The following is a 56,198-nucleotide window of genomic DNA, read 5'->3' as shown; positions in this document are numbered from 1 at the left end:
GCGGCAATCTCGCCGCCGCCCTCTGCCTCAAGCTGCGGGACCTCGAGCTTGATCAGCCCGTGAGCCAGGTGCTCGCCTACCCCGCGGTCGACGATGCGTTCGCCACCCCGTCCTGGACCGAGTTCGCCGACGCACCCCTCTTGACGAGCGCGGACGCACGCTGGCTCTGGGAGCAGTACCTCGGACCCGACCACACCGGGGCGGTCGACCACCTGGCGGCCCCGATGCGCGCCGAATCACTGCGCGGCCTCCCACCGGCGCTCGTCCTCACCGCCGCGGTCGACCCGCTGCGCGACGACGCCGAGGCATACGCCGAGAGGCTTCGACAGGACGGCGTCGAGGTCACCGCGACCCGCTGCGCCGGCGTGTTCCACGGCTTCTTCACCGAAGTGGGCGTGTTCGCCAGGACGGACGAGGCCATCGCGCAGGTGGCGGACCACCTGCGCGATGTCGCCGGTGCGTGAACAGGGACGGCAACGAAACCCGATTCAGATTCGACTATTGACGGCCACGCGCGCCGCCGACTAGCCTGTGTTGATCATATGACTAAGTCAAATGATCAGTAACGTGCCGCGTCCAGGGTGAGCGGTTCCCCGCAGCAGCTGACGGCTCGATGCCACCCGCGTTTCGACTACTCGAAGGCAGATGCATGACTGACAAGACTCCAGCCGCCGCCCCCGTCGTCGACGTCCTCTGTGTCGGTGCGGGGTTCTCCGGCCTCTACGCCGCCTACAAGGTCGCCGAGAAGGGATGGACGTTCGCCGGGTTCGAGGTCGCGCCCACCGTCGGCGGCACGTGGTACTGGAACACCTATCCCGGTGCGCGGTGCGACGTCGAGAGCATCTACTACTCGTACTCGTTCAGCGAGGAGCTTCAGCAGGAATGGACGTGGAGTGAGCGCTTCGCCCCGCAGTCCGAGATCCTCAGCTACGCCGAGCACGTCGCGGACCGCTTCGACCTGCGCCGGCACTTCAGCTTCAACACCCGGGTGACCTCGGCGACCTGGCTCCCGGAAGAGCGGGCCTGGGAGGTGGCCCTCGACTCCGGCGAGACCCGGCGGGGCCGCTATCTGCTCGCCGGCTCGGGAGGCCTTTCGACGCCCAAGGACGTCGACGTGCCGGGCCTGGAGAACTTCACCGGGACCACGGTCTCGACGAGCCGGTGGGACATCCCGCTGAGCGAGCTGGCGGGCAAGCGCGTCGCCGTGATCGGCACCGGATCGTCCGGGGTGCAGTGCATTCCGCTCATCGCCGAGGTCGCCGAACGCCTCACCGTGTTCCAGCGCACGCCCAACTACGTGTTCCCGGCGCGGAACGCGCCGCTGTCGGCGGATGTCGTCGACGAGATCAAGAGCGTCTACGCGGCGATCCGCGAGGAGTGCCGCCACTCGCTCGGCGGCATCCCGGACCGCGTCCCGGACGCCGCGGCGTTCGACGTCTCCGACGAGGAGCGGCGCGAGCGCTATGAGAAGGCCTACGAGCGCAGCGGATTCACCGGCGTCGGCGGCGAGTTCTCCGATCTGCTGACCGACGCGAGGGCGAACGAGACCGCGGCGGAGTTCATGCGCGAGAAGATCCGCCAGATCGTCGAGGACCCCGGGACCGCCGCCCTCCTCGAGCCCCGCTTCCCGCTCGGAGCGAAGCGCAGCTGCTTCGGCACCGACTACTACGAGACCTTCAACCGACCGAACGTCTCCGTGGTCCCCCTGCGCGACGAGCCGATCGAGACCATGACGGGCGACAGCATCGTCACGGCGGGCGGCTCCTACGAGGTCGACGCCATCGTGCTGGCGATCGGATTCGACGCCTTCACCGGCCCACTGTTCGCGCTCAACGTCTCGGCCCCGGAGTCCGGCAGGCTGCAGGACGCGTGGAGCGACGGGGTCAGGACGTACCTGGGCGTCATGACCACCGGGTTCCCGAACTTCTTCATGATCGGCGGACCGCAGAGCCCGGCGCTGGCCAGCAACGTCGTGGTCACGATCGAGCAGGCCGTCGACTGGATCACCGATCTCATCGAACACGCGAGGGCGGGGGGCGCCGCGGTCATCGAGCCGACGGCCGAGGCTCAGGACGACTGGGTGAAGATCACCGAGGACACGGTGAACCAGACGCTGTACGCGACCACCGACTCCTGGTACCGGGGGACGAACGTGGCCGGCAAGCCCGCGACCTTCCTCGGCTACGTGGGCGGCGTCGGCAAGTACCGCCGGATGTGTGCCGAGATCGCCAAGCACGGCTACCCGGGCATCGAGCTCGACGGCACAGCCGTCGCCCGCCGGATCGGCAGGATCGACGAGAAGATCGCATGAAGGTCGTGCACCAGCGCTACGTCGCCCACTCCGAGGCGCACTACGCGGGGAACCTGGTCGACGGGGCCTTCGGCCTGAAGTTGTTCGGAGACGCGGGCACACACCTGGCGATCACCATCGACGGCCACGAGAGCCTGTTCGCCGGGTACGCGTCGGTCGAGTTCCTCGCCCCGGTCCGTGGCGGCGACGTCGTCGAGGCCGAGGCCCGCCTGGCGTCGAAGGGCACCCGCAGCCGGACCGTCGACTTCGAACTCCGCGTCGTCTGCCGCGCGCTCGACGACACCGGCCGGGCCGAGGTCCTGGCAGAGCCCATCGTGGCCACCCGGGCACGGGGAACCGCCGTCGTTCCGGCAGACGCCGGAACGACGGCCCGGTGACGCCCACGGCACCGCTCCGGGGCGGCGGCGGAGTGGTTCGCGCCGCCCCGGGATGCTGAACGGCGGCAGTCCTAGGGGGTGTAGGTCTCCAGGTAGGCGGTCACGATACGGCGCGCCTCGTCGATGGTGACGTCGTCGCCCGTCGGGGAGCGCCGGAACGCGACGTCGAAGAGGCGGTCTCCGACCTCGAAGGCGAGCCGCAGGACGTGTTCGGGGGTGTCGGCGGAGATGAGGTCGCGCTCGATCAGGAGCCGCCAGAGCCGCCTGGCCTGCGCCTCGTCGAAACCGCGTACGAGCTCCGCGAGGGGTGCGCTGCGCCCCGCGAACCACAGCTCGGTGCAGCTCCGGTGCTGCCGGAAGTAGGCGAAGACGGGGTCGATGACGGCGTCCGCGGCGTCTCGCAGGGTGTCGAGCCCCGAGCTGTCCAGCGAGGCCACGACGCGTGCCTCGATCTCGTGCACATGGTGCCGCAGGAGCTCGGCGTCGACCTGATGCCGGTCGGAGAAGTAGTGGTAGACGGATGCGACGGGGATGCCCGCCCGCTCACCGACCGCCTTGAGGGAGGCGGCCTCATAGCCCTTCTCTCCGAGCAGCGCTTCGGCGGCGTCGAGAATCGCCCTCCTGCGCTCTCTGCCTCGGCGCTGCACCGCAGGGCGAGCTCGCGTCTGAAATGTCGCATCTTTCTCGAACACGATTCGAGATCGTAGCAGCCATGCCCGCCCTTTTCCCATCGGCGAGGACTGGGGACCCACCCCGAGAAAACGGACTGGGGCGTCGTCGGCAGCCGCGCCGACGCGGCTGCCGGCGTCTGGCGGCGGACACCGCACCGGTGTCCGCCGTCCGGACGGTGTGCGTGGAGGACTGCCGTGTCCTCCACGGCCCCGTCCCCCGGCTGCGCGAGAGTGAGCCCGGCCCGGGCTCGCCCGGCCGGATCCAGCCGTCCGGTTGACCCGACACGGAGGTAAGGACATGCGGCGACGGAGGTACGGAGCGGTGGCGACGGCGGGCGTGATGTCCGCCGCGCTGCTGGTGGGCGGCTGCGGGGACGATGACGGCGACGGCGGGACGCCGAGCCCCGGGGACGCCACCGGGCCCGCGTCCGTGGCGGTGGAGTCCAGCCCCTACGGCGACATCCTGGTGGGCGAGAACGGGTTCACGCTGTACATGTTCGAAGCCGACTCCCCCGGCGAGTCCACCTGCTACGACGCCTGCGCCGAGGCCTGGCCCCCGCTGACCACGGACGGCGACCCGATCGCCGGTAACCGGGTGGACGCGGACCTGCTGGGGACGATGGAACGCGAGGACGGCACCACCGGCGTCACCTACAACGACTTCCCGCTGTACTACTACCAGGCCGACTCCGACGCGGACGACATCAACGGCCAGGGCATCGACGGCTTCGGCGGCCTCTGGTACGTCCTCGGCCCGGACGGCGAGCCGATCGAGGAGCGGGTCAGCGACGACGAGACGGGCGACACGGGCCCGTACTGAGGTCGGTCGTCGGGCCCGGCGCGTGGGCGGCCGCTCATGGCGCGGCCAGTTCACCCCCCAGGGGGCTGCGCCGGTGCAGGGCCTGAGGGCCGCTGCGCGCCCGGGCGACCGGCCCGCCGCGTGGGGCCTCCACCCGGCGCCTCGGCCACGGCTCCAAGGCGTACCGGCGCAGCGCGGCACAGTCCATCCCGGCCGGTCGGTCGGGTGGGCGGACCGGAGGACAACACCCACCCCCTCTCCTTCCTGGTGAGCCCGGGGCCGATTTCGTCTCCGGTCAGGTCGTCCACGCCGCCTGCGGTCCGGCACCTGAGCCCGACCCGGCAGCGGGCCACGCGCCGGCACGGACCATCCGCACGCCGTCGGCACCGGTACGCGGCGTGCTGGCGCTCCGGGGAGGAGCGGGGAACCAGGGAGGCGACAGGAGGGCATCTGACAATGAGCACCATTTTCATATAGCATCCTGGCCCCACTCACCCTGGAGGCAACCATGACGGCACGGCGTGAGGTGTCCTTGGGCACGGTCCAGGAGACCCTGCTGATCCCGCTCTACGGGCGCGCGACGGAGAACCGCAAGCCGGAACCCGCACTGCGCGACCCCCGGGCCGAGGAGATCGTGGCCTCGATCGACTACGACTTCACCCGCTTCGACAGCCTGCCGAGCCTGGTGGGCTCCGTCCTGCGCACCGCCCTGTTCGACCAGTGGGTGACGGACTTCCTCGGCGAGCACCCCGAGGGAACGGTGGTAGAACTCGGCACCGGACTCAACACGCGCTACGAGCGGGTCGACAACGGCCGGGCCCGGTGGTTCGAGCTTGATCTGCCCGACGTCATCGGCCTACGGCGCTCCTTCTTCACCGACTCCGCGCGCCGGACGACGATCGCCGCCTCCCTGACCGCCCGTTCGTGGACCGACACCATCTCGTCCCGGGCATCGGGCCCGTACTTCTTCGCCGCCGAAGCCGTCCTGCCGTTCCTCGCCGAGAACGACGTCCACGACGTCATCGACGTCATCGCCGAACGGTTCCCCTGCTCCCTGCTGGCCCTGGACACCGCCGGGCCGGGAATCGTCGGCACCCAGGAGGAGCACGACGCGCTGAGCAAGGTCGCAGCGCGCATGCGCTGGGCCTGCACCGGCCCGGAGCAGGTCGCCGCCCGGCACCCCGGTACCGAGGCACTCGCCTCCTGCACCCTCACCGAGTTGCCGTCGCCGCTGCGTGACCGCCTGCCCGCCGCCTGCCGGGACCTGCTCTCCGGCCTGGCCCGGCAGCGTCTGCCGCAGGTCGAGGAGTACCGGCTCAGCCTCCTGCGACTCCCGTCACGCCCATCCGCCGCCCCTCCCCCGAAAGCAGCCCTTCCATGACCGTCCGCCCCCATGAACGGCCCACTCACGTCGTCACCGGCAGCGCCTGCCGGCTGGCGCCCCCGCCCCTCGTTCCCGACGACCAGCGCGAGCCACTGCGCCCGGAGGCCTGAACACATGCCGTCGCAACACCTTCCCGTCACCGTGCTGTCGGGCTTCCTCGGCGCCGGGAAGACCACGCTTCTCAACCACGTGCTCAGCAACCGCGAGGGCCTGCGCGTAGCGGTCATCGTCAACGACATGAGCGAAATCAACATCGACGCCGCGCTGGTGCGCGGCGGCGAGGCCGCGCTCTCCCGGACCGAGGAGCGGCTGGTGGAGATGACCAACGGCTGCATCTGCTGCACCCTGCGGGACGACCTGCTGGAGGAGGTCGACCGGCTCGCCCGGGACGGCCGCTTCGACTACCTGCTCATCGAGTCCAGCGGCATCTCCGAACCGATGCCCGTGGCCGCCACCTTCGCCTTCCCCCGCGACGACGGGGCCGCCCTGCTCGACGTGGCACGGCTGGACACCATGGTCACCGTGGTCGACGCGGCCAACTTCCTGGCCGAGCTGGACGCCGGAGCAGACCTCGCCGAGCGCGGACTGGCCGCTTACGAGGACGACGAACGCACCGTGAGCGACCTCCTCATCGATCAAGTGGAGTTCGCCGACGTCCTCGTCCTCAACAAGCTCGACCTCGTCGACAGCGCCACGGCGGACCGCCTGCGCGGAGTCTTGACCCGGCTGAACCCGCAGGCCCGGCTGGTCACCTCGGTACACGGCCGGGTGGCGGCGCGCGACGTCCTGGAGACCGGACGCTTCGACCTGGAACGCGCCCAGCAGGCGCCCGGCTGGGTGCAGGAGCTCAACGGTGACCACGTCCCGGAGACCGAGGAGTACGGCATCTCCTCCATCGTCTTCCGGTCGTCGGCGCTCTTCCACAGCGGACGTCTCTGGGAGCTCGTCACCAGGGGCCTGGACAGCGGCACCTACGGCCGCGTCCTGCGCTCGAAGGGCTTCTTCTCCCTGGCCGGCCGGGCCGGCGTCACGGGCCTGTGGTCCCAGGCCGGTTCCGTCTCCCGTTTCGAGCCCTCGGGGACGCGCGCCGCCGACGTGCCGTACGCCCAGGAGCTGGTGTTCATCGGCGTCGGCCTGCGGGCGGACCGGCTGCGCGCCGCGCTCACGGGCTGCCTCATGGGGGAGACCGAGCCGGTGCCCACGGCCGACCCCTTCCCCGCTTGGGACACCGGAGACGCCTGCGAGCACGAGCACGCGTCCGCCTCCCCGGCGGCCGCCGTGTGACGTGGGCCCGGGGCGGCCGGCGTGCCCAGCCGCCCCGGGCCGCTCAGAGCGGGATCTCGAAGTGCACGGTGGCGACGCCCGGTCCGTGCTCGCCGGTGGCACGGGCGTCGAACACCTCCTTGGCCAGGCTCCGCCAGAAGGACTCCGTCCCCTCGGTGTTCACGTTGGTGTGCAGGTAGATGCGCTCGTATCCGGGCGTGTCCGCGATGAAGTCGCATGCCGCGCGGACCAGCGCGCGGGCCAGCCCTCGGCGCCGGTGCGCGGGACGTACGTAGACGCGGACCAGCTGGGCGGTCGTGCCGGACGGGTAGCGCTCGGCCAGCCAGCGCGGATGGGGCGGGTGCGCGGGGCCCTGCGACAGTACGCCGGTGGTGGCGACCACCTCGTCGTCGTGGACGGCCACGAGCAGGAGGTGGCGGGGATCGTCGAGGTACGTGCTCCGGATGTCCACCGTGTCGCGGTGCCACCGGGGTACGTATCCGTACCCGAAGTCGTTGTAGAAGGTGTCGAGCATGACACTGCGGGCGCCGTCGACATCCGCCTGCGTCGCGGGGCGTACGGCGTAGCCGCCGGGTGTGGTCCAACTCATCGGAAGTCCTTCCGCATCAGGGCTGCCAGGGTAGCCACATGAAAACGATTTTCACGGAATTGACGCACCGCACCACCCCCCGCGGCGCGCCGGCCCGCGCACCCCGCCGTCCACCCGCACACGCGGAGCGCATTCATCCAATCACTGCAAGACACATGACAATGAAAATGATTACAGATAACCTGTCCCCCGCGCAGCCCGGCCCGCTCCCGCAGAGGGCCCCGCCGGGCTGCCGCCTGACGCAGCACCGCCCCCACACGAAGCGACACGAAACACGACAGGAAAAGGGGAGTTGTGGCTCATCTGCTGGTGGTCGAGAGCTGGGTCGGGTCGATGAGCAGGCTGCTCCCACGGGCGATCCGGGAGAGCGGCCACGAGTTCACCTTCCTCACCCGCGACCTGCACCACTACCTGCGCTCGGCACCCGAGGGCGTGGCACACCCGCTGCTCGGGGCGCGCAGCGTGATCACAACGGACACCAACGACACCGAGGCTCTGCTGCCCGAAGTAGAGCGGCTGCACGCCGTGTTCGGCTTCGACGGGGTCCTCACGTCCTGCGACTACTACCTGGCCACGGTGGCGCGCATAGCCGCCCGGCTCGGCCTGCCCGCCTCCAGCCCCGAAGCGGTCGACACCGCCTGCCGCAAGGACGCAACGCGGCGCGTTCTGGCCGACGCCGGGGTGCCCGGCCCGCTGTTCGCGGTGCACGAGGAGTGGGCCGACCTCGCGCGAGCGGCGCGGGAGATCGGCTATCCGCTGGTGGTCAAGCCCGTCGACCTGTGCGCGGGCATGTACGTGCGGCGGGTGGACGACGAGGCACAACTCGCCTCCGCCGTGCGGGCCCTGGCCGACTTCCCGGTCAACGCGCGCGGGCAGCGGCGGGCCCCCGTCGTCCTCCTCGAAGAACTCCTGGACGGACCCGAGGTGAGCGTCGAGACGGTCTCGCACGCGGGCGCGGTCGAGGTGATCGGCGTGACCGACAAGAGCGTCTGCGGGGCGCCCGCGTTCATCGAGACCGGCCACATGTTCCCCGCCGCCCTCCCGGCGGTGGATGCCGAGGCCGTCGAGCAGACCGCCCTCGACGCGCTCAAGGCGCTCGGCCTGACCGACGGCGTCGTGGCCCACACCGAGATCAAGCTCACGCCCGCCGGTCCACGCGTCGTCGAGGTCAACCCGAGGCCCGCCGGAAACCGCATCACCGAACTCATCCGCCACGTCACCGGAATCGACCTCGCCACGGCCTTCGTGGACGTGTCCCTCGGCCGCGCGCCTGACCTGCGGCGCACGGACACCGGCCTGCGCAGTGCCGCCATCGGCTTCCTCGTCCCGCAGGACACGGGCACGCTCCAAGCCCTGGACGGCGGCCACCTGCGGGAGTTGCCGGAGGTCCTGGAGATCCAGCTCGCGGAGCCCGGCAGGCGGGTGAAGGCGGCGGGCAGCAACAACGAGTACCTCGGGCACGTCATGGCGGGCGACCCCGAAGGTCCGGGGGCCCGGGCGCGGGTCGAGGCCCTCGTCGGGGAGCTGCGGTCCGCCCTGGTGATCCGATGACCTCCGCCACCTCGGCTGCCGCCCACGTGACCACGTACGACGAACTCCTGGCCCGCGTCCGCGCGGGCGCACTCGGCCCGGACCCGGCCACCCAGCGGATCTCCGTGGCCTTCACCACCCGGCAGGCCGTACGGCACGACGGGCGCGGCACCGGCTACCGCAACGAGGTGCTCAGCCTGCGGCTGGCCGAGGCCGTCGGCTCGTGCGCGGTCGAGCCCGGCACCCTGCCCGACAGCGCCGTCGAGGACTGCGTCGGCGCGGACGTGGCCCGCCTGCTGAAGCATCCGCTGCCGCCCGTGCGCGTCGCCGCGCTCGACGCCTACCTCATGCACGTCACCCCGCACAGCCCGTGCCACGGCGCCCACGCCGTGCCGCTTCGGGCCGGGACGTCACTGGAGAAGTCGCGAGCCCGGGCGCGCGCCGTCGTCGAGCTGCTCGACCTGCCGCCGGGGGCGACGGTGCTGGTCGTCGGCGTCGTCAACTCCCTGCTGGAAGAGCTGCGTGCGCGCGGCCTGCGCTACGTACCGTGCGACCTCAAGGGCGGGGTCACGGAGTGGGGCGAGACGGTCGTCACCGACGCACTGGCCGCGGCCGACCGCTGTGACGCGCTGCTCGTGTCCGGGATGACGCTGGGCAACGGCACGTTCGAGCCGCTGCGGGACCTCGCCCTGCGGCGGAGCAGACCACTGGTGACGTTCGCCCAGACGGGCAGCGCCGTGCTGCCCCGGCTCCTGGGCCACGGGGTGAGCGCGGTGTGCGCGGAACCGTACCCGTTCTTCTGGCTGGACGGCGGCCCCGGCACCCTCTACCGCTACCGCGCCGACCGCACGGGAGGCGCCCGGTGACGACGACCGCCCTACGCCCTGCCGCCCGCCCGGAACTGCTCACCCTGCTGGGCCGCACCCCCGTCGTCCGCATCACCGCGGGGCTGCCCGGACCGCACCCCGGGTTCTGGGCCAAGCTCGAAGGGCTCGCCGCGGGCGGCATGAAGGCGCGGGCCGCCGTCTCCATGGTGATGGGCGCCCGCGAACGCGGTGAACTGCGGCCCGGGGCACCCGTGGTGGAGTCCACCTCGGGCACGCTCGGCATCGGTCTCGCCTTCGCCGGACAGGCCCTGGGGCACCCCGTCGTGCTCGTCGGCGACAGCGAGCTGGAGCCGTCCATGCGGCAGTTACTGCGCGCTCACGGGGTGCGGCTGGAGATCGTGGACCGGCCCTCTCCCCAGGGCGGCTGGCAGGCCGCCCGGCTGGCCCGGCTGCGCGAACTGCTCGCCGTCCTGCCCGACGCCTACTGGCCCGACCAGTACAACAACCCGGACAACACCACCGGCTACGCCTCGCTGGCCGCCGAACTCGCCGCCCAGCTCGACCATCTGGACGTTCTCGTGTGCAGCGTCGGCACCGGCGGGCACAGTGCCGGCATCATCGGCCCGCTACGCCGCCACTGGCCCCGGCTGCGCCTGATCGGCGTGGACGCCACCGGTTCCACCATCTTCGGCCAGCCCGCCCGGCCCCGGCTGATGCGCGGCCTCGGCAGCAGCATCCACCCGCGCAACGTGGCCTACGACGCCTTCGACGAGGTGCACTGGGTCGGTCCCGCCGAGGCGTTGGACAGCTCCCGACGGCTGGCCTGCCAAAGCTTCGTGAGCGGCGGCTGGAGCACCGGAGCCGCCGCCCGCGTCGCCGCCTGGGCCGCCCGCGTCCACCCCGGCGCCGTCGTCGCCACCGTCTTCCCCGACGGGCCACACCGCTACCTGGACTCCGTCTACGACGACGAGTTCGCCGCGGCCCACGGCCTCGACCCGACCGCGGCGGCCACCCGTCCCGTGGAGATCCCGCACCCGTACGCGGCCGAGGCCACCGGCTGGGTGCGGTGCACCCGCGTCACCGACCCCCTCCACGTTGCCCCCCGTTCGGAAAGGACCACGTGAAGGCCGGCCAGCGCACTGTTCGCCTCGACCTCACCGAGCCGCTGCGCATCTCCCGCTCGACCATGTCCGCCCGCGACGCCGTGTGGCTGAGCATCGAGCACGAGGGCGTGACCGGCCACGGCGAGGCCGTCACCAGTGTCTACTACGGCCTCGACACCTCGACGCTGGGCCGCCTCCTGGCCGACGCCGGCACGGAGCTGGCCCGCTTCCCCGAACCGGAGAGCGCCCTCGACGCGCTGCGGGCGGGCGCACTGCCCGGTGGGGACACGCCCCCGGCCGTGACCGCCGCCGTCGAGGCGGCCCTGCTCGACCTCGTCGGCAAGCGCGCGGGCAGCTCCGTCCACCGGCTCCTCGGGGCCGTGCGTCCGCCGGCCGCGGCCACCGCCCGCACGATCGGCATCACGTCTCCCGACCACGCGGCGGCGCAGGCCCGCTCCCTCGCGGCGAGCGGCTTCGAGGTCATCAAGGCCAAGGCCGGGGCGCCCCACCCCGAGGACGACGTCCAGCGCGTCCGCGCCATCCGGGACGCCGCGCCCCGGGCCCGGCTGCTCCTGGACCCCAACGGCGCGTGGACCACGGCGCAGGCGCGGACCCTGCTGCCCCGTTTCGCCGAACTCGGCGTCGAGGCCGTCGAACAGCCCCTCGCCCCGGGCGACCCTGCGGCCCTCGGGGCGCTGGCGGAACGCTCCCCCCTTCCGGTCATCGCCGACGAGGACGCCGTGGACCTCGCGGACGTGCGCCGCCTGGCCGGACGCGTCCACGGCGTCAACGTCAAGCTCGCCAAGTGCGGCGGGGTGCACGCGGCACTGCGCATCGCCGAACTGCTCGACGGCAGCGGCACGGAGCTGATGCTCGGCTGCCTGACCGCCAGCAGCCTCGGCCTCGCGCCCGCCGTGCAGCTCGCCGACCGGGCACGCTGGGCCGACCTCGACGGTCACCTGCTGCTCGCCCACGACCCGTGGACCGGCATCGGCGGGCACAACGGCCGGGTACAGGCGAGCGAGCGGCCCGGTCTGGGCGTCGAGCCGCGGGAGGTGCTCCGTGAAGACGTGGCGTGAGACGCGCCGCTTCCCGCTCGCGGTCCAGCTGCTGCTGGTCAACCAGCTCGGCGTGAACATCGGCTTCTACCTGCTCATTCCCTACCTGGCCCTCCACCTCACCGACAGCCTGGGCATGTCGGCCGCCGTCGTCGGTGTCGTCCTCGGCGTGCGCAACCTCAGCCAGCAGGGCCTGTTCATCGTCGGCGGCTCCGCCTCCGACCGCCTCGGCGCCCGCGGCGTGATCATCGCCGGCTGCGCCCTGCGCACCCTCGGCTTCGCCCTCTTCGCGGTCGGTGACAACCTGGCCGTCCTCTTCTCCGCGTCCATCCTCAGCGGCTTCGCGGGAGCGCTGTTCAACCCGGCCGTACGCGCCTACATCGCCCAGGAGGCCGAGGAGCGCAAGGCCGAGGCGTTCGCCCTGTTCAACGTGTTCGCCACCACGGGAGCACTGATCGGGCCACTGCTGGGCAGCGCGCTGCTGCTGGTGGACTTCCGGACCTCGGCCCTGACCGCCGCCGGGATCTTCGCGGCCCTCACCGTCGCCCAGGCCCTGGTGTTGCCCGCCCGCCAGGTCGAGCCGAGCGGGGGCGGCGTCCTCGCCGACTGGCGAGAGGTGGTCGGCAACCGTGCCTTCACGGCCTTCGCGCTCGCCATGGTCGGCATGTTCACCCTGCAGAACCAGCTCTACCTGCTGCTGCCCGACGGAGCACGGAAGGCCACCGGCTGGGACGGCGCCGCCGGCCTCGTCTTCCTCGTCGGCACCCTCGTCAACCTCACGTTCCAGCTGCGCGTCACGCGGGCCCTGAAACCACGCGGCCACCGGGCCCGGTGGATCGCGGCCGGGCTGGGCCTCATGACCCTGGCCTTCCTGCCCCCCGCCCTGATGACCGGTGCGTCCGGCGGCCCGGACGGCGCGGCCGACGCGGTGCTGCGCGCTCTGCCCGTGCTGGCCGGAGCCCTGCTGCTCTACCTCGGAGTGATGGTCGCCCAGCCGTTCGTGCTGGAGCTCATCCCCGGCTTCGGCCGTCCCGAACTGACCGGCACGTACTTCGGCGTCTTCTACGTCGTGTCGGGCATCGCCGCGGCGGTGGGCAGCTTCGTCGTCGGCTGGGCCATGGATGCCGGGGAGCGCGGGGACGCCGAGTGGCTGCCGTGGGTGTGCTGCGCGTTCTTCGGGCTCGCCTCCGCGCTCGGCGTGGCCTGGCTGCACCGGCTGGGGTCGCTGCCCACTCCGTCGAAGCCGGCCGTACCCGCGACGGCCTGAGGAAGGACCGCCATGACCTCCACGACGAGCGCGAGTGAGCGCAATCTGCTCACGGACAACCCCGAGCTGTACGAGGCCCGCTTCCCCGACCCCGACCGGCTGGCCGGACGCTGGGCCGAGGACTGCCTGCGGCGGCTGGGCACGGGACAGCGCGTGCTGGACATGGGCTGCGGCACCGGCCGCGACGCCGCCCACCTGCACGGCGCCGGCCGCCGGGTCACCGGTGCCGACCTCTCCGAGAGGATGCTCGCCCACGCCCGCGTCCACCATCCGGGCCCGGCGTACGTGCGGGCGGACCTGCACGGATTCGACCTCGGCCAGGGCGCTTTCGACGCCGTCGTGTGCCTGGACAGCACTCTTCTGTACTGCCATACGAACGACCAGCTCGACGGCTTCCTGTCCTCCTGCCGCCACGCCCTGGCTCCGGGCGGGCTGCTGGTCGCGGAGATGCGCAACGGCGCGTTCTTCCTCGGCCGTACCGAGCTGCTCGACGCGCCGACGGTCAACGCGTTCACCTGGCGGGGCGCCGTTCACCGCTCCACCACCACCCTCACGGTGGACCGAACGGCCCAGCTCCTGCGCCGCACCCGGGTGTGGACCGCGGATGACGGGTCGGCCCCCGTCGAGCAGCGCTCGGCGTGGCGGCTGCTGTTCCCGCAGGAGCTGCGTCATCTGCTGGCCGCGCACGGCTTCGAGACCCTCGAACTCCACGACGGGCCGGGCCCGCGCACCGAGCCGCCCTGGCGGGAGGGCATGCTCCCCGGCCGGACGGTGGACGCCGACCGCCTGCACGTGGTGGCGCGACGGACCGCGCCCGACTGATCGCCGTCCGCCCGGTCCCGCTGGCCGCCGTCCAGAGGCCCCGTCCGCCCCGCGTCCTGACGACGCCCCAGAACCGCCACCCCCCGCACCGCCACAGCACGTCCCCAGACACCGAGGAATCCTCATGCACGACGCGTCCAACCGTCATCTCCCGTCCGCGGTCCGCTTTCCGGACCTGCGCCGACGCGGCTTCCTCGCCGCGACCGGCGCCGCCTCGCTCGGTGCCCTCAGTCTGGCCGGATGCGGCGGCTCCGGTTCCGACTCCGGTTCCGACTCCGGCAAGGGCGACGGCACGCCGAAGCGCGGCGGGCGGCTGCGCGCCGCGTTCGCCGGCGGCGGCGCCAGCGAGACCCTGGACCCGCACAAGGCCAGCCTGTTCGCCGACGCCGCCCGGGCCAAGGCCCTCTTCGACAAGCTCGCCGACCACGGCCCCGACCTGTCCGCCCGGCCCCGCCTGGCGGAGACGTGGGAACCCAACGAGACCCTGGACCGCTGGCGGGTCACCCTCCGGGAGGCGGCCTTCCACGACGGCAAGCCGGTCACCGCGAAGGACGTGCTCTACAGCTACCGCCGGATCGCCGACCCGGAGCAGGCGTTCCGCGCCAGAGCGTCCCTGGAGCCCATCGACCTGGAGGCCAGCCGCGCCACCGGCGAGCGCGCGATCGAGTTCGTCCTCAAGCGGCCCACGGCCGAGTTCGGCAACATCCTGGCAGCCTTCGGCGCCTACATCGTGCCCGAGAACGCCACCGCGTTCGACAAGAACCCGATCGGCTCCGGCCCGTTCAGCTTCGTGTCCTTCGCGCCGGGCCGCTCGGCCGTCTTCCGCCGCCACGACGCCTACTGGGAGGGCGCCCCGCACCTCGACGAGATCGAGTTCATCGTGGCCAACGAGGAGTCCGGCCGCGTCAACGCGCTGCTCGGCGGACAGGTCGAGTACGCCCACGAGCTCAACCCCACCACCGCACGCGCTCACGAGGGCAAGGGCCAGATCGAGATCGTGCGCCTGCGCAACAGCTCGATGCAGGCGTTCTGCATGAAGACCGACCGGCCGCCCTTCGACGACAAGCGGGTACGCCAGGCGTTCTTCCTCATCGCCGACCGCCAGGAGCTCGTCGACGGCGCCCTGTCCGGCGCGGGCGTGATCGGCAACGATCTGTTCGGCAAGGGCTACGAGTACTACGCCGACGGTCTGCCGCAGCGTGAGCAGGACCTCGACAAGGCCCGCGCCCTGCTCAAGGAGGCCGGCGCCGAGAACCTGAAGGTCACCCTGGACACCTCCGCCGTCGCCGCAGGGTTCACCGAGGCCGCCAGCATCTTCCGCGACCAGGCGAAGAAGGCGGGCGTCACCGTCGACGTGAAGATGGGCAGCAAGGACTCCTACTGGAGCGACGTTCTCGACGGCGGCACCCTGTGCTGCTACCGCTCCGGCGCCATGCCCATCGAGGCACACATCTCGCAGCGCCTCCTCACCGACTCCACCACCAACGCCACCAAGTGGCAGCACAAGGACTTCGACGCGCTCTACCAGCAGGCCCAGTCCACTCGCGACAAGACCGAACGCGCCGGCGTCTACGAGCGCATGCAGCGCCGCCTGTACAGCGAGGGCGGCTTTCTCATCTGGGGATTCGCCGACTGGATCATCGGCACCGCGCGCAACGTCAAGGGCGTCGAGGAGAAGGCGCCCGCCAACACGCTCGACTGGGCCCGCTTCGACAAGGTCTGGCTCGGGTGAGCGGACTGCGCTCCTTCGTCGTCCGGCGGCTGCTTCTCGGCGCCCTGCAGACCGTGGCCGTCGTGCTGTTGGTCTTCGGGCTCACCGAGGCGCTGCCGGGCGACGCCGCCGTCGCCCTCGCCGGAGACCAGCCCGACCCGGCCCGCATCGCGGCGATCCGGGAGGCCATGGAGCTGGACCGGCCCGCGTGGGAGCGGCTGGCCGACTGGGCGACGGGCCTGCCGCACGGCGACTTCGGCACGTCGCTGGTCTCCGGCCGCCCGGTCAGCCAGTACATCGCCGACGGCTTCGGCCCCACCCTGCTGCTGGCCGCTCTCACCGTGGCACTGCTCGTACCGACCGGATTCGGGCTCGGAGTGCTGGCCGCCCGGCACGAGGGACGGCTCGTCGACCGGCTGATCAGCTCGGCGACGCTCGCCGTCTACGCCGTCCCGGAGTTCGCCCTCGGCGTGCTGCTGGTGACCGTCCTCGCCCTGCGACTGGGCTGGCTGCCGCCGACCGCCGTCGGCTACGGCACCGACCTGCTCGGTCACCCGTCCGTGCTCGTCCTGCCCGTGCTGATCCTGCTGTCCAGGCCCGTCTGTTCGCTGGCCCGGCTCGTGCGCGCCGGCATGATCGACGCGCTCGCCTCCCCCTACGTGGCGCAGGCCCGCCGCTATGGCCTCTCCGGCGCCCGGGTCCGCTACCGCCACGCTCTGCCCAACGCCCTGGCCCCCGCCGTCCAACAGCTCGCCCGCACCGTCGACTGGCTGCTGTCCGGCGTCATCGTCGTGGAGGCCCTGTACGTGATACCCGGACTCGGCACCGTCCTGCTGGGTGCCGTCGCCGAACGCGACGTCCCCGTCGTCCAGGGCCTCGCGGTCGTCTTCGGCGTCCTGACCGTGGTCCTCAACCTCGGCGCCGACCTCGTGGCCCACCGGCTCGCGCCCCGGGCGGGGGTGGCGGCATGAGCACCGTGAAGACCTCCCCTGTCGGCCGCTTCGCGCTCGGCCTCACGATCACCGCCGTACCCCTCGTCCTCGCCCTGCTCGGTCCCCTGTTCGCAGGCGACCCTGGCCCGCGTTCCGCGTCGTTCGTGCTGGGCGACGGCCACTGGCTCGGTACCGACTTCGTCGGCCGCGACGTCTGGCGACAGGTGCTGCACGGCGGCCGGTCGGTCGTGCTGACCGCGCTGGCCGCGACCGCCCTGGCCTACCTGGTGGCCCTGCCCGTCGGCCTGGTCAGCGCGCTCACCGGGCGCCGCTGGCTGGAGGAACTGCTGATGCGGCCCCTGGACGTGCTGCTCGCCGTCCCGTCGCTGCTGCTGATCCTGCTGGCCGCCACGGTGTTCACCCCGGGCACTGTGGGCCTCGCCCTGCTGGTCGCCCTGGTCAACGTGCCCGACGCGGCCCGGATCGTCCGCGCCGCCGCCGCGGAGGCCGCCGCCCGGCCGGCGGTCGAGGCGCTGCGCATGCAGGGCGAGAGCTGGTGGCGCATGGCCGTCGGCTACGTCGGCCGCTCCATGATCCGCACCCTGGCCGCCGACGCGGGCACCCGGCTGACCGGCGTGCTCTACCTCGTCGCCACGGCCGCGTTCCTCGGCGTCGGGGTGGCGCCGGACGCCGCGGACTGGGCGGTCATGGTCGACCGCAACCGCATCGGCCTGTTCGTCCAGCCGTGGGCCGTGGTCGTTCCCGCCCTGCTGATCGTCGCCCTGACGATGGGCACGAACCTGCTCTTCGACGCCGCGCTGGACAAGGGCGCGAGACGAGGCCGCCCCGTCCGCGTCCCCGGGCGCGGGGCAGGGGACGGCCCCTCCAAGAGCCGGACAGAGAGGGAAACACGTCCGTGAACGACGACAAGGGCACCAACGTGGACCCCGTGGCCGAGATTCACGACCTGCGCGTCGAGGTCGGCGGCAGGGCGATCGTCGACGGAGTGAGCCTGCGGGCCCTGCCCGGCACGGTGACGGCACTGGTCGGAGCCTCCGGCAGCGGCAAGACCACCACGGGGCTCGCCCTGCTCGACACCTACCCGCCCGGCTCCCGCGTCACCGGAGACGTACGCGTGGCGGCGGGCGGCCTCGTCGGCTACATCCCCCAGCACCCGGCGGCCGTCCTCAACCCCGCGCGCCGCGTCTCCGCGCTGTTGACCGACATCGCCCGCGCCCAGGTGACCCACCTGCCGCTGCGGCAGCGCCGGTCGGAGGCCCGCGCACGCGTCCTGCACGCACTCGCCGAGGCCCAACTCCCGGACCCGGAAACCCTGCTGCGACGCTACCCACACCAGCTCTCCGGCGGGCAGCAGCAGCGCGTCGTCCTCGCCCAGGCCCTGTTGCTCGGCGCCCGCGTCATCGTCGCCGACGAGCCCACCACCGGGCAGGACGCCCTGACCAAGCGGCGCGTGGTCGACCAGCTCGCGGCCGTCACCTCCCGCGGCATCGCCGTCGTGCTGCTCAGCCACGACCTGGACGTCGTCCGCGCGCTCGCCGACGAGGTCGTGGTCATGCGGGCGGGCCGGGTCGTCGAGTCGGGTCCCGCCCAGCGCCTCTGGCTCGCGCCCCAGCACGCGTGGACGCGCGCGCTCCTGGGTGAGGAGCGGCCGGACGGCCCGCCACAGGAGAGCCCGGCCGGCACCGAGCCGCCGGTCCTGCGCGTCCGCGGCCTCACCGCACGCCACCGCGACGGCGCACGGGGCGCGGCCGTGGTGCTGCGCACCCCCGAACTCGACCTGCGCCCGGGAGAGTGCCTGGCCGTCGTCGGCCGCTCCGGCAGCGGGAAGACCACCCTCGCCCGCTGCGTCGCCGGCCTCCACCGCGACCACGACGGGGAGATCCTCCTCGACGGCTCGCCGCTGTCCCGCAGCCTGCGCGACCGCGACCGCACCCAGCTCGCCGCTGTCCAGTACGTCTTCCAGGACGCGCGCGCCGCCTTCGACGAACACCGCACCGTCCTCCACCAGGTCGCCCGCACCGCGATCCGGCTGCGCGGCACTGACGCGGACTCCGCGGCCCGGGAGGCCCTGAGCACCCTCGCCCGCCTCGGACTGCCCGACAGCCTGGCCCGCCGGCACCCCGGTCAGCTCTCCGGCGGCGAACTCCAGCGTGCCGCCCTCGCCCGCGCCCTCCTCGCCCGCCCCCGCGTCCTCGTCTGCGACGAGATCACCTCCGGGCTGGACACGGTCACCCGTCGCGGCATCCTCGACGTCCTCACCACGCTGATCCGCGACCGCGACGACCTGAGCCTGGTGCTGATCACCCACGACCTGGACACCGCCGCCCTGGCCCACCGCATCGCCGTCCTGGACGCCGGCGCCCTCGTCGAGCAGGGCCCGGCCCAGCGCGTCCTGACCAACCCGGCTCACCCGTTCACCGTCTCCCTCATGGAGACCACGGCACGTCTGGCCGCCGGAACGGGCACGTGACCGGGGCGCGACGCGGCCAGGAGCCCTGTTGTGACCGCCGATCGCGGTGGACCGATCCTGGAGTCCGCCTCCGGGAAACAGCCGGACCGTGGCCGGAGGAGGCGGGCTCGTCATCGGCCGGTGAGTTGTCACACACCTGTCACACCGTGTGTTGACATGCCATCACGCGGTCCGTGATGCTCCTCGTCAGCAGCCTTACGGCAACAGCGGCGCCCGAACCCGCCTGCTGTTGCGAGGCCCTGTGCGGGCTCGGCGGTATGTGCCCAGCCCCTCTTCCGCACGCACTCGCCTGACGGCCAACGCAGCACACCATGCGTTCGGCCGCGGCTTTGGTGCGTGGCTCGCCGCCCCACCCTGCGGCGAACGCCGCGCATGCGGTCCACTTCGGCGTCTTCGCGGGGGACAAGCCGTCCCCCTGCCTGCCATGCCTCAACACAGCGGGATCGCGCACCCGCTGGTCCCGACGCGTCTCCCCTGACGTCCCCGGCAAGCTCGGCCTTCCCCGACACCCAGGCGTCGACGCTTCCCTTCACTTCCTCAGGCCGGAGGTCTCCGTGCACCCCCAGTTTCCCCCGACTCCGCCCCGCCGCCCCCCGACTCCGTACCCGTCACACGATGCCCCGCATCCCCAGCACGCCGACAGCCTCCGCGCATCCGTGCGCCGTACCCAGTGCGCCTTCCTTCTCGCCAACGCCATTCCACTCGCCGTCGTCGTCCTGCTGTTCCCCTTCACCAACATGGCCGATGCGCGGGTATACGGACAACTCCACCTGGGGATGGTGTGGGCCATCGCGCAGTTCGGCCTCCTCATCGGGTCCGTCTGGTGGCACGAACGCCGGTCCACACAGGTGTGTGACCGCATCGAGCGGACCATGGCCTCCCACGCCTCCGGGCCGAGGCTCCGCCTGCCGCTTCCGCCAACGGGCCGTGGGCGGTGAAGCGGTGAGCCTGTCCGTCCTGGCATCGGACGCGGTCAACCCGATCGGTTCCGAAGCGCAAGCCCCCGTCATCCTCGCTTTCCTGATCTTCCTCGGTCTGTCGCTCCTGTGGGTCTTCACGCTCGCCACCCAGGAGGACCGCCCGGAGAGCCTCGCTGTCGCCGACCGGTCTCTTTCGCCGGTCTTCAACGGGTTCGCACTGGCCGGCGAGCAGATCTCCGTCGTGACCCTGCTGGCGATCCCCGGGGCCATCGCCCTGTTCGGCTACCAGGGGGTCGCCGCCATGGTCGACGGTCTCCTCGCCCTCGCCGTACTGCTCCTCCTCGCTCAACGGATCCGCAACAGCGGTCGTTACACGCTCGGCGGCCTCTTCTCCCTGCGTGCGTCCGGACCGTGGCCACGCGTCGCCGCGGCCGTGGTGACGCTGGCCATCACGATTCCCATCCTGATGGTCCAGCTCCGGGCCGGTGGGATCAGCGCGGCGCTGTTGATCGGCATGTCGAGCCACGAGGCGCAGGTGGCCTGCACGGTGCTGATGGGGATCCTCATCGCCTGCTTCGCCGTGGTGGCGGACCTGCGGGGCACGAGTTTCATCCACGTCGTCAAGGTTCCCCTCACCCTGCTGACCCTCGCGGCGGTCACGCTGCTCGCCCTGAGGAAGTTCGCCTGGGATCCCGGCGACCTGCTCTCGGCGGCGGTGAACAAGAGCATGGCACCGGACGGCTACCTCGTTCCTGGGCTCTGGGCGCATACGGCCGGCCTCGGCCCCCTGAACACGATCAGTGATCACGTCGTGGTGATCCTCGGTGCGGCCATGATGCCGCACATGCTCCTTCGCATCGGCGCCTCCCGCTCCGGCCGTTCGGCGCGACGGTCCATGAGCATCGCCACGGGTCTGTTCGGCGTCTTCTCCCTCCTCCTGGTCACGACGGGATTCGCGGCGGCGGCCGTGGTGGGCGGCAGCGACATCGGCGCGGTCGACGCCAACGGGCAGGCATCACCGATCCTGCTGGCTTCCGCCGTGCTCGGGGACGGCTCGACCGCGCGGGTGGTGCTGATCACCGTCGTGGCATGCGTCGCGTTCCTCGCCGTGCTCACGACCGTGACGAGCGTGGCGTTCGCCGCGGCCGTCTCCCTCGCGCGCGACGGGTTCTCACCACACAAGCGCTCCCGAACCGACTCCAAAGAGGTGCGGGTGATGCGCCTGGCCGTCTTCGCCCTGTGCGCTGTGGGCCTCCCGCTGGCCGCTGCCACCCACCAGTACCCGGTCGAGTTCCTGGTCATGTTCTCCATGTGCCTCGCGGCATCGTGCGTCTTCCCCGCGCTGATCTACTCGTTCTTCTGGAGCCGGTTCAACACCCGGGGACTCCTGTGGACGGTCTACGGGGGGCTGCTGCTCTGCACGATCCTCACCGTCTTCTCGCCCACCGTGTCCGGAACCGACTACGCGCTGTGGCCGGACGCCGGTTTCGACTGGTACCCGTACCACACCCCCGGCCTCATCTCCGTACCGGGAGCGTTCCTTCTCGGGTGGCTCGGCAGCATCAGGGAATCGCCGGAAGATCCCGAACCCGGGTTCCGGAACGTCTCCTACAAGATCCTCACCGGCACGGAATCCGATCCGAAGGCCACTGCCGCCGAGCGGTAACCGCTCCTTGGCCCTCGGCCGCGGGACAAGTGCTTTCCGCACGCCCGTGGCCGAGGCCCGACCTTCTGCCGCCATGGACGCGGAGGCCGGGAGAGCGGCGATGCGGGGCATGCGCCGAACGTTGAGGATCGAGCCAGCCACCGGGCAGCACGACGACGTCGGACGCTCCGGCAGAGGGAGCGGCCGCCGCGAGACTCCGAGGACGACAGCACCTGCTCGTGCCTCGGCGGCCCTGTCGTCGCCACCGGGTCATCGGGATATCGCCCGCAACGCCCACACCCGACGCAACGCGCACGCAGAATCCGCGGATCAGGAGTCCTGCTTCACCGGCTCCAGGATCGCCACGCACTCGAAGTGCTGGGTCATGGGGAAGAGGTCGAAGGCGCGGAGGAAGCGGACGCGGTAGCCGGACTCGGCGAAGTACTTGAGGTCGCGGGCGAGGGCGGCGGGGTCGCAGGCGACGTAGGCCATGCGGCGGGGGCCGAGCGCGGTGAGGAGCTTGACCGTCTCGCGGCCGGCGCCGGAGCGGGGCGGGTCGAGGACGACGAGGTCGGCCTCGGTGATGCCGGTGCGGGGCAGGACGCGGTCGACGCGGCCGTGTTCGACGCGGACGCGCTCGAAGTCGGCGAGGTTGTGACGGGCGTCCTCGACGGCGCGCTTGCCGGACTCGATGCCGAGCACGGCGCCCTCGGGGCCGATCCGGTCGGCGAGGGCGCCCGCGAAGAGGCCGGCGCCGCAGTAGAGGTCGAGGGCGGTCTCGCCCTTGCGCGGGGTGAGGCCGCGCATGACGGCGTCGACGAGGAGGTCGGCGGCGGCGTGGTGCACCTGCCAGAAGCCGCCGGCGCCGACCCGCCAGGTACGGCCGTCGGCCCGCTCCCGGACGAACGGGCGGCCGTGGACGCGGTGGATGGCGCGGCTGCCGCCGCGGCCGTGCGGCTCCTCGGCGCGCAGGACGGAGACGGGGCGGTCGAGCTCGACGAGGGGCAGCCGGCCGCCGGGCTCGGGGGTGAGGATGACCTGACGGTCAGTGGAGCCGGCTGCGGCGACGGCGTCGATCGAAGCGATCTGCGGCCAGGTGCGGCGCTCGATGCCGAGCTCGCTGACGCCCTCGGCGGCGATGAGGCAGTGGTCGACGGGCTCGACCTCGTGGGAGCGGTGACGGCGGAACCCGGCGTGCCCCTCGGCGTCGACGGCGTACTGGACGCGGGTGCGCCAGGCCGGGACCTCGCCCGCGGGGAGCTTGTCGCCGGGGACGGGCTCGACGGTGCCGTCCCACGAGACGTCCTCGGGCGTGAGCCCGGCGAGCCGGGAGAGCTGCTCGGCCAGGACGTCGGCCTTGAGGCGGCGCTGGGCGCCGGGCTTGACGTGCTGCCAGTCGCAGCCGCCGCAGCGCCCGGGGCCGGAGAACGGGCAGGGGGCCTCGACGCGGTCCTTGGACGCCTCGATGACGCGGACGGCGTCGGCGCGCAGGAAGCGGGACTCCTCGTGGCCCTCGGTGACGCGGGCGATCACGCGCTCGCCGGGGAGCGTGTGGCGCACGAACAGCACGCGGCCCTCCTCGGTGCGGGCCACGCAGTGGCCGCCGTGGGCGACCGGGCCGACCTCGACCTCGTACTCCTGGCCGGTCAGCGGTGCGGGGCTGGTCCCCTGGGAGGCTTCGGTGGGCATGGTGGTGGGAGCTCCAGGGGAACGAGAGGGCGAAAGAGGGCCAGCCGACCAGTCTAGTGCCAGTCGGGGCGCGCTGTTGCGACGCGTTCGGTGGCCGCCCAGCATGAGGGGATGGACGATGATCGCCTGAGCGTGCTGGTGACCGGTGCGAGCGGGTACGTGGGCGGCCGGCTCGTGCCGGAGCTGCTGGCCGCGGGGTACCGCGTGCGCTGCCTCGCCCGCAGCCCGGAGAAGCTGCGCGACCACCCGTGGGCCGGGGACGTCGAGGTGGTCCGCGGGGACGTGACCGACGAGGCGTCGGTGCGGGCGGCCGTGGACGGCGTGGACGTGGCGTACTACCTGGTCCACGCCCTGGGCGGGGGCAGGGACTTCGAGCGGACCGACGCGCGGGCGGCCCGGATCTTCGGGCGGGCGTGCCGGGAGGCCGGGGTACGGCGGCTGGTGTACCTGGGCGGGCTGACGCCCTCCGGCGTGCCGGTGGAGCGGCTGTCCCCGCATCTGCGCTCGCGGGCCGAGGTGGGCCGCATCCTGCTGGAGTCCGGGGTGCCGGCGGCGGTGCTGCGGGCCGCGGTGATCCTGGGGTCGGGCTCGGCGTCGTTCGAGATGCTGCGGTACCTGACCGAGCGGCTGCCGGCGATGGTGACGCCGCGCTGGGTGGACACCAGGCTGCAGCCGATCGCCGTGCGGGACGTGCTGCGGTACCTGGTCGGCTGCGCGGAACTGCCGTCCACGGTGAGCCGGACGTTCGACATCGGCGGTCCGGACGTCCTGACGTACCGGGAGATGATGCGGCGGTACGCGGCCGTGGCCGGGCTGCCGCGCCGGGTGATCGTCCCGGTGCCCGTGCTCACCCCGCGGCTGTCCAGCCAGTGGGTCGGGCTGGTGACGCCGGTCCCGGCCTCGATCGCGAAACCGCTGACGGAGTCGCTGCGGCACGAGGTGGTGTGCCGGGAGGCGGACATCGAGCGGTTCGTGCCCCCGCCCGCCGAGGGGCTGCTCGGCGTGGAGCAGGCGCTGGAGCTGGCGCTGCGGCGCATCCGGGAGGCCGAGGTGGCCACCCGCTGGTCCTCGGCCTCGGTGCCGGGCGCGCCGAGCGACCCGCTGCCCACCGACCCGGACTGGGCGGGTGGCAGCCTCTACAGCGACCGGCGGGAACGGACGGTGCACGCCTCCCCGGAGGCGCTGTGGCGGGTGATCGAGGGCATCGGCGGGGAGCACGGCTGGTACTCCCTTCCGCTGGCCTGGGGGGCGAGGGGCCTGCTGGACCGGATGGTCGGCGGCGTGGGCCTGCGCCGCGGCCGGCGTGACGCGGGACGGCTGCGGGCGGGCGACGCCCTGGACTTCTGGCGGGTGGAGGAGGTCGAGCGGGGCAAGCTGCTGCGGCTGCGCGCCGAGATGAAGCTGCCGGGGCTGGCGTGGCTGGAGCTGGAGGTCGGGCGGGACGCGGACGGCCGCACGCGGTACGGCCAGCGGGCGCTGTTCCATCCGCACGGCCTGGCCGGGCAGCTCTACTGGTGGTCGGTGAGCCCGTTCCACGCGCTGGTGTTCGGCGGGATGGCGCGCAACATCGCGCGGGCCGCGGAGGGCGGGAAGGGGGCGCCGGGCGCCGAAGCCGACCTGGGTGGCGGAGCCCGGGTGCCCGGCGGGTAGCGTTACGGTGTTCACCCAGGTGATCGCAGCAGGGGAAGGTGCGGGGTAGCGGCCTCATGCACATCGTCATCATGGGGTGCGGCCGAGTGGGTGCCGCACTCTCCAGGACCCTGGAGGACCAGGGTCACACGGTCGCCGTCATCGACCGCGATCCCACGGCGTTCCGCAGGCTCGGCTCCAGCTTCGGCGGCCGGCGGGTCACGGGTGTCGGTTTCGACCAGGACACCCTGCGCGAGGCGGGCGTCGAGGACGCGGGCGCGTTCGCCGCCGTCAGCAGCGGGGACAACTCCAACATCATCGCCGCCCGGGTGGCCCGCGAGATGTTCGGCGTGCAGAACGTGGCGGCCCGCATCTACGACCCGCGGCGGGCCGAGGTCTACCAGCGGCTCGGCATTCCGACGGTGGCCACGGTGCGGTGGACGGCCGACCAGATGCTGCGGCGGCTGTTGCCCTCCGGTGCCGAACCGCTGTGGATCGACCCGACGGGCGGGGTGCAGCTCGCCGAGGTACACGTCTCCCCGAGGTGGTTCGGCCATCCGGCAGCGCGGCTGGAGGCCGAGTCGGGGGTGCGGATCGCCTTCATCACCCGGCTGGGCGAGGCCATGCTCCCCGATCCGCAGGCCGTGCTCCAGGAGGGTGACCTCGTGCACGTGATGATGAGCAGCGACCAGGTCGGTGAGGTGGAGGCGGTCTTCGACCGCGGCCCGGGTGAGTCAGGGGAGCAGCGGTGAGAGTCGCCATTGCGGGAGCGGGCGCGGTGGGGCGGTCCATCGCCGGCGAGCTGCTGGAGAACGGCCACGAGGTGCTCCTCATCGACAAGGCGCCCAGCGCGATCGCCGTGGAGCGGGTACCGCTCGCGGAGTGGCTGCTGGCGGACGCCTGCGAGATCTCCGCGCTGGACGAGGCGGCGCTCCAGCGCTGCAACGTCGTGATCGCCGCGACGGGTGACGACAAGGTCAACCTCGTGGTGTCGCTTCTCAGCAAGACGGAGTACGGCGTGCCGCGCGTGGTGGCGCGGGTGAACAACCCGAAGAACGAGTGGCTCTTCAACGAGGCGTGGGGCGTGGACGTCGCCGTCTCCACCCCACGGCTGATGTCGGCGCTGGTCGAGGAGGCCGTCAGCGTCGGCGACCTGGTGCGGCTGCTGCGCTTCAGCCAGGGTGACGCCAACCTCGTCGAGTTGACGCTCGCCCCCGAGGCGGCGCTGGCCGGTACTCGGGTCGGGGACGTGGCCTGGCCGCAGGACACGACTCTGGTGACGATCATCCGGGGGACGCGGGTGCTCACGCCCCGGCCCGAGGACGCCCTGGAGGCCGGGGACGAGCTGCTGTTCGTGGCCGCGCCCGCGCGGGAACGGGAGCTGGAGGAGCTGCTGTCCGTCCACCGGGACCCGGCGGGCGAAGAGGCCTGAGCGCAGCGCCCCGGGCCCGGCACCGGGGGCTATGGCGCCCGGTACCGGTGGCGGGTGGTTCAGCGGGGCGTTTCGCCGTCCGCTGCCGCGGCGGCCGCGCGCTCGCGCTTCTCCTCCGCCTCCATCTCGGCGAAGACGTCGATCGGCGCGGGTGCCTTGGCGAGGAAGATCCAGGTCAGGTACACGCAGAGCAGGAACGGCGGGATGCCGAGGGCGACCCGCAGCCAGCCGAGCTGGGTGGCGTCCCCCCAGAGGTAGATGGGGAAGGTGATCGCCGACTTGCCCAGAAGCACCAGGCCCCAGGCGTAACTGGCCTTGGTGTAGGCCTTCTTCCGGCCCGGGTTCCGGGTGCGCCAGGACATGTTCTCGCGGAACAGGGGGCCGAGGACCATGCCCAGGAGCGGCACCCCGGCCGCGGCGGTGACGAGGTAGGCGACCGCGAGGCCCAGCGTGTAGAGCATGCCGGGCAGGTAGAAGTTCTTCGCGTCTCCCGACATCATCGCGAAGACGGCGCCGAACGCGACGCCGAAGACGCCGCCGAAGGCGTGCTTGAGCGTGCTCTTACCGAACAGCCGCAGAACGGCCATGAGGGCGGAAAGGCTCAGTGCGGCGATGGCGGAGACGTGGATGTCCCGGTTGATCGTGTAGCTCAGCACGAAGACCAGACCGGGCACGGTCGTCTCGACCATGCCCCGGACGCCGCCGAACGCATCGAGCATGGCGGCCTTGGTGATGTCCGGATCAGGGTCCGCCGCCCCTGCCGTGAGCTGTTCCGCCGCCTCGTGCGCCGTCGGCTTGTCCAGTGGGGTCACCCGCTACTCCTGTCCCAGGGTCGGAGCTCGTACTTCGGGTTGAACAGCACCCGGCGTCCGCGGTTCATCGCGATGCGTCCAGAGGCGATCAACGTACGGCCCGGTTCGATGCCCGCGATGGCCTGGCGACCCAGCCAGACGACGTCCAGCGAGTCGGAGCCGTCGAACAGCTCGGCCTCCAGCGCGGGCACCCCGGCCCGGGGCCGGAGTGTAACGGTACGCAGCGTTCCGGTCACCTTGACGATCTGCCGGTCGCCGCAGTCGCAGATCCTCGTGCAGTCGCGCAGCGCCGCCTCCTCCGCCGCGGAGGCGACTCGCTCCTCGGACCGCCGGGCCTCCTCGGTGACGGAGCCGAAGCGGTCGAGAAACCGCCGTATCCGCCCGTTTCCGCGTTTCTCGGAGTCGTTGACGCCGCTCATGCGGCCAGCCTACCCGCGGCCCCCGGCGGTCCCGAAGGCCCGGTGAGGAGCGTCACCGAGGGACGTGGGCGTCTGTCTGGCCCCGCCGTGGCGGCGGGGCCAGACAGACGCACCCGCCACATCAGCGGATCTCGGTGATCTCCGGGCCGCGGGACAGCTTGTCGATGCCGCCGGCGAAGCGGGAGCCCTGCTCGGTGCTCTCCTGCTGGATGCCGTCGGGCACCATCTCGGCGTCCTGGGGCAGCTTGAGGACGATCGGGTCGCGGGGAGCCATGGGGGCCTCGCCCCGGACGACGACGGTGTCCCGGAAGATCTGCTCCAGCAGCCCGGCCGCCTGCGGCTGCACGGCGCCCTGGCCGGAGATCACGCCGCGCAGGAACCAGCGGGGGCCATCGACGCCGATGAAGCGCACGACCTGCACCCCACCCTTGCCGTCCGGCAGCTTGACCGGCACCTGGGCGCGCAGCTCCCAGCCGAGCGGGCCCTCGATCTCGTCGATGACACCGCCCTGCTTGGTGATGCCGCCGGCGATCTCCTCGCGGATCTCGTCCCAGATGCCCTCCCGCTTGGGCGCGGCGAACGCCTGGAGCTGGACGGCGCTGTCCCGCAGCACGACCGTCGCGGCGACGATGGCGTCACCGGCGACCTCGACGCGCAGTTCCATCCCCTCGACGCCCGGGACGAACAGCCCTCCGAGGTCCACCCGGCCCTCGCCGGGCTTGCCGACCTCGGAGACGTCCCAGGGACCGTCGGGCCGGGGGGCCGGGGGCAGCTTCACGCGGGCGGCACCGCCCGCGTCGTCGTTCCCCGCGCCCTCGGCGTCATCGGTTGCCGCCTCGTCGGCGGCGGCTTCGACGTCGGCCGGGAGCTTCTCCTGCTTCTCGGCGCGCTTGCGACGACCGAACACGTCACTGTCCCTTCAGGTCGGCGGTCTCGGTACCGTCGACCGCAACGTTGGTGTTGAATCCGCCCGTGGAGCCGAAGCCCGCGGCGGACCGCACCGACCCCGGCAGCTCCTCCACCTCGTGGAAGCGCACCTTCTCGACCTGCTGGACGACGAGTTGGGCGATGCGGTCGAACCGCTCGAAGCGCACGGTCTCGCGCGGATCCAGGTTGACCACGATCACCTTGATCTCTCCACGGTACCCGGCGTCGACGGTTCCGGGAGCGTTCACCAGGGAGACGCCGAGCCGGGCGGCGAGTCCGGAACGCGGGTGGACGAAGGCGGCGTAGCCGTCGGGCAGGGCCACGGCGATGCCCGTGGGCAGTACCGCGCGCTCCCCCGGGGCCAGCGCGCACGCCTCGGTGGTGGTCAGGTCGGTGCCCGCGTCGCCGGGGTGGGCGTGGGCCGGCAGCGGGACCTCGGGGTCGAGGCGGCGGATGAGGACGTCCACCGGCGGCCGGGGCGCGCTCACGGGTTGACCTCGAAGGCGCGGGCCCGGCGGACCTGGTCCGGGTCGTTCATCGCGGCCTGGATCTCCTCGTCGCGGCCGTTGTCGATGAAGTGCTCGACCTTGACCTCGATGAACAGCCCGTCGGCGCGGACGGCCACGGGCCCCTCGGGACCGCCGATCCGACCGGTGGCCGTGCAGAAGATCTTGCGTCCGTGTACGGCCGTGACCGCCGCGTCCAGGTGCAGGACGGAACCGACGGGCACGGGAAGCCGGAAGTCGGTCTCCAGCCGCCCGGTGACGGAGATGGTGTGCATGAGCCAGTTGAGCGAGCCCAGCGTCTCGTCGAGCGCGGTGGCCAGCACGCCGCCGTGGGCGAGACCGGGGGCGCCCTGGTGCTCGGGCTTGACGGTGAACTCAGCGGTGACGTTCACACCCTCGCCGGCGCGGGCGTCCAGGTGCAGTCCGTGCGGCTGACCGCCGCCGCAGCCGAAGCACTGGTCGTAGTGCGAGCCGAGCGGTTCGCCGGGCGCGGGCGCATCCGGGTGCCGGACGGGGGCACGGGCGTCCTCAGGCGGCGTCAGCGAGGTTCTCTGAGCAGTCACGTCAGCAGACCCTACCGCCGCCAGGCACGGGCCGGTGCAGCCGCTCTCCGGTGTCCTGGACGGCCATGCCAAGCTGAGGGCATGCAGGCGTACGACGAACGACTGACCGCGCCCCGCTCCTGGTGGCTGACCGTTCCGGCGCTCACCGGGGTCACGCTCGGGCTGGTGCTGCTGCCCCTGGGCACGGTGCCCATGCTGGCGGCGCTGGTGACCGGAGCCGCGCTGGCGGCGGTCGGGCTGAGCGTCTACGGCTCGGTGCGGGTGCGAGTCGTGGCCGACTCGCTGGTGGCGGGCAGCGCGCGGATCCCGCTGAGCGCCCTCGGCCGCGCAAGCGCGCTGAGCCCGGAGGAGGCCCGGGCCTGGCGGACCCACCGGGCCGACCCACGCGCGTTCATGGTGCTGCGCGCCTACATCCCGACGGCGGTGCGGGTCGAGGTCGTCGACCCGCGGGACCCGACACCGTACGTGTACGTGTCGACGCGCCGCCCTCAGCGGCTGGTGTCGGCGCTGGGCGGCTCCGAGGCGCCCTCAGGGGCGGCTTCCGGGGCGGCCTGAGCCTCGGGCGGGATCCGGCTCCACGGCACCTGCCCGCTGCGCAGATCCTCCCGGATCCGCTCGGCGAGCTTCCGCGTCTCCCGGTGGTTCATCGCGGCCCCCACGGCCGCTCCGATCATGAACGGGGTGAGGGTGGGGAGGTTGCGCAGGGTGCGTTTGAGCAGCCGCTGGCGCAGCTCGCGGCGGAGCTGGAGACCGAGCGCCGCGTTGAGGGTGGCGGGCTTGAGGGGGTCGATACCGCGCTCGTGCGTCCACGCCGTGAGGTAGGCCGCGGCGCGGCGGGCGGCACCGCCGGGAGGCCGCTGCCCGTAGACCTCGTGGAGCTCGGCGATCAGCTTGATCTCCACCGAGGCGACGCCGACGACCTCGGTGGCCAGCTCGGTGGGCATGGCCGGGGGCACCGGCAGCATGGCCGCCGCACCGACTCCGGCGCCGACCGTGGCCGAGCTCTTGGTGGCCCCGGAGATCAGCGCGTCGGCCAGCTCCTCGGGGCCCTTGCCGGGGAACTGGGCACGGAGTGTCGCCAGGCTGCGGACCGGGATACGGGGTGCGGTCTCGATCAGCTTGTCGGCGACGGCTCCGGCGAAGGCACGCATCCTGCCGCGCTCGTACGGCAGGGCCGGCTCGGCGCCGGGGCTGTGCTCGGCTCCGGGGACAGCCTCACCGTCTGGAGTGGACACGGCGCGCCGGGTGCCCGCGGAGCGCTCCGGCTTCAGGCGTGCCAGACGGCGGCGCACCGGCTGGAGCCGGGCACCGCGGGGTGCGAGCGAGGCTTCGCCTTCTGGGCCGCCTCGCTCGGCATCACGTGCGTCGTCACCGGGCACGGAGGGGTGCTCCGGCTCAGGCCGCGCAGTCGCGGCAGATCGGCTGTCCGTTCTTCTCGGCCGCGAGCTGGGAACGGTGGTGCACCAGGAAGCAGCTCATGCAGGTGAACTCGTCCTGCTGCTTGGGCATGACCCGGACCGCCAGCTCCTCGTTGGAGAGGTCGGCGCCAGGCAGTTCCAGGCCCTCGGCCTGCTCGAACTCGTCGACGTCGACATTGGACGCCGACTTGTCGTTCCGCCGGGCCTTCAGTTCTTCGATGCTGTCCTCGTTGAGGTCGTCATCGGTCTTGCGTGGAGTGTCGTAGTCCGTTGCCATGTCGTTCTCTCCCCCTCTGGGTTCTGTGACGTCTCAGCGCACGTAACGCGTGAGGGGCCGGTCTTGTGCCCGACCCGAGGCGGAGATTTTGCCTCACATCAAGGTCTGTTACTCGATCGACACCCAACCGGCCCCCTAAGAGGTGACCAGGGCGTGCGCCGGAGAAGGGTACAGCGGCGGCCGCGGGCCCGGTCACGCGGGCCGTTTCGGGTACTTCCCGCAGTCAAGCCCTGCGGAAACCTTCATTTTGCGGTGTTTTCCACCCACTCGTCGAACACGCAGCGCGTTGGGCAGAAATCCGCCGTGTGTAATCGGTCACAAAGCGCTCCGCGACCGCCCGGAACATCATGAAGCGGGCGATATTGCGCTCACAGCGAACACCCTTCCTGCCGACTTCGCAACCCGGCCTTCGCCCCGGGGACGGCTCGCGGCGGCACGACGTCAGACAGGCAGCACGACGCGCATCAGCAGACCGCCGTCCTCGCGGGGCGTGGCGGTGATCGTGCCGCCGTGCGCCCGGGTGACCGAGCGGACGATCGACAGCCCGAGCCCCACGCCCCGGTCACTGCCGGTGCGCTCCGTGCGCAGTCTGCGGAAGGGCTCAAAGAGGTTGTCGACCTCGTAGGCCGGAACCTGCGGCCCGGTGTTCTCCACGGTCAGCACGGCCTGCCCGGTGTGCGCCTCGGTGCTCACGGCGACCCATCCGTCCTCGGGAAGGTTGTAGCGGACCGCGTTCTGCACCAGGTTCAGCGCGATGCGTTCCAGGAGCACCCCGTTGCCCTGCAGGTAGGCGGGCTGCCGCACGCCACGCAGCTCGACGCCCTGGGCCGCCGCCTCCGCGCGCACCTGCTCCACGGCCCGCGAGGCGACCTCCGCCAGGTCCACCGGCTTGCGGTCGACGATCTCGTTCTCGCTGCGCGCGAGCAGGAGCAGCCCCTCCACCAACTGCTCGCTGCGCTCGTTGGTGGCGAGCAGCGTGCGGCCGAGCTGCTGCACCTCGACCGAGGCCCCGGGGTCGGAGAGCTGGACCTCCAGCAGCGTCCGGTTGATGGCCAGCGGCGTGCGCAGCTCGTGGGAGGCGTTGGCGACGAAGCGCTGCTGCGCGGTGAAGGCGCGGTCGAGCCGGTCGAGCATGTCGTCGAAGGTGTCGGCCAGCTCCTTCAGCTCGTCGTCCGGCCCGTCCAGCTCGATCCGCCGGTGCAGGTCGGAGCCCGCGACCCGGCGTGCCGTGCGGGTGATGCGGCCGAGCGGCGACAGCACGCGCCCGGCCATGACGTAGCCGAGGGCGAAGGCCGCGACGGCGAGCCCCAGCAGCGCGAGCAGCGAGTTCTTGAGCAGGGAGTCCAGGGCCAGTCTGCGCTGCTCCTCCAGGCAGGCCTCCACGGCGTCGTTGAGTTCGCTGCCGAGGCTCTGGCTGGGCAGATCACAGCCGGCCGTGGTGGCCTCGAACTCGCCGCGGATGATGCGGATGGGCATGGCCGCGCCGTCCTGCAGGGCCTGGGCGGCCAGGAGGTAGATGATCAGCAGCAGGGTCACGCCCGCGATCAGGAACATCCCGCCGTACAGCAGGGTGAGCCGGATGCGGATGGTGGGGCGCAGCCACGGGTAGGAGGCGGGCGCGGCCGGCGGGTCCCAGGTGGGCCGGGGCGGGGTGGCCTGCGGCGGGGTCGCGGGCGGCTGTGCGGGGGGCTGGGTCGGTGTGGTCATGGTGACTTCAGATGCGGTAGCCCGCGCCGGGCACGGTGACGATGACGGGCGGCTCGCCGAGCTTGCGGCGCAGCGTCATCACGGTGACCCGGACGACGTTGGTGAACGGATCGGTGTTCTCGTCCCAGGCCTTCTCCAGGAGCTGTTCGGCGGAGACGACGGCCCCCTCGCTGCGCATCAGCACTTCGAGCACGGCGAACTCCTTGGGCGCGAGCTGGACCTGCCGGCCGTCGCGGGAGACCTCGCGGCGGTTCGGGTCGAGCCGGATGCCGGCGCGTTCCAGGACGGGCGGGAGCGCGGCGGTGGTGCGGCGTCCCAGGGCACGGACGCGGGCGGTGAGCTCGCTGAAGGCGAAGGGCTTGGGCAGGTAGTCGTCGGCGCCGAGCTCCAGGCCCTCGACGCGGTCGCTCACGTCCCCGGAGGCGGTGAGCATGAGCACGCGGGTCGACAGGCCCAGCTCGACGACCCTGCGGCACACCTCGTCCCCGTGGACGAGCGGCAGGTCCCGGTCGAGGACGACGACGTCGTAGTCGTTGAGGTCGATCCGCTCCAGCGCGGCGGCTCCGTCGTAGACGACGTCCACCGCCATGGCCTCCCGTCGCAGCCCGGTGGCCACGGCGTCGGCCAGCAGTTGCTCGTCCTCGACGACGAGTACGCGCACGGTGCGTCCTTTCCTCGGTTGGTGGTGGGCGCCGGTCGGGCGGCCCGCTGTCCATCGTGCCCCGAACGCCGGTAAACCGGCTGTAAGGGGGCGCCTCCAGCGGATGGCGGAGGATTTTCCCGGGAATCCCGGGATCTGAGGTTTCCCTGAGGAACGACACGGGGAGGAAGGATGCACATCCCCGATCACGCCCCGTAGGCGGCATGCCACTGCGGAGGTCCGTACCGGCCCGGCCGGACGGTTCCCGGCTACCGCTCGCCCAGGGACCACCCCGTGATCAAGTCCATCCCCGGCACACCCCCGTGCCGCCGACCCACGACGAGGGGGCGCACCATGGACGCGTTCACCGCAGGGCTGCTGCAGCGCATAAGGAGCACGGAACACGACCTGCACCGCGCTCGCGAGGCCGGCGACGACTACCTGGCGGAGGTCGAGCAGTCGGAGCTGGAAGACCTGCACCGGCTGGCCAGCGAGCACGGCGTCGAGGTCTCGGTCTGACCCGCCGCTGACCCCGCCCAGCCTCATCCCGGTGGCCCCGGCCGGCGTCCGAGAACAGCCGGTCGGGGCCATCGGTGTGCGCGCCGGGGTGTCCGGGCCGGAGCTCAGCCCCGTCCGGCCCCGAGTTCGGCCAACAGCGGCTGGAGCACGGGGAAGACCTCCGGGGTCGCCGCCACCAGCAGCTCGCTGCCCGGAGCCCGGCCCGGCAGCCCCCCGGTCAGCGCCCCCGCCTCGCGGGCGATCAGGTCGCCCGCGGCGTAGTCCCAGTGGTTCGTGCCGCGCTCGTAGTAGCCATCCAGCCGACCGCTCGCCACGTCGCACAGGTCGAGTGCGGCCGAACCGGAGCGGCGGATGTCGCGTACCCGCGGCAGCAGCGCGCGCACGACGGCCGCCTGGGCATCGCGGGTCGTCTGGACGTAGTTGAAGCCCGTGGCGATCAGCGCCTGGTCCAGCGTGGTACCCGGACGGCAGCGCACGGGCCGCCCGTCGCACCGGGCCCCCTGCCCCAGCACCGCGTGGTGGGTCTCGCCGCGCTGCGGGGCGTGGACGACGCCGACGAGGGTCTCCCCCTCCCGTTCGGCGGCCACGGACACGGCCCAGTCGGCCCGGCCGTAGAGGTAGTTGACGGTGCCGTCGATGGGGTCGATGATCCACCGCACCCCGCTGCTGCCCGTCGTGCTGGTGCCCTCCTCGCCCAGGAGGCCGTCGTCGGGGCGCCGCTCGGCCAGGAAGTCGGTGATCAGTTTCTCGGCGGCGAGGTCCATCTCGGTGACGACGTCGATGGGGCTGGTCTTGGTCGCGGCCACGCCGAGGTCGGCGGGGCGGCCGTCGCGCAGGAGGTCCCCGGCGCGGCGGGCGGCCTCGCGTGCGACGTCCAGCAGTTCCGCGTACGGGGCGTCGCCGGTCGGCTCGGTCATCGTCTCTCCCTCGTGGGGTCCGTGGTGCTCGTGCGGCTCGTCGGTGCTGCTGGTGCCGGGCTCACGGGTAGGGGCTGTCGGCCCCGGCCGCGGCGGGCCGCGGGGCGCGGGCCGGGCAGCAGCCGACGGGGCACACGTCGTGGGAGGGGCCCAGCGCGCCGAGGGCGCAGCGCTCGGGGTGCTCGCCCCGCTCGGTCGCGGCGCGTTCCAGCACCAGATCGCGCACACCGGCCACGAAGCGCGGGTCGGCCCCGACGGTGGCCGAGCGCACGACCGGCAGACCCAGGTCGCGCGCCGCGGCCATGGCCTCGGTGTCCAGGTCGTAGAGGACCTCCATGTGGTCCGAGACGAAGCCGATGGGCACCATGACGACCGCCGGGGCGCCGGCGGCGTGCCGGGCCTCCAGGTGGTCGCAGATGTCCGGCTCCAGCCACGGGATGTGCGGGGCGCCGCTGCGGGACTGGTAGACGAGCTCCCAGGGCCGTTCCACGCCGGTGTGCTCCCGGACGGCGTCCGCGATCTGCCGTGCGACGTCCAGGTGCTCGGCGACGTAGGCCCCGCCGTCGCCGTGGGCCGGGGTGGGCCCGGAGGTGTCGGCCGCGGCGGTGGGGATGGAGTGCGTGGTGAACGCGAGGTGGGCACCGTCCCGCACGGCGTCCGGCAGTTCGGCCAGCGCCGCCAGCACGCCGTCGGTCATGGGCCGCACGAAGCCCGGGTGGTTGAAGTAGTGGCGCAGCTTGTCGACGCGCGGCAGCGGCAGGCCCTCGGCCTCCAGAGCCGCGAGGGCGTCGGCCAGGTTCTCCCGGTACTGGCGGCAGCCGGAGTAGGACGCGTAGGCGCTGGTGGTCAGGGTGAGGACCCGGCGGTGCCCGTCGCGGACGAGCTCGCGCAGGGCGTCCGTCAGGTAGGGCGTCCAGTTGCGGTTGCCCCAGTAGACTGGAAGGTCGAGCCCCTGCCGGGCGAAGTCCTCGCGCAGGGCGGCGAGCAGCTCGCGGTTCTGGGCGTTGATCGGCGAGACGCCGTCGAAGAGGAAGTAGTGCTGACCGACCTCCTCGAGACGCTCCTTCGGGATGCCCCGCCCCCGGGTGACGTTCTCCAGGAACGGGACCACGTCCTCGGTTCCCTCCGGGCCGCCGAAGGAGAGGAGCAGCAGGGCGTCGTAGGGCTGGGGTCGTTCGTCGGGCATGCACCGATCCTGCCATCAGAGACGGGGCGGACGGTTCATGGCCCGCCCCGTAAGCTGTGTTGGCGTCAACGTCCCTTACGCGTTCTCAGGTGGAGCCGCCGTGCCGAGTCCCTACCGCGCGATCTTCACCGCCCCCGGCACCCGGAGCTTCTCCGCCGCGGGGCTGCTCGGCCGCCTGCCCGTGGCGATGCTCAGCATCGGCATCGTGACCATGGTCTCCGTGCTGACCGGCGCCTACGGCCTGGCCGGTGCGCTGGCCGCGACGGTCGCGCTCTCGGCCGCGGCGATCGGGCCCCAGGTGTCCCGGCTGGTGGACCGGCGCGGCCAGCGCCGTGTTCTGCGGCCCGCCGCGCTGATGACCGTCACGGCCGTGGCCGGGCTGACGGCCGGCACGGTCTGGCAGTGGCCGACGTGGACCCTGTTCTGCTGCGCGGCCTTCGCCGGCTGCGTGCCGAGCCTGGGCTCGATGGTGCGCTCGCGCTGGGTCGCCCTCTACCGCGACCGGCCGCGCGAGCTGCACGCGGCCTACGCCTGGGAGTCGATCGTCGACGAGCTCTGCTTCGTCTTCGGTCCCATCCTGTCCATCGGCCTGTCCACCGCGTGGTTCCCACAGGCCGGCCCGCTCGCCGCCGCGTGCTTCCTGCTCGCGGGCGTCTTCTGGCTGACCTCGCAGCGGGCCACCGAGCCGCCGGTGGTCCCGGCCGCCGCGGGCGCCGCCGGGGGCTCGGCGCTGCACTCCCCCGGGCTGCAAGTCCTGGTCGCGACGCTGCTGGGCGTGGGCGCGATCTTCGGCGCGATCGACGTCGTCACCATCGCCTTCGCCGAGGAACGGGGCCACCGGGGGGCGGCCAGCCTGCTGCTGGCCGGGTACGCCGCGGGCTCCTGCCTCGCCGGAGCGCTGTTCGGCCTGCTGCGGCCGACGGGTACGGCGGCCCGGCGGTGGCTGCTGGGGGTGTGGGCGGTCGCGCTCAGCATGGTGCCGCTCCAGTTCGTGACCGGCCTGCCGATGCTCGCCGTCGCGCTGTTCGCGGCCGGGCTCACCATCGCCCCGACGCTGGTGACCTCCGTGGCCCTCGTCGACCGGCTCGTCTCGCGCGCCCAGCTGACCGAGGGCATGACCTGGGTCAGCAGCAGCATCGCCGTCGGCATGGCCCTCGGCGCCGCCGTCGCGGGGCGTACCGTGGATACCTACGGCGCCGGACACGCCTACGCCGTCCCCGCGGTGGCGGGCGTCCTGGCGGCGCTGACTGCGCTGCTGGGGCATCGGCGGCTCCTCCCGGCCCCGGCCCGGAGGGACGAAGCGCGGCCGGCCGCCGAGGACGCCACGGGGGCGCGGCCGGGCACACCGCCCGCGGTGGAGCCGTCGCCCCGGTGACGGTCTGTCGGACACCCCCGTGATACCCGCCGCACCGGGCGGCGCGGTACCCGGCGGGCGTGAGTATGATCCCTCCACCGCCGCGGCAGGAGGGGAGCACAGTGAGCACCTTGTACAGCACGGCCGGCCCGAGGGGCACCTGGCGGAACTGGGCGGGCTGCGCCTCCGCCCGGCCTCAGCGGATCGTCACGCCCTCGACCGCCGAAGCGCTCGCCGACGCCGTCCGCCGCGCCGCCGAGGAGGGGCTGCCGGTCAAGGCGGTGGGCTCCGGTCACTCGTTCACCGCCGTGGCCGCGACCACCGGCCTGCTCATCCGCCCGGAGCGGCTCAGCGGCGTCCGGGCCATCGACCGGGCGGCCGGCACGGTGCGCGTGGCCGCCGGCACGTCCATACGGCAGCTCAACGAGGTGCTGGCCGGTGAGGGCCTGTCCCTGGCCAACATGGGCGACATCATGGCGCAGACGGTCTCGGGTGCGGTGAGCACCGGCACCCACGGCACCGGACGGGACTCGGCGTCCCTGGGGGCGCAACTGGCCGGGCTCGAAATGGTGCTGGCCGACGGCTCGATCATGCGCTGCTCCGCGGAGGAGAACGCCGACGTGTTCGCCGCCGCGCGGCTCGGACTCGGGGCGCTCGGCGTCATCACCGAGCTGACGTTCCGGGTCGAGCCGCTGTTCCTGCTGCACGCCCGCGAGGAACCCATGTCCTTCGAACGGGTGGTGGAGGAGTTCGACCAGCTCGTCGCGGAGAACGAGCACTTCGAGTTCTACTGGTTCCCGCACACGGGGAACTGCAACACCAAGCGCAACAACCGCTCGGCCGGGCCGGCCCGCCCGCTGCCGCGGGTGCGGGGCTGGGTGGACGACGAGCTGCTGTCCAACGGGGTCTTCCAGGCCGCCTGTTCGCTCGGCAAGGCCGTGCCCGCCACGGTGCCGTTCATCGCCCGCACGGCCAGCCGGGTGCTGTCCGCCCGCAGTTACACCGACATCCCGTACCGGGTCTTCACCAGCCCGCGCCGGGTGCGCTTCGTGGAGATGGAGTACGCGCTGCCCCGGTCGGCGGCCGCCCCGGCGCTGCGGGAACTGCGCACACTGGTGGACGGTTCGGATCTGCGGATCAGCTTCCCGGTCGAGGTGCGCACCGCACCGTCCGACGACATCACCCTCTCCACGAGCGAGGGCCGCGAATCGGTGTACCTGGCCGTGCACATGTACCGCGGAACGCCGCACTCCGAGTACTTCGCCGCCGCCGAGCGGATCATGACGGCGCACGGCGGCCGACCCCACTGGGGCAAGCTGCACACCCGGGACGCCGCCTACCTCGCCGACGTCTACCCCCGGTTCGGCGAGTTCCTCGACCTGCGGGACCGACTGGACCCGGACCGGCTCTTCGACAACGCCTACCTGCGGCGCGTCCTGGGCGGATGACGGCCCGTCGCCCGCGGCCCCCCGGCATACGCCTTCGACGTCCCGGCCCCTCCCGCAGGTGAGCGACGGTGCCACACGCGACAACTGACTGCGTTTCAGCGATATCCCACAGACCAGGAAGGAACCGAACAGAACGGGACGTGTGGCGTTTCTCGCACCCATTCCACACGATCCGGTCAACTCCCTTGCCCCGCCGGAACTTCGACGGCGCGCCGGTCCTCCCGACATGGCCCTAATGGAGTAGTGTCGTGGCCCTGGCCTCGGCCCTGCCCGGTCGATGTGGCGGAGAGTGAGCGAACAGGTCACTCAGGGTGGCCAACCGGTCACCGTGCCACACCGTTCGATCGAAGCATGGGCCCGACACGCCGGGCAAGTCGGCAAAGGTTGTGGCAGCCTGCACCCCGGGCAGGCCACACTCGTCTAGCGGGAGCAGCGACGCACGTGACGTCGGCAGGCACCATCCGGGAGGTTCCCATGCCCGAACTGCGTGTCGTGGCCGTCAGCAACGACGGCACACGGCTGGTGCTCAAGGCTGCCGACAACACGGAATACACCCTTCCGATCGACGAGCGGCTGCGGGCCGCCGTCCGCAACGACCGCGCCCGGCTCGGCCAGATCGAGATCGAGGTCGAGAACCATCTGCGCCCCCGCGACATCCAGGCCCGCATACGGGCCGGCGCCACGGCCGAAGAGGTGGCCCAGCTGGCCGGCATTCCCGTGGAGCGGGTGCGCCGGTTCGAGGGCCCGGTGCTGGCGGAGCGCGCTTTCATGGCCGAGCGGGCCCGCAAGACGCCGGTACGCCGCCCCGGCGAGAACACCGGCCCCCAGCTCGGTGACGCCGTCGCCGAGAGGCTGCTCGTGCGCGGGGCGGACAAGGACACCGTGCGGTGGGACTCCTGGCGGCGGGACGACGGCACCTGGGAGGTGCTGCTCGTCTACCGGGTGGCGGGGGAACTGCACTCGGCGAGCTGGAGCTACGACCCGCCCCGCCGTCTGGTGCAGTGCATGGACGACGAGGCGCGCACGCTCGTGGGCGAGAGCGACGAACCGCCGGAGCCGAGCTTCCCGTTCGTGCCGCGCATCGCCCGGCTCCCCCGGGACCGCTCGGACGACGGCAGGGACGCCGCCCGCCCGGAGCCCGCGGCCCGCGGAGACCGGGAGGACCGGGACTCGCTGACCAGCCTGCTGGAGGCCGTGCCCAGCTTCCGGGGCGACATGGTGGTGCCCGATCAGCCCGCCGAGGACGACGACGAGGCGGCCGAGCCCGCCGCCGAGCTCGAGGAGCCGGTGGAGCCGCCCGCCGCGAGCGCGGGGGCAGCCTACGCCGACGTGCTCATGCCGCGCTCGGTGGCCAGCCACCGGGACCGGCTCACCGGAACCACCGACCGGCAGGCCGAGGCGGACGGGGTACGGCCGGGCCGCCGGGCGGCGGTCCCGAGCTGGGACGAGATCGTCTTCGGCACCCGGCGCAAGAAGCAGGAGTAGCCGCCCGGCGGCGGCGCCGGGCGGGCTTCCCGCTCAGCCGGGCGGGTTCCGTCAGCCGGGCTGCGGCCCGGTGGCCACAGGGCGCGCGGGATCGGCGCACCAGTGCGACCAGGACCCGGCGTACAGCCCGGCGACGACCCCGACCGCGTCCAGCGCCAGCACCTGCTGGGCGGCCGAGACCCCGGAGCCGCAGTAGACACCCACCTCGGCGTCCCCGTGCGCCCCGAGCGCGGCGAACCGCTCCTTGAGCTCCTCCACGGGCCGGAACCCGCCCGTGGCCGTGACGTTCTCGGTGGTGGGCGCCGACACCGCGCCCGGGATGTGCCCGGCCACCGGGTCGATCGGCTCCGTCTCCCCGCGATAGCGCTCGCCGGAGCGGGCGTCCAGCAGCAGCCCGCGGCGGGCCACCGCCGCGGCCTCGTCGGCGTCCAGGAGTGGCATCCCTCCCGGCCGCGGCACGAAGTCTCCCGGGCTCGGCTCGGGAACCTCCGAGGTCAGCGGCCCCTCCCAGGCCGCGAGGCCGCCGTCGAGCACCCGGACGTCGGGGTGCCCGGTGTAGCGCAGCAGCCACCAGGCACGCGCCGACGCCCAGCCCTGGCCGCCGTCGTAGACCACCACCGTCCGGGAGGCGCTGACCCCGGCCCGGCGCATCGCCGCGCCGAACACGTCGAGGTCCGGCAGCGGATGGCGGCCGCCGGCGCCGGGCGGCCCGGCGAGTTCGGTGTCCAGATCGACGTAGACGGCACCGGGCAGATGCCCGGACTCGTACACCGGGCGGCCGGTCGGCCCGCCCATCGCGTACCGGACGTCGAGCAGCACGGGGGCGTCGTCCGGACCGGCGTCGGCCAACGCGCTCGCGAGTTCGGCTGCGGAGATCATGGCTGTCATGGGCGCATTGTCGCGCACGCGCGAGGGGGCGGGCAGGCATGCGCCGCGCCCACAGGGCACCGGGAGACGCGCGTGAGGCGATTCGCCCCGGGGAATCACCGCGCGGACCGGGACACGACCCACCGGAGAGTGCGAGCATGACTACGCACCGCACGCACGACACCGCCCCGCACGCGACGCGCCCGCCGCACGCGCACCCCGACCCCGTGGACGACTACGGCCGCAACGACGACGGCCCTGAGGAGACGACGCCGATGACCGAGGGAGCCGCCCGGTTCACCCCGGGCACGCCCTGCTGGGTGAGCCTGATGGTGCACGACCTGGCCGCGAGCGAGAAGTTCTACCACGCGCTGTTCGGCTGGGAGTTCCAGGAGGGCCCGGCACAGCTCGGCCCCTGTATCCACGCCCACTTCGGCGACCGCCAGGTCGCCGGGCTGGGCGAGATGCACGACCGGCGCTCCCTGCCGGCGGCCTGGCTGCCGTATCTGGCCACCGACGACGCCGACGCGACCTGCGCCCTGGCACGGGACTGCGGTGGGACGATCGGCGTGGGCCCGCTGGACTCCGGTGACGCGGGGCGCATGGCGATCGCCGCCGATCCGTGCGGCGCCGCCTTCGGCATCTGGCAGGCCGGCGAGCACACCGGCGTCCCGGCCGACGGCCGGATCGGCACACCCGTGTGGAACGAGCTGGTCACGCGCGACAGCTTCGTCGTGAGCCCCTTCTACTCGACGGTCTTCGGCTACGACACCGAGCCGGTGGTCTCCACGGACATCGACTACCTGACCCTCCACCTGGGCGGGCGGGCCATCGGCGGAATCCGCGGCGTGGGCGGGTCGCTCCCGCGCGACCGGGGCCCGCACTGGACGACGTACTTCGCGGTGGCCGACGCCGACGAGGCCGCGCAGCGCGTGACGGAGCTGGGCGGCCACATCGTGCGCGAGCCCCGCGACTCCCCCTACGGACGGCTGGCCCACGTGGCCGACCCGGAGGGCGCGCGCTTCGCGGTGATCAGAATGCTCGACCCGCGGGACGCCGTCACCCGCCGCGTCCGGGACTGACCCGCGTCCGGGACTGACCCGCGCCCCGGGACGGCACCCGGACAGGGCTCCGCGGCGGGGCTCCGGCAGGCGGGGCCCGGCGGTCAGCGGCGCGGCGCGGGCAGGGCGCCCTCGTCGACCGGCAGCACGTCGGGCGAGAGCGCACCGGCGCGAGCCGCCGCCGCGGTAAGGCGGCGCCGGTGGTGCCGTCGGCACAGCACCTCGTAGCCGACGTCGACGGGCTGCGCCGTGGCATCGCCCCCCGCCACGTCACCGACGACGACCTGCGCCCCCTCGACGACCATGCGCCCGCCGACGGTGCGGGCGTTGTGCGTGGCCCGCGCGCCGCACCAGCACAGCGCCTCCACCTGCAGCACCTCCACCCGGTCGGCCAGCTCGATCAGCCGCTGGGAGCCGGGGAAGAGGCGGGTACGGAAGTCGGTGGTGATCCCGAAGGCGAACACGTCGATGCCCAGGTCGTCCACGACCCGGGCCAGCTGGTCGATCTGACCGGGGGTCAGGAACTGGGCCTCGTCGGCGATGACGTAGTCGGCGCGCCCGCCCTCGGTGAGGTGCCGGACGAGGCAGGCGTGGAAGTCGAGGTCCTCGTGCGCCTCGACGGCGTCGGTGACCAGCCCCAGCCGTGAGGAGAGCCGCCCGGCACCGGCGCGGTCGTTGCGGGTGAAGATCAGGCCCTGGAGCCCTCGGGCGGACCTGTTGTGCTGGATCTGCAAAGCGAGGGTGCTCTTGCCGCAGTCCATCGTGCCGCTGAAGAAGACCAGCTCGGGCATGGCGGGTGCGGTACCCCTTCGTCGTTCGGGTCGGGTGGTGGGGGAGGCGGTCGGCCGTGAGGGCCGGGGGCCGGGTGGGGCGTGGCGGCGGCCGGGGTCAGGTACGGACCTCCAGCAGCGGTACGAACTGCTCGGCGGGGGTGACCGAGCCGTGCATGCCGACGAGCGCCGACTCCTTCGGCTCCGTGCGCGTGGCGATCACGGCGGCGGTGCCGCTCATCGCGACGACCACGTCCCCGATCCGGCCGTACACGCGCTCGTCCACGCCCCGGCCCGGCGGGCCGAACCAGCCCAGCTCGATGGCCTCGTCCCGGGTGGCCACCCACGCCTGGTCCGCGAGCACCTCGCGCCAGACGGTGTGGACGTCGGCGGCGGCGCCGGGTACGGCGTACAGGTGCCGGGCGCGGCCCTCGCCGCCGAGCAGGGCGACGCCCGCGCCCAGCTCCCAGTCCTCGTCGAAGTCGAAGCGCGACTCGTCGCCCGGCGGGACGTCCACCATGCCGTGGTCGGCGGTGATGTAGAGGACGCTGCGCGGCGGGAGCTGCTCGGCCAGGCGCTGGGCGAGGCGGTCCACATAGGCCAGCTGCCCGCGCCACGCGTCGGAGTCGACGCCGTACCGGTGGCCGTTGCCGTCCAGGTCGGCGTAGTAGGTGTAGACGAGGGCGCGATCGGCCGCGGCGAGCCGCTGGGCGGCGAGGTCCATGCGGTCCTCGCCGGAGAGCTTGCCGAGGAAGGTGCCACCGGACAGCGCGATCTTGGTGAGCGGCGTGTGCTCGAAGTGCGGCGCGGAGACCTGGCTGGTCTCGATGCCCGCGGCGTCGGCGAGCTGGAAGACCGTCGGGTAGGGCTGCCACCGGTAGGGGTCCGTCCACGGCTGCCAGCGCAGCTGGTTCATGAGCTGGCCGGCCTCCGGGTCGAGCACCGCGTAGCCGGGCAGGCCATGAGCGCCCGGCACCCGCCCGGTGCCCACGGAGGCCAGGGAGGTGGCGGTGGTGGAGGGGAAACCGGAGGTGATGGGTGCGCCGGTGCCGTTCGCCGAGCTGGGCAGCAGCGAGGTGAGGAAGGGGGCGTACGCGGGGTGGGCGCGCAGGATGTCCCAGCCCATGCCGTCGACGAGGAACACACAGACGCGGTCGGCCGGTTCGAGGGCGAGCCGGGTGCGCAGCCCGGGGACGCCGAGCCCCGAGGCGGCGGCGGGCAGGACGTCGGCCAGCGAGGCGGTGCCGTAGCGGGGGACGGGCGCGGTGCGCGGGTCGAGCGGCGCGGGCTCGGAGAAGGCCTGGTCCGTGGTGGTGGGCTGGGCCATCAGCGCGCGGCCACCGTGGCCTCGGACAGGCTCTGGGCGAACGCGAGTGCCTGGCGGACGGTGTCGGGGCCGTCCCCCGCCTCGCTGACGCGCAGTGAGAGGTCGTCCGCGGTGGTGGAGCCGGTGTAGCCGTGGTCAGCCTCGCAGTTGGGGTCGGCGCAGGCGGCGGGCTCCAGGTCGATGCGGCTGACCGCGCCCCAGCCGATGGTCAGGACGACCTCGCGCGGCAGCGTCCCGGGCCGGTAGGACTCCGGGTTCGCCACGACGCGGCTGAGCACGACGGAGGAGATCCGCTCCAGGTGCACCGACTCGGTGGAGGTGGTGGCGTAGGGCACCGGTGAGTTGCCGTCCGCGGCCTGCTCGTCGGTGTGGCTGACGATGAAGCGGGTGCCGGTGAGGACGAGGACCGTGACGTGACGCCGCACCTCGTTGGCGTCGAACGTCGTCTCCTGGTGGACGAGGAAGGAGGCGACCGGCTCGCCGCCGACGGCGGCCTCCACTGCCTCGGCCACCAGGGCCGGGTAGTAGCCGCTGCGCTCGATGGCCGTCCGCAGTCCCTGCGTCGTCGTTCCGGTCTTCGCCATGCCGCCCATCCTAAGGCCCGCAGGGCCCTGCCCCCGAGCGGCGGACGGTGATCGCCGGGGCCTCACCAGGCCGACAGCCGCCGGGGGCCGAGGTCGGTGGTGACGGGAGGCGGGGCGAGGCGGACGGCGGCGCCGAGCACCGCCAGCCCGCGCGGCGCGACGACCACGGGCTCCAGCTCCACCGAGACGATCTCCGGGTGGTCGTCGACGAGCCGGGAGACGCGCAGCAGCAGGTCCTCCAGTGCCGCGGTGTCCACCGGAGCCGCTCCGCGCCAGCCGAAGAGCATGGGGGCGGTGCGCAGGGAGCGCACGAGGTGGGCGGCCTCGCGGTCGGTGACGGGCACCAGGCGGTGGGCCATGTCGCCCAGCAGCTCGGAGGGCGGACCGGCGAGGCCGAAGGAGAGGACGGTGCCGATGGCGGGGTCGACGGCGGCCCGCACGACGGTGTCCACACCGCGCGGCACCATCGCCTGGACGACGGGCCGCAGCTCGGCGGGGGTGCCGAGGCCCTCGGTGAACTCGGCGTAGACGCGGCGCAGCTGGGCCTCGGAGACGATGTCGAGCCGGACGCCGCCGAGGTCGGCCCGGTGGCGCAGGTGGGGGGCGGTCGTCTTGAGCGCCACGGGGAAGCCGGTCCGGGCGGCGGCGGCCACGGCCGCGTCGGCGTCCGGGGCCGGATGGGCGGGCAAGGCGGTGATGCCGTAGCAGGCCAGCAGCTCGGCGGTGTCGGCGGCGTCAAGGGCGACGCTGCGGGGGCCGGCCTCCCTGCCCGGCTCCTGGCCTGGCTCGGGCGGCTGGGTGCCGTACAGCGCACGGGACACGACCGTCGTGGCACCGGCCTCGTCCAGGTCCTCCTCGGGGACCCGGCCCGGCCGCTCGGCGTCGCGCCGCCACTGGGCGTGGCGGACCGCCTCCGCGAGGGCCCGCACCGCCCGTTCCGGGGCGGGGTAGGCGGGGATGCGGCGGGCGCCGAGCGCCGCGTCCAGCCCCTCGATGGCCAGGTGGACGACGGCGATGGGCTTGCCGGTACCGTCAGCCGCCCGGTGCAGCGCGTCGGCCAGTTCCTCGGCGCCGCGGCCCTCCACCCAGGGGATGGCGGCGACGACGACGGCGTCGGTGCCCGGGTCGGCCAGGGCCTCGCGGAGGGCGCGGTGGAAGTCCTCGGGGGTGGCGGAGGCGGTGAGGTCGACGGGGTCGAGGGGGCGCAGGCCCCGGGCGAGGCAGGCGTCGTAGGTGAGCAGGCACAGCGACTCGGCGTTGCCCAGCACGGCGATCCGCGGCCCGGCGGGAAGCGGCTGGAAGGCGAGCTGAAGGCCGGTGTCCACGAGCTCGGTGACGGTGTCCACGAGCAGCACGCCCGACTGGCGCAGCAGCGTGGACACGGTGCGGTCGGAGGCGCGGATCTCGGGGACGGCGTGCCCGGGCGGGGGCGCGCTGCCGCTGTGCCGCGCGCCACGGACGACGACGACGGGCTTGTGCGGGGCAACGCGGCGCACCAGCCGGGTGAACTTGCGGGGGTTGCCGAAGGACTCCAGGTACATGAGGACGACGTCGGTGTCCGGGTCGTCCTCCCAGTACTGGAGGACGTCGTTGCCGGAGACGTCGGCGCGGTTGCCGGCCGAGACGAAGGACGACAGCCCGGTGCCGCGCCGGTGCAGCCCGTCGAGCAGGGCGATACCGATGGCGCCGGACTGGGTGAACAGCCCGATCCGGCCGCGTTCCGGGGTGCGCCCCGCGAGCGTGGCGTTGAGCAGGACGTCGGGCGCGGTGTTGATCAGCCCGAGGGCGTTCGGCCCGATGATGCGCATGCCGTAGGAGCGGGCCTTGCGGACGAGTTCGCGCTGCTCGGCCCGGGTGAAGTCGGCGGAGAGGACCACCATGCCCTGGACTCCGTGCTCACCGCAGGCGGTGACGACGGCGTCCACCTCGGCGGCGGGCACGGCGACGACGGCCAGGTCCACCGGCCCGGGGACGTCCCGCACGGAGCGGTGGGCCGGGACGGCGGGCAGCCCGTCGAGCGGGGCCGGGCGCCCGGAGCCGTCGGCGGCCCCGGGCAGCCGCTCGTTGACGGCGTACACCGCGCCGGGGAACCCGGCGCTGCGCAGGGAGTCCAGCACGGCGCGCCCGGCGCCCCCGGCTCGTCGGCGCACCCCGATGACGGCCACGGAGGAGGGGGCCAGCAGCCGCTGGACGGAACGCGCCTCCGCCCGGTGCTCCCGGGCGCGCATGACGGCCAGCGACCGTTCGGTGGGCTCCAGGTCGAGGGTGAGGCGGACGGAGCCGTCCTCGAAGGTGCGCTGCTGCGAGTAGCCGGCGTCGGTGAAGACCTTGGCCATCTTGGTGTTGGCCGGCAGGACCTCGGCGGTGAAGCGCCGTACGCCGCGTTCCCGGGCGCAGGCGGCGATGTGCTCCAGGAGGGCGGAGGCGACGCCCCGGCCCTGGTGGGCGTCCTGCACCAGGAAGGCCACCTCGGCGCGGTCGGCGGGGACGGTGGCCGGCAGACCGGACTCGTCGATGCGGTCGTAGCGCACGGTGGCGATGAACTCACCGCCCACGATGGCCGCGAGGCCCACCCGGTCCACGTAGTCGTGCCGGGTGAAGCGGCGGACGTCCCGCGCCGACAACCGGGGGTAGGGGGCGAAGAAGCGATAGTACTTCGACTGGTCCGAGACCTGCTCGTAGAAGCTGACCAGCCGTTCGGCGTCTTCCTCGGTGATGGGGCGAACGCGGGCCGTGCCGCCGTCGCGCAGCACCACATCGGCTTCCCAGTGCGTGGGGTACGCGCGCTCCGTGGGCGTCTGCATGGGCCCCACCCTACGGCGCGGCCACCCCCGTCCGGGGAGGTGCGTGCGGCATCCGTAACACACCGTGCACGATGTTCACCCGCGGGGTACGCGCCCCGCAGGTGAGAAGTGGTCCTGACAGGCAACGACCGGAAGGCAACACCATGGCTGAGCGCCGCGTCACCATCGGCTGGGCTGAGGGCCTGCACGCCCGACCCGCCGCCATCTTCGTCCGGGCGGCGACGGCCGCCGGTGTCCCCGTCACCATCGCCAGGCCCGAGAGCTCACCGGTGAACGCCGCCTCCCTGCTCTCCGTGCTCGGCCTGGGCGCGGAGGGCGGCGAGGAGGTCGTACTCGCCTCCGCGGCCGAGGACGCCGACGCCGTGCTGGAGCGGCTGGCGAAACTCGTCTCCGAGGGGCTGGAAGAACTGCCCGAGACGGTCTGAGCGGGCTGGCGGAAAACCGGTCCGGACGCCGTGGAACCGCCCGCCGCATTTCAGCACCGGAGTCGCTTCCGCTGAAAAGCGGGCACCCCTGCGGGCGGCTCCGGAATTCCGGCAGCACACACCACGGGAAGCAATTCCCGATTCCGTTGTATACGGGAATTGTTAAACGGGGCCGCGCGCCGTGTTGACGGCAGGTTTCGTTGTCCTCACCGTCACCGGGCGCTGGGCCCGGCGTATCGCCCCGGCGCGCTCGACGTGCGCCGCGGCCAGTGCGCGGGCCCGCTCGGCGTCCCGGCGGGCGAGCGCGTCCACGATCGCTCCGTGCTCGCGCCAGACGACCGAGGCCCGCTCCACCGCTCCGGGGGCGTCCTCCTGATCGACGGCGTACATCCAGGTGATCTTGCGGCGGAGCTGCACCAGGAGAGTCTCCAAGGCGGGGCTGCCACTGGCCTGCGCCAGCGTCTCGTGGAACCAGTCCCCCAGAGCGCGCAGGTCGGAGAGCTGCCCACGCTCGGTGCGCTGCCGCCCGAGACGCACCAGGCCGCGCAGGACCTTCAGGTGCGCCTCGGTGCGCCGGTGCGCCGCCCGCGCGGCGCCGAGCGGCTCCAGCAGGGCCCGCATGTCCAGCAGGTCGGCCGCCTCCCGCTCGGTCGGCTGGGCGACGCAGGCCCCCGCGTGCCGCCGAGTGGTGACGAAGCCCTCCGACTCCAGCGTGCGCAGGGCCTCGCGCACCGGCACCCGGGAAACGCCGTAGCGGCGGGCGAGCAGCTCCTCGGTGAGCCGGGAACCCGGCGGCAGCGCACCGCTGACAATGTCGTCGCGAACCGCTGTGCACACCATGTGCGCGGAAATGCGCATGCCCCAACCTCCGCCGTTATCCCCACGTTATGAGTGTCGCTGAACCGAACTGTATTCCACTCTTCCGAGAATTCCGATGCCCGGCTGAGATACGACGGAAAAACGCCGGACCCCCGGCCGGGAGGCCGGGGGTCCGGGAGTGCGGGGAGGCGCCGTGTCAGGACAGCGGCACGCCCTTGCCGCGCAGGTAGTCGACCGGGTCCATGTCGGAGCCGTAGGTCGCGGCGGTGCGGGCCTCGAAGTGCAGGTGCGGACCGGTGGAGTTGCCGGTCGAGCCGACCTTGCCTATCTCCTGGCCGACACCGACCTGCTGGCCGACCGAGACCCCGATGGCCGACAGGTGGCCGTACTGGGTGTAGGTGCCGTCGTTGTGCTTGACGACGATGTTGTTGCCGTAGGCGCCGCCCCAGCCGGCGGTGACGACGGTGCCCGCGGCGACCGACTTGACGGGGGTACCGGTACGGGCGGCGAAGTCGATGCCGCTGTGCTTGCCAGACGACCACATCTGGCCGCCGCTCTTGTAGGGCGTCGTCACGTCGCCGCCCGTGATGGGGGCCACGACGCTCGGACGGGGCTTGGAACGGTTGGCGCGCTCGGCGTCCTCGCGCTTGGCCGCGGCCTTCTTCTCCGCCGCCTTCTTCGCAGCCGCCTTCTTCTCGGCGGCCTTCTTCTCCGCCGCCTTCTTCGCGGCGGCCTTCTTCTCGGCCGCGGCCTTCTCCGCCGCGGCGCTCTTCTGCGCGGCGGCCTGATCGGCCACGTGGCCGGCGAGCGAGGGAGCGATCGCGAGCGCCTCGCTGAAGGTGTTCTTGTGCTCGGCCGCGGCGGCGGGCCCGGCGACGACGCCGGCCACACCGACGGCGACAGCCGCGGCGGCGGTACCGAGACGGATGGAACGGGTGGAACGGCTCAGCTTGCCGGAGGCACGGTTGAACGCCAAGAGTGTGGGTCCTTTCCTTCCTTCTCGCCTACCGGGTTAGCTGACGGGTTCGGAGCAGGAAGGTCTCCTACGGGCAGACAGGCCCGATTCACCCCAAGGACATGTGGGTCCCCGGCTCCCCCTCGTCGGGGACTCGGCGATGACGCGCTGCACGTCGGCCGCAGGCCGCGGTCGCTTCTGACGGGCAACGGGGACGACGCTAAACCGGACATCCCGGGCGGGCCAAGAAAATCCGTCACTTTGTCGCACATGCCACATTGCCCAGGTCATCGGGGTGATCCGGGCCACGTGGAAGGGGCTCCGGACAGCCCTCAGCCCCCGGAGGGCCGGGCCGTCCGGGGGCTGAGGGAGGCGTTCACGGGGTCGTGCCGACCGGCCGGACCCGCTCCACACGGGGCTACGCGCCGCGCACGACGGTGACCTCCCCGATCCCCAGCTCACGCACCGGGGCCTCGATCTTCTCCGCGTCCCCGACCAGGACGGTGACCAGGCGGTCGACCGGGAACGCGGCCACGGCCGCGGCGGTGGCCTCCACCGTGCCCGTCTCGGCCAGCCGCTCGTACAGCCGCGCCTGGAAGTCGTCCGGGAGGAACTGCTCCACCTGGTCCGCCAGGGTCCCGGCGACGGCGGCCGCCGTCTCGTACCGCAGCGGAGCCACACCGACCAGGTTCTGCACGGCGGTGTCGCGCTCCTCGTCCGTCAGCCCCTCGGCCGCCACCGTCCGCAGCACGGTCCACAGATCGGCCAGCGCGGGGCCGGTCACGTCCGTGGCCACGGAACCGCTGATCGCGAGCATGGCCGCGCCACGGCCGTCGGGCGTGGAACGGAGCACCTGGCTGTAGGCGCGGACCCCGTAGGTGTAGCCCTTCTCCTCGCGCAGCACGCGGTCCAGCCGCGAGGTGAGCGTGCCGCCCAGGCAGTACACGCCCAGCACCTGCGCGGGCCAGACGGCGTCGTGCCGGTCGGCCCCGGTGCGTCCGATGAGCAGCTGCGTCTGGACGGCCCCCGGCCGGTCGACGATGACCACCCGGCCGGTGTCGTCCGAGGTCACCGGCACCATCGGGGCGGGCGCGGCGGTGGAGCCCGTCCAGGCGCCGAGCGTCTCGGCCAGGGCCCCCGCGAGGTCGACACCGGTGAAGTCGCCGACGACGACGGCCGTGGCGGCGGCCGGGCGCACGTGTGCCTCGTAGAAGGCGCGCACGGCGGCGGCGTCGATGTGCCGGACGGTCTCCTCCGTGCCCTGCCGCGGGCGCGACATCCGCGCGTCGGCCGGGAACAGCTCCCCGGCCATGGCGATCGCGGCACGACGGGCCGGGTTGGCCAGCTCGTGCGGGATCTCGTCCAGACGGTTGGCGACGAGCCGGGCCACCTCGCCGTCCGGGAAGGCGGGAGCGCGCAGCGCGTCGGCCAGCAGAGCCAGCGCCTTGGGCAGCCGGGAGGCGGGCACCTCCAGGGACACCCGGATGCCGGAGTGGTCGGCGAAGGCGTCGAGCGTGGCGCCACAGCGCTCCAGCTCGGCGGCGAACTCCTCCGCCGTGTACTTGTCCGTCCCCTCGCTCAGGGCACGGGCCATGATCGTCGCGACGCCGTCCAGCCCCTCGGGCTCGGCGTCCAGCGGAGCGACGAGGTTCACGTCCACCGCCACGACCTGCTGGCCGGGCCGGTGGCAGTGCAGCACGGTCAGCCCGTTGGGCAGCGTGGCACGCTCGGGCGCCGGGAAGGCCCAGGGCTTGGCCTCGCCGCCGTGCGGCTGCGGGTGGAACTCCATGGTGGGGGTGGCGTCGCTCACTGCTCGGCCCCTTCCTGCGCGTTGTGGTGCACGTCGGCCACGTCGTCGGCGATGACCTCGGTGGCCTCCTCCGCCTCCTCCGGCTGCGGGCCCGACGTCGGTTCGTAGACCAGAACGGCCCGGTTGTCCGGGACCAGCCGCGCGGCGGCCACCTCCCGCACCTCCTCGGGCGTGACCTCCAGGACGCGCCGCACCGCCGTCAGGGCGAGCTGCGGATCGCCGAAGAGGACGGCGTAGCGGCACAGTTCGTCCGCCCGGCCGCTCACCGTCGCCAGGCGGTCCAGCCACTCCCGCTCCAGCTGGGCCTGGGCGCGTTCCATCTCCTCGGGGCTCGGCCCCTCCGAGGCGAACCGGACCAGCTCCTCGTCGACCGCCGCCTCGATCTCCGCGATGGTGGACTCACCCGACGCCTTGACGTCCAGCCAGCCGAGCGAGGGGGCGCCGGCCAGCCGCAGCATGCCGAAGCCCGCCGTGACCGCCGTCCGGTCCCTGCGCACCAGCCGGTTGTAGAGGCGGGACGACTCACCGCCGCCCAGCGCCGTCAACGCCAGGTCGACGGCGTCCGCCTCACGGGTGCCGTCGTGCGGAAGCCGGTAGGCGTGGAGCAGCGCCCGGGAGGGGACGTCCTCGTAGAGCGTGCGCCGCGGCTCCTCCCCCATGACGTCGGGCAGTCGGCCGTCCCGGGGCGGCTGCTTGCCGTCGTGCCCGGGGATGGAGCCGAAGTACTTCTCGATCCAGGCCAGCGTCTGCTCCGGGTCGATGTCCCCGACGACGGACAGCACCGCGTTGTTGGGCGCGTAGTAGGTGCGGAAGAACCGGCGGGCGTCCTCCAGCGAGGCCGCGTCCAGGTCCGCCATGGAGCCGATCGGGGTGTGGTGGTACGGGTGGCCCTCGGGGTAGGCCATGGCCACCAGCGTCTCGAAGGCCGTGCCGTAGGGCACGTTGTCGTACCGCTGGCGCCGCTCGTTCTTGACGACGTCCCGCTGGTTCTCCATGGACTCGTCGTCCAGGGCGGCGAGCAGCGAACCCATGCGGTCCGCCTCCAGCCACAGAGCCAGCTCCAGTTGATGGGCGGGCATCGTCTCGAAGTAGTTGGTGCGCTCGAAGCTCGTCGTGCCGTTCAGCGAGCCGCCGACACCCTGGACCAGTTCGAAGTGCCCGTTGCCCGGCACCTGGGCTGAGCCCTGGAACATCAGGTGCTCGAAGAGGTGGGCCAGCCCGGTGCGGCCCTTGACCTCGTGCCGGGAACCGACGTCGTACCAGAGGCAGACGGCGGCGACGGGGGTCAGGTGGTCCTCCGAGAGCACCACCCGCAGGCCGTTGGCCAACCGGTGTTCGGTTGCTGTGAGCACTCCCTGGGGAGGCGGGGGCGTGGCCGTGTGCGCCATGCGCGATGTGTCCCTTCGTCTGCGGGGCGGCGGGTGGACGGGGCGGATCGGCTGTCGTTCCCGGGCCGGCCGGAGGGGCCCGGCCCGGGCTGCCCTGTCACTCTATGCAAGCGCGGCAGGGCCGCGCGAAGTTCCCGGCCGGGCGGGGTGGACGGCGGGTTGTCCGCGGCTGGGTCCACAATGGTCCGCGTCAGTGCCAGCACATCCGCTTCGGCGCCCCGGCCGTACCCAGCCCGTACCCGGTGGCGCGACCGCGCGTATCCGAAGGAGCAGCCGCCGCGATGGCCCGCCGCAGCACGAAGACCCCGCCGCCGGAGGATTTCGAAGAGCGCATCCTCGACATCGATGTCGTCGACGAGATGCAGGGCTCCTTCCTGGAGTACGCCTACTCGGTCATCTACTCGCGGGCCCTGCCCGACGCGCGGGACGGGCTCAAGCCCGTCCACCGGCGCATCCTCTACCAGATGCACGAGATGGGCCTGCGGCCCGAACGGTCCTACGTCAAGTGCGCCCGGGTCGTCGGCGAGGTGATGGGCAAGCTCCACCCCCACGGCGACAGCGCCATCTACGACGCCCTCGTCCGCATGGCGCAGCCGTTCTCGATGCGGCTGCCCCTGGTGGACGGCCACGGGAACTTCGGCTCGCTCGGCAACGACGACCCGCCCGCCGCCATGCGGTACACCGAGTGCCGCAGCGCCTCGGCGGCCGGGCTGATGGTCGAGTCGATCGACGAGGAGACGGTCGACTTCGCGCCGAACTACGACGGCAGCGAGCAGGAGCCCGTCGCCCTCCCGGCGGCCTACCCGAACCTGCTCGTCAACGGGGCCTCCGGCATCGCCGTCGGCATGGCCACGAACATGCCGCCACACAACCTCGGCGAGATCATCGCCGCCGCCCGGCACCTGATCAAGCACCCCGGTGCGGATCTCGAGACGCTGATGAGGCACGTCCCCGGCCCGGATCTGCCCACCGGAGGGCGGATCGTGGGGCTCGGCGGCATCAAGGACGCCTACGCCAAGGGGCGCGGCACCTTCAAGATCCGGGCCACCGCCGAGATCGAGCAGGTCACGGCGCGGCGCAAGGGCCTGGTCGTCACCGAACTGCCCTTCACCGTCGGCCCGGAGAAGGTCATCTCCAAGATCAAGGACCTGGTCAACTCGAAGAAGCTCCAGGGCATCGCCGACGTCAAGGACCTCACCGACCGCGAACACGGGCTGCGACTCGTCATCGAGGTGAAGAACGGCTTCCATCCGGAGGCCGTGCTCGAGCAGCTCTACAAGCTGACGCCGATGGAGGAGTCCTTCGGCATCAACAACGTGGCCCTCGTCGACGGCCAGCCGCTCACCCTCGGTCTGAAGGAGCTGCTGGAGGTCTACGTCGACCACCGCTTCGAGGTCGTGCGGCGCCGCAGCTCCTACCGGCGCCGCAAGCGGCAGGACCGGCTGCACCTCGTGGAAGGGCTGCTCGTCGCGCTCGTCGACATCGACGAGGTCATCGGCATCATCCGGTCGAGCGACAACGCGGCGGCGGCGAAGGAGGCGCTCATGGCGCGCTTCGGCCTCTCCGACGTCCAGACGCAGTACATCCTCGACACCCCCTTGCGCCGTCTGACGCGCTTCGACCGGCTGGAGCTGGAGGACGAACGGGACCGCCTGGGCCTGGAGATCGAGGAGCTGACCCGCATCCTGGAGTCCGACGCCGAGCTGCGCAAGCTCGTCTCCAGCGAACTCGGCGCCGTCGCGAAGAAGTACGGCACCCCCCGCCGCACCGTGCTGATGGAGTCCACGGGGACGCCCGTGGCCACCGTGCCGCTGGAGATCGCCGACGACCCGTGCCGCGTGCTGCTCTCCTCCACCGGGCTGCTCGCCCGTACCGCGGCCGTGGACGCCGTCTTCGGCCAGGGCGCGAAGCGCGCCAAGCACGACGTGATCGTCTCCGCCGTCCCGGCCACGACGCGCGGGGAGATCGGCGCCGTGACCTCCTCCGGCCGGCTGCTGCGGCTGTCCGTCGTCGACCTGCCGCAGCTCGCGGAGCCGTCCGCCACGCCCAGCCTGGCCGGCGGGGCGGAGATCTCCGAGTTCCTGTCCCTGGAGGACGGCGAGTCACTGCTGTGCCTCACCACGCTGGACGAGTCCTCCCCCGGGATCGCGCTCGGCACGCGGCAGGGCGTGGTCAAGCGCGTCGTGCCGGACTACCCGGCCAACAAGGAGGAGTTGGAGGTCATCTCGCTCCGGGAGGGCGACCGGATCGTCGGCGCCGTCGAACTGCGCACCGGAGAGGAGGACCTCGTCTTCGTCAGCGACGAGGCACAGTTGCTGCGGTATCCGGCGAGCCAGGTCCGGCCCCAGGGGCGGGCCGCTGGCGGTATGGCCGGCATCAAGCTGGGCGCGGGAGCACAGGTCATCTCCTTCACCGCGGTGGACCCGGCCGCCGAGGCCGTCGTCTTCACCGCAGCGGCCGCGCAGGGGACACTGGACGACACCCTCGCCACCGCCAAGCTCACACCCTTCGACCAGTACCCGCGCAAGGGCCGCGCCACCGGCGGCGTCCGCTGCCAGCGGTTCCTCAAGGGCGAGGAGCGCCTGGCCCTGGCCTGGGCGGGCCCGTCCCCGGCCAGGGCGGCGACGAAGTCGGGGGCACCCGCGCGGCTTCCCGAGATCGACCCGCGGCGCGACGGCTCGGGCGTGCCGCTCTCCGACGCCGTCTTCGTGATCGGCGGGCCCGTGTGATCGGCGGGCG

52 protein-coding genes and 1 riboswitch (1 of these 53 running past the window's edge) are annotated in these 56,198 nt (G+C 72.9%); of the genes, 29 read left to right on the top strand and 23 right to left on the bottom strand.

Annotated features, from left to right (window positions below):
• From HPT28_RS00710 to HPT28_RS00700, 3 genes are all read left to right on the top strand, one after another.
• Positions 1 to 464: the end of an alpha/beta hydrolase gene (locus tag HPT28_RS00710; RefSeq protein ID WP_219088218.1), read on the top strand. It extends 508 nt beyond the left edge of the window; 464 of the gene's 972 nt are visible here — the last part of the coding sequence; the start codon falls outside the window, past its left edge; it ends in the stop codon at positions 462 to 464.
• Positions 465 to 649: 185 nt separating this feature from the next.
• A complete protein-coding gene (locus tag HPT28_RS00705; RefSeq protein WP_219088217.1) occupies positions 650 to 2,311 on the top strand; it encodes an NAD(P)/FAD-dependent oxidoreductase in 1,662 nt (553 codons plus the stop codon).
• Complete coding sequence (locus HPT28_RS00700; RefSeq protein WP_219088216.1) at positions 2,308 to 2,688, top strand: hotdog domain-containing protein; 381 nt, start codon at positions 2,308 to 2,310, stop codon at positions 2,686 to 2,688. The genes HPT28_RS00705 and HPT28_RS00700 overlap by 4 nt, the downstream gene beginning before the upstream one ends.
• A 71-nt stretch (positions 2,689 to 2,759) precedes the next feature.
• Here the strand turns inward: HPT28_RS00700 and HPT28_RS00695 are convergent, their stop codons facing one another.
• On the bottom strand, positions 2,760 to 3,380 hold the full coding sequence (locus HPT28_RS00695) for a TetR/AcrR family transcriptional regulator (RefSeq protein WP_308119026.1): 621 nt from the start codon (positions 3,378 to 3,380) through the stop codon (positions 2,760 to 2,762).
• Between the two features lie 277 nt (positions 3,381 to 3,657).
• Between HPT28_RS00695 and HPT28_RS00690 the strand changes: the two genes are divergently transcribed.
• The 3 genes from HPT28_RS00690 to HPT28_RS00680 all read left to right on the top strand — a co-directional run bounded on the left by HPT28_RS00690 (position 3,658) and on the right by HPT28_RS00680 (position 6,826).
• On the top strand, positions 3,658 to 4,179 hold the full coding sequence (locus tag HPT28_RS00690) for a hypothetical protein (protein ID WP_257577837.1): 522 nt from the start codon (positions 3,658 to 3,660) through the stop codon (positions 4,177 to 4,179).
• A gap of 487 nt (positions 4,180 to 4,666) precedes the next feature.
• Positions 4,667 to 5,539: a class I SAM-dependent methyltransferase gene (locus HPT28_RS00685; protein WP_257577835.1), complete on the top strand. Its 873-nt coding sequence runs from the start codon at positions 4,667 to 4,669 to the stop codon at positions 5,537 to 5,539.
• A gap of 117 nt (positions 5,540 to 5,656) precedes the next feature.
• The gene (locus HPT28_RS00680) at positions 5,657 to 6,826 is read left to right on the top strand and encodes a GTP-binding protein (RefSeq protein WP_219088214.1); all 1,170 of its coding nucleotides are present in this window, start codon (positions 5,657 to 5,659) and stop codon (positions 6,824 to 6,826) included.
• A gap of 43 nt (positions 6,827 to 6,869) precedes the next feature.
• Here HPT28_RS00680 and HPT28_RS00675 read toward each other — a convergent pair whose 3' ends face one another.
• Positions 6,870 to 7,415, bottom strand: a complete 546-nt coding sequence (locus tag HPT28_RS00675) for a GNAT family N-acetyltransferase (protein ID WP_219088213.1) — start codon at positions 7,413 to 7,415, stop codon at positions 6,870 to 6,872.
• A 294-nt stretch (positions 7,416 to 7,709) separates the two neighbouring features.
• On the opposite strand from HPT28_RS00675, the gene HPT28_RS00670 reads away from it, so the two are divergent.
• The 12 genes from HPT28_RS00670 to HPT28_RS00615 all read left to right on the top strand — a co-directional run bounded on the left by HPT28_RS00670 (position 7,710) and on the right by HPT28_RS00615 (position 21,742).
• Entirely contained in the window at positions 7,710 to 8,966 is a 1,257-nt protein-coding gene (locus tag HPT28_RS00670; protein WP_219088212.1) for an ATP-grasp domain-containing protein, read from the top strand.
• Entirely contained in the window at positions 8,963 to 9,811 is an 849-nt protein-coding gene (locus tag HPT28_RS00665; RefSeq protein WP_219088211.1) for a Rossmann-like domain-containing protein, read from the top strand. The genes HPT28_RS00670 and HPT28_RS00665 overlap by 4 nt, the downstream gene beginning before the upstream one ends.
• Positions 9,808 to 10,896 carry a PLP-dependent cysteine synthase family protein gene (locus HPT28_RS00660; RefSeq protein ID WP_219088210.1) on the top strand — a complete coding sequence of 363 codons (1,089 nt, stop codon included), beginning with the start codon at positions 9,808 to 9,810 and terminating at the stop codon, positions 10,894 to 10,896. Before HPT28_RS00665 ends, HPT28_RS00660 begins: the two co-directional genes overlap by 4 nt.
• Positions 10,893 to 11,954: a dipeptide epimerase gene (locus HPT28_RS00655; RefSeq protein ID WP_219088209.1), complete on the top strand. Its 1,062-nt coding sequence runs from the start codon at positions 10,893 to 10,895 to the stop codon at positions 11,952 to 11,954. Before HPT28_RS00660 ends, HPT28_RS00655 begins: the two co-directional genes overlap by 4 nt.
• Positions 11,938 to 13,200 carry an MFS transporter gene (locus HPT28_RS00650; RefSeq protein WP_219088208.1) on the top strand — a complete coding sequence of 421 codons (1,263 nt, stop codon included), beginning with the start codon at positions 11,938 to 11,940 and terminating at the stop codon, positions 13,198 to 13,200. Before HPT28_RS00655 ends, HPT28_RS00650 begins: the two co-directional genes overlap by 17 nt.
• A gap of 12 nt (positions 13,201 to 13,212) precedes the next feature.
• Positions 13,213 to 14,022, top strand: coding sequence for a bifunctional 2-polyprenyl-6-hydroxyphenol methylase/3-demethylubiquinol 3-O-methyltransferase UbiG (locus tag HPT28_RS00645; RefSeq protein ID WP_219088207.1), 810 nt, complete (start codon positions 13,213 to 13,215; stop codon positions 14,020 to 14,022).
• A 124-nt stretch (positions 14,023 to 14,146) separates the two neighbouring features.
• Positions 14,147 to 15,754, top strand: coding sequence for an ABC transporter substrate-binding protein (locus tag HPT28_RS00640; protein ID WP_219088206.1), 1,608 nt, complete (start codon positions 14,147 to 14,149; stop codon positions 15,752 to 15,754).
• On the top strand, positions 15,751 to 16,704 hold the full coding sequence (locus HPT28_RS00635; protein ID WP_219088205.1) for an ABC transporter permease: 954 nt from the start codon (positions 15,751 to 15,753) through the stop codon (positions 16,702 to 16,704). Before HPT28_RS00640 ends, HPT28_RS00635 begins: the two co-directional genes overlap by 4 nt.
• Positions 16,701 to 17,585, top strand: coding sequence for an ABC transporter permease (locus HPT28_RS00630; protein ID WP_219088204.1), 885 nt, complete (start codon positions 16,701 to 16,703; stop codon positions 17,583 to 17,585). The genes HPT28_RS00635 and HPT28_RS00630 overlap by 4 nt, the downstream gene beginning before the upstream one ends.
• The gene (locus tag HPT28_RS00625; RefSeq protein ID WP_308119025.1) at positions 17,582 to 19,156 is read left to right on the top strand and encodes an ATP-binding cassette domain-containing protein; all 1,575 of its coding nucleotides are present in this window, start codon (positions 17,582 to 17,584) and stop codon (positions 19,154 to 19,156) included. Before HPT28_RS00630 ends, HPT28_RS00625 begins: the two co-directional genes overlap by 4 nt.
• Positions 19,157 to 19,812: 656 nt before the next feature.
• Positions 19,813 to 20,094: a hypothetical protein gene (locus tag HPT28_RS26520; protein WP_257577831.1), complete on the top strand. Its 282-nt coding sequence runs from the start codon at positions 19,813 to 19,815 to the stop codon at positions 20,092 to 20,094.
• Positions 20,095 to 20,098: 4 nt separating this feature from the next.
• Complete coding sequence (locus HPT28_RS00615; protein ID WP_308119024.1) at positions 20,099 to 21,742, top strand: transporter; 1,644 nt, start codon at positions 20,099 to 20,101, stop codon at positions 21,740 to 21,742.
• Between the two features lie 309 nt (positions 21,743 to 22,051).
• On the opposite strand, the gene HPT28_RS00610 is transcribed toward HPT28_RS00615, so the two are convergent.
• Complete coding sequence (locus tag HPT28_RS00610) at positions 22,052 to 23,410, bottom strand: class I SAM-dependent RNA methyltransferase (protein ID WP_219088201.1); 1,359 nt, start codon at positions 23,408 to 23,410, stop codon at positions 22,052 to 22,054.
• Between the two features lie 111 nt (positions 23,411 to 23,521).
• Here HPT28_RS00610 and HPT28_RS00605 point away from each other — a divergent pair, with 111 nt between their 5' ends.
• Genes HPT28_RS00605 through HPT28_RS00595 form a run of 3 tightly spaced genes read left to right on the top strand, consistent with a single transcriptional unit; the run spans position 23,522 to position 26,471 of the window.
• Positions 23,522 to 25,060, top strand: coding sequence for an SDR family oxidoreductase (locus tag HPT28_RS00605; RefSeq protein ID WP_219088200.1), 1,539 nt, complete (start codon positions 23,522 to 23,524; stop codon positions 25,058 to 25,060).
• 56 nt (positions 25,061 to 25,116) lie between these two features.
• A complete protein-coding gene (locus HPT28_RS00600; protein WP_219088199.1) occupies positions 25,117 to 25,791 on the top strand; it encodes a TrkA family potassium uptake protein in 675 nt (224 codons plus the stop codon).
• Complete coding sequence (locus tag HPT28_RS00595; protein WP_219088198.1) at positions 25,788 to 26,471, top strand: TrkA family potassium uptake protein; 684 nt, start codon at positions 25,788 to 25,790, stop codon at positions 26,469 to 26,471. Before HPT28_RS00600 ends, HPT28_RS00595 begins: the two co-directional genes overlap by 4 nt.
• A gap of 59 nt (positions 26,472 to 26,530) precedes the next feature.
• On the opposite strand, the gene HPT28_RS00590 is transcribed toward HPT28_RS00595, so the two are convergent.
• The 5 genes from HPT28_RS00590 to HPT28_RS00570 form a co-directional block, all read right to left on the bottom strand.
• Positions 26,531 to 27,283, bottom strand: coding sequence for a DUF3159 domain-containing protein (locus HPT28_RS00590; RefSeq protein WP_374226902.1), 753 nt, complete (start codon positions 27,281 to 27,283; stop codon positions 26,531 to 26,533).
• Positions 27,280 to 27,702, bottom strand: a complete 423-nt coding sequence (locus tag HPT28_RS00585) for an OB-fold nucleic acid binding domain-containing protein (RefSeq protein WP_219088197.1) — start codon at positions 27,700 to 27,702, stop codon at positions 27,280 to 27,282. Before HPT28_RS00585 ends, HPT28_RS00590 begins: the two co-directional genes overlap by 4 nt.
• 121 nt (positions 27,703 to 27,823) lie before the next feature.
• On the bottom strand, positions 27,824 to 28,609 hold the full coding sequence (locus HPT28_RS00580; RefSeq protein ID WP_219088196.1) for a DUF3710 domain-containing protein: 786 nt from the start codon (positions 28,607 to 28,609) through the stop codon (positions 27,824 to 27,826).
• 1 nt (position 28,610) lies between these two features.
• Positions 28,611 to 29,117, bottom strand: a complete 507-nt coding sequence (gene dut / locus HPT28_RS00575) for a dUTP diphosphatase (RefSeq protein ID WP_219088195.1) — start codon at positions 29,115 to 29,117, stop codon at positions 28,611 to 28,613.
• Positions 29,114 to 29,698: a PaaI family thioesterase gene (locus HPT28_RS00570; RefSeq protein WP_219088194.1), complete on the bottom strand. Its 585-nt coding sequence runs from the start codon at positions 29,696 to 29,698 to the stop codon at positions 29,114 to 29,116. The genes dut and HPT28_RS00570 overlap by 4 nt, the downstream gene beginning before the upstream one ends.
• 81 nt (positions 29,699 to 29,779) lie before the next feature.
• Here HPT28_RS00570 and HPT28_RS00565 point away from each other — a divergent pair, with 81 nt between their 5' ends.
• A complete protein-coding gene (locus HPT28_RS00565; RefSeq protein ID WP_219088193.1) occupies positions 29,780 to 30,253 on the top strand; it encodes a DUF3093 domain-containing protein in 474 nt (157 codons plus the stop codon).
• On the opposite strand, the gene HPT28_RS00560 is transcribed toward HPT28_RS00565, so the two are convergent.
• The 4 genes from HPT28_RS00560 to HPT28_RS00545 form a co-directional block, all read right to left on the bottom strand.
• Positions 30,187 to 30,933, bottom strand: coding sequence for a hypothetical protein (locus HPT28_RS00560; protein ID WP_374226901.1), 747 nt, complete (start codon positions 30,931 to 30,933; stop codon positions 30,187 to 30,189). The genes HPT28_RS00565 and HPT28_RS00560 overlap by 67 nt on opposite strands.
• 160 nt (positions 30,934 to 31,093) lie before the next feature.
• Complete coding sequence (locus HPT28_RS00555) at positions 31,094 to 31,393, bottom strand: DUF4193 domain-containing protein (RefSeq protein ID WP_219088192.1); 300 nt, start codon at positions 31,391 to 31,393, stop codon at positions 31,094 to 31,096.
• Positions 31,394 to 31,834: 441 nt separating this feature from the next.
• On the bottom strand, positions 31,835 to 33,100 hold the full coding sequence (locus HPT28_RS00550) for a HAMP domain-containing sensor histidine kinase (protein WP_219088191.1): 1,266 nt from the start codon (positions 33,098 to 33,100) through the stop codon (positions 31,835 to 31,837).
• Positions 33,101 to 33,107: 7 nt separating this feature from the next.
• Positions 33,108 to 33,761, bottom strand: coding sequence for a response regulator transcription factor (locus HPT28_RS00545; protein WP_219088190.1), 654 nt, complete (start codon positions 33,759 to 33,761; stop codon positions 33,108 to 33,110).
• Between the two features lie 333 nt (positions 33,762 to 34,094).
• On the opposite strand from HPT28_RS00545, the gene HPT28_RS00540 reads away from it, so the two are divergent.
• Positions 34,095 to 34,259: a hypothetical protein gene (locus HPT28_RS00540; RefSeq protein WP_219088189.1), complete on the top strand. Its 165-nt coding sequence runs from the start codon at positions 34,095 to 34,097 to the stop codon at positions 34,257 to 34,259.
• Between the two features lie 104 nt (positions 34,260 to 34,363).
• On the opposite strand, the gene HPT28_RS00535 is transcribed toward HPT28_RS00540, so the two are convergent.
• Positions 34,364 to 35,176, bottom strand: coding sequence for an inositol monophosphatase family protein (locus HPT28_RS00535; RefSeq protein WP_219088188.1), 813 nt, complete (start codon positions 35,174 to 35,176; stop codon positions 34,364 to 34,366).
• A gap of 61 nt (positions 35,177 to 35,237) precedes the next feature.
• The gene (locus HPT28_RS00530; RefSeq protein ID WP_219088187.1) at positions 35,238 to 36,362 is read right to left on the bottom strand and encodes a ferrochelatase; all 1,125 of its coding nucleotides are present in this window, start codon (positions 36,360 to 36,362) and stop codon (positions 35,238 to 35,240) included.
• 100 nt (positions 36,363 to 36,462) lie between these two features.
• Here HPT28_RS00530 and HPT28_RS00525 point away from each other — a divergent pair, with 100 nt between their 5' ends.
• The 3 genes from HPT28_RS00525 to sepH all read left to right on the top strand — a co-directional run bounded on the left by HPT28_RS00525 (position 36,463) and on the right by sepH (position 40,649).
• Positions 36,463 to 37,737: an MFS transporter gene (locus tag HPT28_RS00525; RefSeq protein ID WP_308119021.1), complete on the top strand. Its 1,275-nt coding sequence runs from the start codon at positions 36,463 to 36,465 to the stop codon at positions 37,735 to 37,737.
• Positions 37,738 to 37,802: 65 nt separating this feature from the next.
• Positions 37,803 to 39,164, top strand: a complete 1,362-nt coding sequence (locus HPT28_RS00520; RefSeq protein WP_219088305.1) for a D-arabinono-1,4-lactone oxidase — start codon at positions 37,803 to 37,805, stop codon at positions 39,162 to 39,164.
• A 441-nt stretch (positions 39,165 to 39,605) separates the two neighbouring features.
• Positions 39,606 to 40,649: a septation protein SepH gene (sepH, locus tag HPT28_RS00515; RefSeq protein WP_219088186.1), complete on the top strand. Its 1,044-nt coding sequence runs from the start codon at positions 39,606 to 39,608 to the stop codon at positions 40,647 to 40,649.
• Between the two features lie 51 nt (positions 40,650 to 40,700).
• On the opposite strand, the gene HPT28_RS00510 is transcribed toward sepH, so the two are convergent.
• Positions 40,701 to 41,537 carry a sulfurtransferase gene (locus tag HPT28_RS00510; RefSeq protein ID WP_219088185.1) on the bottom strand — a complete coding sequence of 279 codons (837 nt, stop codon included), beginning with the start codon at positions 41,535 to 41,537 and terminating at the stop codon, positions 40,701 to 40,703.
• Between the two features lie 254 nt (positions 41,538 to 41,791).
• Here HPT28_RS00510 and HPT28_RS00505 point away from each other — a divergent pair, with 254 nt between their 5' ends.
• Positions 41,792 to 42,598 carry a VOC family protein gene (locus tag HPT28_RS00505; RefSeq protein WP_219088304.1) on the top strand — a complete coding sequence of 269 codons (807 nt, stop codon included), beginning with the start codon at positions 41,792 to 41,794 and terminating at the stop codon, positions 42,596 to 42,598.
• An 83-nt stretch (positions 42,599 to 42,681) separates the two neighbouring features.
• On the opposite strand, the gene HPT28_RS00500 is transcribed toward HPT28_RS00505, so the two are convergent.
• The 4 genes from HPT28_RS00500 to HPT28_RS00485 form a co-directional block, all read right to left on the bottom strand.
• A complete protein-coding gene (locus HPT28_RS00500) occupies positions 42,682 to 43,368 on the bottom strand; it encodes a thymidine kinase (RefSeq protein ID WP_219088184.1) in 687 nt (228 codons plus the stop codon).
• Between the two features lie 97 nt (positions 43,369 to 43,465).
• Positions 43,466 to 44,674, bottom strand: coding sequence for an alkaline phosphatase family protein (locus HPT28_RS00495; protein ID WP_219088183.1), 1,209 nt, complete (start codon positions 44,672 to 44,674; stop codon positions 43,466 to 43,468).
• On the bottom strand, positions 44,674 to 45,258 hold the full coding sequence (locus HPT28_RS00490; protein ID WP_219088182.1) for a DUF5998 family protein: 585 nt from the start codon (positions 45,256 to 45,258) through the stop codon (positions 44,674 to 44,676). The genes HPT28_RS00495 and HPT28_RS00490 overlap by 1 nt, the downstream gene beginning before the upstream one ends.
• A gap of 62 nt (positions 45,259 to 45,320) precedes the next feature.
• Positions 45,321 to 48,062, bottom strand: coding sequence for a bifunctional GNAT family N-acetyltransferase/acetate--CoA ligase family protein (locus HPT28_RS00485; protein ID WP_219088181.1), 2,742 nt, complete (start codon positions 48,060 to 48,062; stop codon positions 45,321 to 45,323).
• Between the two features lie 143 nt (positions 48,063 to 48,205).
• Here HPT28_RS00485 and HPT28_RS00480 point away from each other — a divergent pair, with 143 nt between their 5' ends.
• Positions 48,206 to 48,487, top strand: coding sequence for an HPr family phosphocarrier protein (locus tag HPT28_RS00480; protein ID WP_219088180.1), 282 nt, complete (start codon positions 48,206 to 48,208; stop codon positions 48,485 to 48,487).
• A 162-nt stretch (positions 48,488 to 48,649) separates the two neighbouring features.
• Here the strand turns inward: HPT28_RS00480 and HPT28_RS00475 are convergent, their stop codons facing one another.
• The 4 genes from HPT28_RS00475 to HPT28_RS00460 all read right to left on the bottom strand — a co-directional run bounded on the left by HPT28_RS00475 (position 48,650) and on the right by HPT28_RS00460 (position 53,459).
• Positions 48,650 to 49,345, bottom strand: coding sequence for a GntR family transcriptional regulator (locus tag HPT28_RS00475; protein ID WP_219088179.1), 696 nt, complete (start codon positions 49,343 to 49,345; stop codon positions 48,650 to 48,652).
• 157 nt (positions 49,346 to 49,502) lie between these two features.
• A complete protein-coding gene (locus HPT28_RS00470) occupies positions 49,503 to 50,282 on the bottom strand; it encodes a M23 family metallopeptidase (RefSeq protein WP_219088178.1) in 780 nt (259 codons plus the stop codon).
• A 10-nt stretch (positions 50,283 to 50,292) separates the two neighbouring features.
• A riboswitch (cyclic di-AMP (ydaO/yuaA leader) is annotated at positions 50,293 to 50,431 on the bottom strand.
• Positions 50,432 to 50,679: 248 nt separating this feature from the next.
• The gene (locus HPT28_RS00465; protein ID WP_374226900.1) at positions 50,680 to 52,071 is read right to left on the bottom strand and encodes a M16 family metallopeptidase; all 1,392 of its coding nucleotides are present in this window, start codon (positions 52,069 to 52,071) and stop codon (positions 50,680 to 50,682) included.
• Positions 52,068 to 53,459, bottom strand: a complete 1,392-nt coding sequence (locus tag HPT28_RS00460) for a pitrilysin family protein (RefSeq protein WP_219088177.1) — start codon at positions 53,457 to 53,459, stop codon at positions 52,068 to 52,070. Before HPT28_RS00460 ends, HPT28_RS00465 begins: the two co-directional genes overlap by 4 nt.
• Positions 53,460 to 53,740: 281 nt before the next feature.
• Between HPT28_RS00460 and HPT28_RS00455 the strand changes: the two genes are divergently transcribed.
• On the top strand, positions 53,741 to 56,188 hold the full coding sequence (locus tag HPT28_RS00455) for a DNA topoisomerase (ATP-hydrolyzing) subunit A (RefSeq protein WP_219088176.1): 2,448 nt from the start codon (positions 53,741 to 53,743) through the stop codon (positions 56,186 to 56,188).
• The last annotated feature ends 10 nt before the right edge of the window (positions 56,189 to 56,198 follow it).

The organism is Streptomyces sp. JJ38 (assembly GCF_019303475.1).
Lineage (GTDB): Bacteria > Actinomycetota > Actinomycetes > Streptomycetales > Streptomycetaceae > Streptomyces.
Note: the sequence above shows the minus strand (reverse complement) of the source record. Positions and strands in the feature narration are given on the sequence as shown.

What these genes read in the sequence shown, in the direction of transcription:
- HPT28_RS00705 (WP_219088217.1), top strand. Translation starts at nt 650, where the DNA reads ATGACTGACAAGACTCCAGCCGCCGCCCCCGTCGTCGACGTCCTCTGT.
- HPT28_RS00700 (WP_219088216.1), top strand. Translation starts at nt 2,308, where the DNA reads ATGAAGGTCGTGCACCAGCGCTACGTCGCCCACTCCGAGGCGCACTAC.
- HPT28_RS00690 (WP_257577837.1), top strand. Translation starts at nt 3,658, where the DNA reads ATGCGGCGACGGAGGTACGGAGCGGTGGCGACGGCGGGCGTGATGTCC.
- HPT28_RS00685 (WP_257577835.1), top strand. Translation starts at nt 4,667, where the DNA reads ATGACGGCACGGCGTGAGGTGTCCTTGGGCACGGTCCAGGAGACCCTG.
- HPT28_RS00680 (WP_219088214.1), top strand. Translation starts at nt 5,657, where the DNA reads ATGCCGTCGCAACACCTTCCCGTCACCGTGCTGTCGGGCTTCCTCGGC.
- HPT28_RS00675 (WP_219088213.1), bottom strand. Translation starts at nt 7,415, where the DNA reads ATGAGTTGGACCACACCCGGCGGCTACGCCGTACGCCCCGCGACGCAG.
- HPT28_RS00665 (WP_219088211.1), top strand. Translation starts at nt 8,963, where the DNA reads ATGACCTCCGCCACCTCGGCTGCCGCCCACGTGACCACGTACGACGAA.
- HPT28_RS00645 (WP_219088207.1), top strand. Translation starts at nt 13,213, where the DNA reads ATGACCTCCACGACGAGCGCGAGTGAGCGCAATCTGCTCACGGACAAC.
- HPT28_RS00640 (WP_219088206.1), top strand. Translation starts at nt 14,147, where the DNA reads ATGCACGACGCGTCCAACCGTCATCTCCCGTCCGCGGTCCGCTTTCCG.
- HPT28_RS00630 (WP_219088204.1), top strand. Translation starts at nt 16,701, where the DNA reads ATGAGCACCGTGAAGACCTCCCCTGTCGGCCGCTTCGCGCTCGGCCTC.
- HPT28_RS00610 (WP_219088201.1), bottom strand. Translation starts at nt 23,410, where the DNA reads ATGCCCACCGAAGCCTCCCAGGGGACCAGCCCCGCACCGCTGACCGGC.
- HPT28_RS00605 (WP_219088200.1), top strand. Translation starts at nt 23,522, where the DNA reads ATGGACGATGATCGCCTGAGCGTGCTGGTGACCGGTGCGAGCGGGTAC.
- HPT28_RS00600 (WP_219088199.1), top strand. Translation starts at nt 25,117, where the DNA reads ATGCACATCGTCATCATGGGGTGCGGCCGAGTGGGTGCCGCACTCTCC.
- HPT28_RS00585 (WP_219088197.1), bottom strand. Translation starts at nt 27,702, where the DNA reads ATGAGCGGCGTCAACGACTCCGAGAAACGCGGAAACGGGCGGATACGG.
- HPT28_RS00565 (WP_219088193.1), top strand. Translation starts at nt 29,780, where the DNA reads ATGCAGGCGTACGACGAACGACTGACCGCGCCCCGCTCCTGGTGGCTG.
- HPT28_RS00555 (WP_219088192.1), bottom strand. Translation starts at nt 31,393, where the DNA reads ATGGCAACGGACTACGACACTCCACGCAAGACCGATGACGACCTCAAC.
- HPT28_RS00550 (WP_219088191.1), bottom strand. Translation starts at nt 33,100, where the DNA reads ATGACCACACCGACCCAGCCCCCCGCACAGCCGCCCGCGACCCCGCCG.
- HPT28_RS00540 (WP_219088189.1), top strand. Translation starts at nt 34,095, where the DNA reads ATGGACGCGTTCACCGCAGGGCTGCTGCAGCGCATAAGGAGCACGGAA.
- HPT28_RS00535 (WP_219088188.1), bottom strand. Translation starts at nt 35,176, where the DNA reads ATGACCGAGCCGACCGGCGACGCCCCGTACGCGGAACTGCTGGACGTC.
- HPT28_RS00530 (WP_219088187.1), bottom strand. Translation starts at nt 36,362, where the DNA reads ATGCCCGACGAACGACCCCAGCCCTACGACGCCCTGCTGCTCCTCTCC.
- HPT28_RS00520 (WP_219088305.1), top strand. Translation starts at nt 37,803, where the DNA reads ATGATCCCTCCACCGCCGCGGCAGGAGGGGAGCACAGTGAGCACCTTG.
- HPT28_RS00510 (WP_219088185.1), bottom strand. Translation starts at nt 41,537, where the DNA reads ATGACAGCCATGATCTCCGCAGCCGAACTCGCGAGCGCGTTGGCCGAC.
- HPT28_RS00505 (WP_219088304.1), top strand. Translation starts at nt 41,792, where the DNA reads ATGACCGAGGGAGCCGCCCGGTTCACCCCGGGCACGCCCTGCTGGGTG.
- HPT28_RS00500 (WP_219088184.1), bottom strand. Translation starts at nt 43,368, where the DNA reads ATGCCCGAGCTGGTCTTCTTCAGCGGCACGATGGACTGCGGCAAGAGC.
- HPT28_RS00495 (WP_219088183.1), bottom strand. Translation starts at nt 44,674, where the DNA reads ATGGCCCAGCCCACCACCACGGACCAGGCCTTCTCCGAGCCCGCGCCG.
- HPT28_RS00490 (WP_219088182.1), bottom strand. Translation starts at nt 45,258, where the DNA reads ATGGCGAAGACCGGAACGACGACGCAGGGACTGCGGACGGCCATCGAG.
- HPT28_RS00485 (WP_219088181.1), bottom strand. Translation starts at nt 48,062, where the DNA reads ATGCAGACGCCCACGGAGCGCGCGTACCCCACGCACTGGGAAGCCGAT.
- HPT28_RS00480 (WP_219088180.1), top strand. Translation starts at nt 48,206, where the DNA reads ATGGCTGAGCGCCGCGTCACCATCGGCTGGGCTGAGGGCCTGCACGCC.
- HPT28_RS00475 (WP_219088179.1), bottom strand. Translation starts at nt 49,345, where the DNA reads ATGCGCATTTCCGCGCACATGGTGTGCACAGCGGTTCGCGACGACATT.
- HPT28_RS00460 (WP_219088177.1), bottom strand. Translation starts at nt 53,459, where the DNA reads ATGGCGCACACGGCCACGCCCCCGCCTCCCCAGGGAGTGCTCACAGCA.
- HPT28_RS00455 (WP_219088176.1), top strand. Translation starts at nt 53,741, where the DNA reads ATGGCCCGCCGCAGCACGAAGACCCCGCCGCCGGAGGATTTCGAAGAG.